This window comes from Herpetosiphon llansteffanensis, from assembly GCF_003205875.1.
GTDB lineage: Bacteria > Chloroflexota > Chloroflexia > Chloroflexales > Herpetosiphonaceae > Herpetosiphon > Herpetosiphon llansteffanensis.
In genome coordinates, this window is sequence record NZ_PUBZ01000158.1 from 1 (window position 1) to 57,671 (window position 57,671).

Genomic DNA, 57,671 nt, shown 5'->3' on the forward strand with positions numbered 1-57,671 from the left:
GTGGTCGGTGGTGTGCTAGGATGGGTCATGTGATCCTCCCCAAGGGTCATAGACAAATCAATGCGGCAATGGGGTCAAGCAAATCCATTGTCGCATCCATGATTGCATGATTTGTTTATACCAGGGGATTAAAACATAGAATGTGATTCTTCTTGCGCCAATACGATCAGTTTATTCGAATAACCCAAATCCTCGTGAGGGGATTAAAACTTGCCTGAAAGCCCCGATCGGAGCAATGCGACAACAATGGCCATAGTATTCGAATAACCCAAATCCTCGTGAGGGGATTAAAACCGTTATACGTTGGCACGCCACTAACTTTTGCTTCAGTCCATTCGAATAACCCAAATCCTCGTGAGGGGATTAAAACTCACCGAGACCGTCAGCACAATGCTGGCGGTTTTGCTTTGTATTCGAATAACCCAAATCCTCGTGAGGGGATTAAAACCTACCATTACCTCTCTATCGTATCACCCCAACGGGTGATCTTTATTCGAATAACCCAAATCCTCGTGAGGGGATTAAAACATACACGCAATGATGGAACATGTGATCTTTACCACAGAATTCGAATAACCCAAATCCTCGTGAGGGGATTAAAACAGCTTTATAATGGTAATCGACTTGTAGAGCCATTTGTAGATTCGAATAACCCAAATCCTCGTGAGGGGATTAAAACTCGATTAATTGTGGAGCATTTGCCCCAAGGCTGGATTCGAATAACCCAAATCCTCGTGAGGGGATTAAAACCGACTTCGTGCTGTTCAAGCTGTACGGGAACGCGAGCATTCGAATAACCCAAATCCTCGTGAGGGGATTAAAACGCAACAAATACCCGCCCGTGCCGCCAGCGCCAACCAGAATTCGAATAACCCAAATCCTCGTGAGGGGATTAAAACCGAGCGCGGAGCAGCTGGCGATAGGGACTTGGCTGTGCATTCGAATAACCCAAATCCTCGTGAGGGGATTAAAACTAACCGAAGTTTGCTGTCCTCGGTCATCCCATAGATTCGAATAACCCAAATCCTCGTGAGGGGATTAAAACGTCAATTGCTCCGTGATCTCCTCAATCTTGGCTTCCAGCTTCATTCGAATAACCCAAATCCTCGTGAGGGGATTAAAACAAAATCGGCTTGGTTTGGCGCAGGGTTCGACACGGTAAATTCGAATAACCCAAATCCTCGTGAGGGGATTAAAACCGTTATACGTTGGCACGCCACTAACTTTTGCTTCAGTCCATTCGAATAACCCAAATCCTCGTGAGGGGATTAAAACTCACCGAGACCGTCAGCACAATGCTGGCGGTTTTGCTTTGTATTCGAATAACCCAAATCCTCGTGAGGGGATTAAAACCTACCATTACCTCTCTATCGTATCACCCCAACGGGTGATCTTTATTCGAATAACCCAAATCCTCGTGAGGGGATTAAAACATACACGCAATGATGGAACATGTGATCTTTACCACAGAATTCGAATAACCCAAATCCTCGTGAGGGGATTAAAACAGCTTTATAATGGTAATCGACTTGTAGAGCCATTTGTAGATTCGAATAACCCAAATCCTCGTGAGGGGATTAAAACTCGATTAATTGTGGAGCATTTGCCCCAAGGCTGGATTCGAATAACCCAAATCCTCGTGAGGGGATTAAAACCGACTTCGTGCTGTTCAAGCTGTACGGGAACGCGAGCATTCGAATAACCCAAATCCTCGTGAGGGGATTAAAACGCAACAAATACCCGCCCGTGCCGCCAGCGCCAACCAGAATTCGAATAACCCAAATCCTCGTGAGGGGATTAAAACCGAGCGCGGAGCAGCTGGCGATAGGGACTTGGCTGTGCATTCGAATAACCCAAATCCTCGTGAGGGGATTAAAACTAACCGAAGTTTGCTGTCCTCGGTCATCCCATAGATTCGAATAACCCAAATCCTCGTGAGGGGATTAAAACGTCAATTGCTCCGTGATCTCCTCAATCTTGGCTTCCAGCTTCATTCGAATAACCCAAATCCTCGTGAGGGGATTAAAACAAAATCGGCTTGGTTTGGCGCAGGGTTCGACACGGTAAATTCGAATAACCCAAATCCTCGTGAGGGATTAAAACATAGTCGCGGCCAGAAAATCGCGATGGCGTTGGTCTGAATTCGAATAACCTAAATCCTCGTGAGGGGATTATCAATAGCCAAAACGAAACCCGCTACCGACGAATCAATCGTCATGCAGCGGGTCGTATGCTAAACGTGGCCTAGGTCGGCATTGATCTGCCAGCTAGACCTAGGCCAATGAGCAGGATATGCTAATGAATTGTAGCACGAATGTTTGAATAGTGTCTAGTTATCTGCATGTAGCGTGTGCAGTCTTCGCTCGTGAGCAAGAGCAACCTTGGCGTGGTCGCTCACTCTTCGATCAGCTGTTTTAGGCGGCTGAGGCGTTCATCCCAGACGATGCTCAACGTCGCGACCCATTGTTCAATCGAGCCAAATGCCTGTGGCACAAGCTGATAGCGTTTTTCTTTGCCAACCTGTTGCACCACCACAAGCCCAGCATTATTCAAAATAATTAGGTGTTTGAGCACACCTTGGCGGCTAATTGGAAACTGGGTTGCCAGTTGGGTTGCGGTTTGTGGCCCATGAGCCGCAATATATTCAATTACCATGCGTCGAATCGGATCGCCCAATGCAGCAAAAATGGCATGGATTTCACTGGTTGTTGAATTGCTGAGCATGCCGCTATTCCCCGCTGTTTTGAGCTGCCGATCAGATTATTGACGCTGGTTTAGAAGCCCCATGGATAGGGCAATGGTCGATGTTCAAGATAGGCTTGGATGTTTTCAAGCATCATTCCAAAACCAACCGAGTTTTGTTCCATACTTGTATCACGTTGGCTGGGATCAAGCAAGCTGTAGCCTGTGTTGATAATCGTTAGGCGCGTGCCGTTTGCCTCTGCGTTTAGGCGATAATCGGTACGTTCTGCTGCCCCAAGCGTGTTTGCATCGGTGCGCAACACGAAGCGCTGAATCGGATCAATCAGCTCGATAATTTGGGTATAGAGTTCGCCGCCCGTTTCAGGATCGCGCACAAAGAATTTTCCGCCTGCTTCGAGGCTGCTTAACTCCCAGGCTGAATTCGGCGAAAACCAAATTGAGTAGGCTTGGGTGTCGGTAATTGCCTGCCACACTTTGGCTTGCGTGGCGGCAATCCAAATGCTGCGTTCAAGGCTAAATTGGACTGCTTCATGGCGATAGCCCAATAATTTGGCGATAAAGCCATCAGGAAATGGTAAGGCCTCGCCTGCCAGCGCTGCTTGTAAGTTGCGCAATCCATGCTCCCAAGCATCAGCATGGGGATGGTTTAATTGGCTCGTTGCTGCCTGCATGCTAACTTCAAGCTGGGTTCCATTGGCCTGATCGTGCAAGGAAAAGCTGATTGGGTACAACCGATCAGGCAAACCCATCCATGTCAGTTGCTGCGCATGCTCAATTACTTCAAACTCAAGCAAGGGAATGGTCATGCCACCCAATGCACTGCCAATGCGTTGCTCATCAAGCTTTACAAGCTTTGCACCGAGCGCTGGCGGCAAGAGCCATGTGCTGATGCTGGCTGGCTCGGTGAGCGCTTTCCAAACAACATCGCGGGGAGCATCAATCCAGAGGCTGCGGCTATTGGTTGGGTTATTCATGCAATTCTCCTATTTATATGCAACCATTTAGTTGCACATGATAGCAACTCAATGTTGGATGTCAAGCTATGCTTGCAGGCCAGCAAACGCAATGCTTTGAATTTGGGGCTTTTGCAGATGGTTTGGGCTAGCTCCAAGACATTAATCAAGATCTCATTCTTATTTGCCCTATTTACTGGTATAGTTAAGTCAAACCTTCTCCTCTCTCTTCTCTCCCACAAGCGACCCCTAGCGGGTCGTTTGTGGTTTTAGCGCCAGCAAGATTGACAACATAGCTATGATGAGCGTTAATCTCGCTCATTATGCCGAATCGCAGAGCTGGTGATTGGAGCCAAGCATGGGCCGCAAAAATTACCTCATCGATGGTGTTTCCTGCGCTGGTAAAACGACGGTCTGCACCGAGTTACAACGCCGTGGCTACCATGCCATCCATGGCGATCGCGAGTTGGCCTATTCTGGCGATCTACAAACAGGCAAGCCAGTTGATGCAAGCAGCGCTGAGCCTGGCGCGTGGATCTGGGATGTTGCCAAGGTTCGCGCTTTGGTCGCCGATCACATGCATCAAATAAGCTTCTTTTGTGGTGGCTCACGCAACTCCGCCCGTTTTGTTGAGTTGTTCGATGCTGTGTTTGTGCTTGAGGTCGATTTGGCGACGCTCAATCAGCGGCTTGCTGCTCGACCTGCAGATGAATGGGGTGGCACAGCAGAAGCAGGCGCAGCTTTTGCCCGCTTCCAACATGCAACCAAGGATGGTTTTGCGCCGAATGCAATCCAGATTGATGCTACTGCCCCGCTTGCCAGCGTTGTCGATACCATTCTTGCCCAGATCAATCACGATTAATCAGGCTTGCTGCTGTAAAGGAAGGATTAACCATGGCGCTGCAACGGATGGACAATGTGCTGATCGTGGTCAACGATCTTGCTGCTGCAAAGGCGTTTTTTATTGCACTTGGCATGGAATTAGAGGGCGAGATGCCATTAGCTGGGCCATGGGTTGATCAGGTTGTTGGGCTTGAGCATGTGGAATGTGAGATTGCCATGTTGCGCACTCCCGATGGCCATAGCCGCGTGGAATTGTCGCAATTTCATAACCCAGCGGCGGTGAATGTTACCCCAGCCAATGCTCCTTCGAATGCGCTTGGGATTCGGCGAATTATGTTTGCGGTTGATGATCTTGATGCAGTTCTGGCGCGCTTGCGTCCGCATGGTGCTGAAATTGTCGGTGAAATTGCTCAATATGAGGATTTTTATCGGCTGTGTTTTATTCGCGGCCCCGAAGGCATTCTGCTGGGTCTTGCACAGCAGCTCAAGTAATGGCGTTTGTTCGTTGGGTGGAAATGAAGCTATGCTGCAATCAGCTGCGATGAAGAGCATTATTGAGCAACTATATCAATGTTTCAGTCGCTACACGATTCCTGTGCATCCGACTGGCTGCCCATGTTGTGTTTCTGATGTCGATTATCAGCGCCTCCGTGCGCAACCGATTCGCCAATTAAGCAGCAACGATCTTTGGCGTTATAGCCTTAAGGCGCTGAATACATGGGGCGATGCTGATCAATTTCGGGCGATCTTGCCGCGCTTTTTCGAGTTGTGCGCTGATCGATCAGCCTTCTTCGATTGCGATATGCTCTTTGGCAAACTGCGGCTCGCTGATTGGCAGACGTGGCCAGCAGCAGAACAACAGCTTATTCAGACCTATCTTTGGACGCTCTGGCAAGAAGCGCTGGCTGATCCAGATTCTTCAGTCGCTGAAATGCTGAGCGCAATTGCCCAAACGGGGCTTGATCTGCAACCATTGCTGCTGAGCTGGGATGCGCAATTGGAAACACTGACTGGATTACAGCACTATGCAGATTTTCTTGATCTGCATATGGCCCAGATTCTTAGCCAAAACCGCTTACATGGCCATGGCTGGGCCAATCGTGGCCAGGCAACAGCTTGGGTCATTGGCTGGGTGCTTGATCCGACGCGCCGTGAGCGAATGACGAATGCGTTTGTGAATAGCGATCATGATGCAGAAAGTCGTTTGCTTGCCCATATTCTGGAATGGTTTGATTTGGCTCCGTGATGCGAGCTTGGCTGTGCGCATTAAACATACAGGAAGGATCAATATGCTGTATAACGTTGGCTGGCGGACATTGGCGTATCACGATCAAACGCGCGTCGATTGGCGAATGGGTGGTGATCGTCCGTTGTTGACCCATATTTGGTATCCGTGTGATGCGCTTGCGCCGCGAATTTCCATGTTCATTGGCCCGCCCGATAACCCGCTGTTTAATGTTGGCGAAGCCGCACCTGATGCTGCGCTGACTGAAGGGCAGTTTCCACTTATTCTGATCTCGCATGGAACTGGTGGGATTGCTATGCAACTTGGTTGGCTGGCTAGGGCGTTGGCTGCGCAAGGCTATATCGTTGCTGGGGTTAATCATCATGGCAACACGGGCCTTGAACCCTATTTGGTCGAAGGCTTTACGCGGGTTTGGGAACGTCCACGGGATTTGAGTACAGTGCTTGATCGGTTGCTCGATGACCAGAACTTTGGGCCAGCGATCGATCAAACACGAATTGGGGCGGCGGGATTTTCGCTTGGTGGCTATAGCGTATTGGCGCTTGCTGGTGCTCGGCTCGATTTGGGCACGCTCTTGGCGGCCTATACCGATTCTGGGCGGCCACTCCACTTGCTTGCGCCACCTGAGTTCCCGAATCCAGATGAGTTGATTCGGCAGCTTGAAGCTGCTGCCGCAGCCAGCGAGCACCGCCAATCCTATCGTGATGAGCGGGTGCATGCTGTTTTTGCCTTGGCTCCAGCGCTTGGTGAGGGATTTAGCGCCGCTGGCTTGGCAGAAGTCGCTATTCCGGTGCTGATCATGGCTGGCGCAGCCGATACCAACACTCCGCCTGCGGCGAATGCTCAACACTATGCTACGCTGATCAACGATGCAGGATTAATTGTTTTTGAGGGAGCTGTGGGCCACTATGTTTTTTTGGCTGAATGCACCGAAGCAGGCTGCCAGCTGATTCCTGAGCTATGTATTGATCCTGCCGGAGTTGATCGCAAAGCGATTCAGCAACAAGCAAGTGACGCAGCAGTGCAATTTTTTGCGCGCCAGCTGGCGGTAAATTAGGTCAGCAGCAAGCACGTTGTGCTGAACTATTAAACATCAAGTGATTAATTGTTCATCGGGATGGCTATGTTCCGGTTGTGACGGTGCGGTGCTGGCTGGCTCAAGCATAATAATCCAACTGGTGATCAAGATGCAGGCTGCGCCGCCAACGATGAACCATGCAGCCTGTTGCTGCATCACAAGGGTGATTTTTGCCCGCTGGTGTGATCGGCTGGATTCAGTGTTTCGAAGTGAGGATCTTGTTCCACTCCATGATAAAACCCCACACAACATCAGCAGCGCTGCACACATCCAAACCAGATCCCATGCAAAGCGCATGCGTTTGATAAGTAGGGTGATGCCACTCACGATGATAAGCACGATCAAGATGCCAATGCCTAGCCAGGCTAGATAGGGTTGTGATTCAGAACTATACGATGAAGTCGATTGCTGCAAGGGCTGGCGTAAAGTATTCAGCCCTGCTGCGATCAATCCAACCCCTCCAAACCATGGAATCCATGCCCAGCGTTGATAGCCATTAATAAACTTTGTCAGCATAATCTGCTCCTGCCTAATGAGCTGTTGAAGGCTGCTGATTGGGCTTCAGTGGGCGGGTTGGCCAGCGATATTTGAGATAACAACAGCCGAGTATACATAACGATCCGATGCTAACAAGCATTGCCCAACCAAGATGGGTAAATACGAAGCGTGGCTCGACTACTCCACGCCAAGTTGCTGCCGAGCCAAATGGAAGCGGATTGCCGCGCTGATCAACACTGCTGATCAAAATTGCAAGTTGCGCCACCATCATTGTCCCAAAGATAAAGCTGCATGATGCGAGGAACCCTATGCCAATCAATACTGGTCTCAGAAATTCACTATTGGCAGCCAAACGCCAACCAAGCAGCGCAAAAACGCTAAGCGGTGGGATAAAGCAGAAATACATACCAGCAGATGTACCGAACACGCGATCGAGAAACGCCTCCTCAGCACTACTCTGATAGCCTTTAATCAGCTGATGGAGTGCAATGAACATGAGAATAATGCTCGTTGCATACATTACGCTAATCCATGAACGAAGCCAGCGAAATATGGAGATCATGGTGAATACCTCCGTGGTTGCAGCTAGTGTAAGCAGAATTAGGAGTGAAACAAATGATAGGAAGCTGATGTAGCAGTGGCTTGCAGCAGCAACCTTGGCTTTTGGGTTCGCGTATTGCTGGTGGTGTTGCTTGCAGAATGAGAGAATTTCTATGTCCGCTGGCCGATTTATTTATCAGTTCAGGGTTCCCGAATATTGGCGACGCTTGGTTGCTGTTATTGCTGCAACGATTTATGCTTTCAGATTATTGCTGGGTCTTGATGCTGAGCCTGATCCTATGCTGCGCTGGGGATTAGCCATCATGCTCCTAACCTTTGCAAGTCGGATGGCGATTGATATGCTTTCGTATCTTGATATTAGCCATCAAGGCTTGATTATGCGTCGAGGTTGGCAATATTTTAGTATTCGCTGGGAGCAGATTGAATCGGTTGGCATGGCCCTCTATACTCGGCGCGATCTGCCATATATTGTGTTGCGTGAGCCGATTCGTGGCTTGCCACGCATAAAAATTCCCGACCTGACTATTGAACAACAACAGCGCACACTGACCTTGGAAGGCTGGGCTGAATCCGAAATCATTGCAAAAGCACTGCATGCAGGTCTGAACACAGCTGGCCAACCTTGGCATGTGATTCCTAATTTTGCCTTGAGTCATCGCTATTTTATCTATTACCAGCGCCTCTACCTTTGGATCTTGGCTGGCGAGGTTGGCGTATTTGCCTATTTTGTGCTGGGTTAATTCAGATTTTACTGCTACCCCAAACTAAACGTGAGGCTGTGTAATTAAAAAGGAGCCAATGCTGCCATTAATTCTTACCTCAAAAGTCACGTTTGCTTGTGGCCTGTGTGAATTCATCCAACAATGACCTTTTGGTGAGTGACGAACCACTGTTCTACTTCTAGAATAGTGGTTCTTGTTTTAATGAGGAGCCACGATGACTCGTGTATTACATCGCCGCAAACTTCGTGCCCAGATTACGCGCCTGAAGGCCCACATCCGCCGTGACGAGCTTGCCATTGCTCAAATCGAACGCCATGCTCCCGACAATCCGCTGTTTCAACATACCAGCCGCGCTGCATTGATCGCCGTGATCGATGCGCGGCAACAACGGCAGCAAGAACGCCTGCTGCTGCTCGAAGCCCAACTCATCGCCTTCGATGCTGCGCACGAATCTGAAACCAACTAACGATAGAATGTTCTTTGGCGCGTGACTTGCATAGAGGCTCGATATTGCTCTTTTTGGAGGTTGTATGAAACGCGTGCACTATCGCCAGCTTCGATCGCAAATCACGAGTTTGAAGGAACGTCATCGTCGAACCGAACAGACGATTATGCGGGTGCAGCGCACTGCTGCCGACAATTCCTTGTTCGAGCACACCAGCCGCGAGGAATTGCTGGCATCGATGTATTCCAGTCAACGCCGCGATCAAGAACACATTTTAATTCTTGAAGCCGAGATTGAATCCTTGGATTCCCTCGTCGTTCGCGAGGCTGGCTAGCCACGCTTGGCCGATACCACGTTTTAACTGGCAGGTGATCCCTGCCTTTTTTTATGCAGCATTGCAGCCATAGTAGAAGGTTAGCCATTCGCCTGTACCTTTGGATCTTGGCGGTGGAAGTTAGCGTGGTTGCCTATTTCGTGTGGGCTAATTTAGACTCCATCGATAGCTGTTTCAGTATCAATTTGTTGTAGCGCTTGTTCAATGATGGTATGGATGTGGTTGATTGCTGCGTGCTGCTCGGCCCAAACATCACTTGCAACGACCCGATCTTTAGCGGCTCCCAGCGAGATGCCATGAACAGTCCGCATGAAAATCAACGCATTGATCATCAATAACCCTTGTGAGCGTGCCTAGGCGAGCAAGACCCGATCATCAGCAGCGAAGCCTGCGGGAATACAGGTTGCAAGGTGTTCTCTTAAATATTTACGATACGCATCATCGGTATTAATCATTGCTCGGGCCTCGTGTGCTTGCCCCAAATGGGTTAATTAAGCTTGCGCTAGCATAGTATCACTGATCTTTCTGCTTTGACACTCGTATAACCGCCGCGCTTAAATTGAAAACACCGCCATTGCTGACGATGTTTTCAATCACTTATTCTGTTTCAACCAGAATGTGTACATGGAGCGGGAGACGAGACTCGAACTCGCAACCATCTGCTTGGAAGGCAGATGCGCTACCATTGCGCTACTCCCGCATTTATTTTGCTAGCGCCAATAATGCCCGAAGATGGCGAATTTGTCAAGTCGGAGTAACCCTAAATTGTGATTGGAGTAGCCCTTCAGGTTTGATGAAGGGCTACTTCCTTGGGTTTATTCTGGCACGTTAACATCAAACGTGGCTTGGTATTCTTTGCCAGCAAATTCGGCGAACACACTGACTGACCACGCTCCGCCCATGGTGTAAATGCCTTGGGCGCGATAATTGCCGTTGCCTTCGCCTTTGGCCAAGGGTTTGTTCTGGCCCATCGGCATCGACGGCATATCAATATCCAAATAGACATCGGCATTATCAACTGGCTGGCCATTTTGGCTTACATTAATCACCCAAGTTTGGTCGGTATTTTGGCTCAGCGGGCTTTCAGCGGTGAGCTTGAGTGTCACGCCATCAACGGTTTTTTCGACAGGAGCCGGTACTTGCGCCCCATCATTGCCGCCACAGGCAACCAAACTCGTCAATAGTAATAGGCAGATCAAAAGTCGTTTTAACACAAGATACTCCTCAAAAATAGCATTATTCAGCAGCAATTTTATTGATATGCGCTCATTTTGGTGGCGGCGCGAGCGGTGGCTGTGAGGCTTGGCTTTGCCAGATGAGCGGGGCAGGCGAATATTTGCGCCAACGCCAGCTTAACATCATAATCAAGCCAGTATGACCAAGTAGCTTAAATAGCCCTTGGTTGGCGGGGTTGGGGTTTGAACTGGGAGCATGGGTGTGCAATTCACTAGCTGGTGGCTGCGATTCGGCGATCAAACAGATAAATATTCCCGAATCGAGCGCTTGATTTGCAGCGCTCAACTGGTTTGAGCGATCGCAATGCCACAAGCAACTTAGCGGGTTGAGCCAGCCAAGCATGAGGATGCAGAGTAACCCCAGCCAACGCTGCTGGCTGCTTGAAACGCTTGGGTGCTCGATTAAACGTAACGTCGCCGTTTGCATGCCAATCCATGAATTCGATAATTACTCAGGTTATCGTATCACAGATTTTGGGCTGTTAACCGCAGCCTGACCCATAGTTAACCAATGGGTCAGGCTGGAGTGCTGGGAATTAGCCGCGTGGCTCAACGCCATCGGCCAAGCGCAAGCCAAGCTCGCGCAATTGCTTGCTATCGACCGATGATGGTGCGTTCATCATCAGGTCTTCGGCGCGTTGGGTTTTGGGGAAGGCAATCACGTCGCGAATGTTGTCGGTATCAGCCAGCAACATCACTAAGCGATCGATGCCTGGAGCCATGCCGCCGTGCGGTGGCGCACCATATTCGAAGGCTTCCAACATATGCCCGAAGCGTTTTTGAATTTCTTCTGGGCTGTAGGGCAAGCGATCGAAAATGTATTGTTGAATGCTGCGATCGTGAATCCGAATTGAGCCTGATGCCAACTCGTAGCCATTGCAGACCAAATCGTAGGAAGCAGCCCGTACTCCTTCGAACTCGCCGCGCTGCATTTTCTCCACATCGGCAGGGTTGACCATACAGAATGGATGGTGGGCAGCATCCCATTCGCCGCTCTCGGCATTGTATTCAAACATTGGGAAGTCGATCACCCAGGCAAAATGCATCAGATCTTTGTCGGCGAGATCAAGCCGTTTGGCCATTTCGCGCCGCACTTTATCCAACGAGGCGGCCACAACTGCTGGTTTATCGGCAACATAGACGATTAAATCGCCTGCTTCTGCAGCAGTCGCAGCTTTCAATTGCTCAAGTTGGGCTTGTTCGAAGAATTTGGCGATTGGTGAGCGCACGCTGCCATCAGCTTCGATTGCCATCCAGGCCATGCCTTTGGCTCCGCCGATTTTGGCAACTTCTTGCAGATCGTCGATTTGCTTGCGCGAATAGCTGCCACAGCCAGGCAAACGAATTGCTTGCACCTTGCCGCCGCTGCTGAGTGCGCCAGTAAACACGCCAAATTGGCTGTCTTTGACGATTTCTCCAACGTTGACAAACTTCAAATCGTAGCGCAAATCGGGCTTATCCGAGCCATAATATTCAATCGCATCGGCGTAGGTCAAGCGTGGGAAGGGCGAAACTAAGCGTTTGTGCGGCGTAACATTGGCAACCAATTCGGTCATCAAGCGCTCAACTACATCGAGCACATCATCTTGCTCGACAAAGCTCATTTCAATGTCGAGTTGGGTGAATTCTGGCTGGCGGTCGGCGCGCAAATCTTCATCACGCATACAGCGCGCAATTTGGAAATACTTGTCGATGCCCGAAACCATCAACAATTGTTTGAGTTGCTGTGGCGATTGGGGCAAGGCGTAAAATTCGCCTGGGTGCAAGCGGCTTGGCACGAGGTAGTCGCGTGCGCCTTCAGGGGTGCTTTTCATCAAAATTGGGGTTTCAATTTCCCAAAAACCCTCAGCATCCATCCAATTGCGCATAAATTTGATGGTGCGATGGCGCAACCCAAGGATATGCTGCTGGCGTTCGCGGCGCAATTCGATATAACGATATTTGAGCCGCAGCGCTTCATCTTCGCCACCATCACGATTGACCAAGATCGGCGGAGTTTTGGCAGTGTTGAGGATTTTGGCGCTCTGAACTTCGATTTCAATTGCGCCAGTATCCAAATTGCTATTCTCAGCGCCAGCAACCCGTGAGCGCACGCGGCCTGTTACTTGAATCACATACTCATTTTTGATGCTATCAAGCAGAGCGCGGGCTTCAGGATTCGATGACGGGTCGACAATCACTTGAGTCAAGCCATAGCGATCGCGCAAATCGATAAACAGCACAGTGCCATGGTCACGGCGGCGATGAACCCAACCAGCTAACGTCACGGTTTGGTCGATGTGGTCGCGGCGCAACTCGCCGCAAGTGTGAGTTCGGAGCATACGACTGCTCTCCTCGCGTTTGGATAATAACAAAGCCAAAGCCACGCCAAGAAGCGGCACGTCGGTGTGCAACCAGCGTTGAGATCGCGGCTAGAGCCGTTGGGCGACAACACAATGTTGCGTATTTTAACACAAGGATGTGCTTGTGTCGCATCTGGCTTTTATGCTATGCTTCAGCAACCATCGATCGCGGTTCTTCAGCTGCAACATTTTAATAATTACCACGTACAGAAGCTACACTCGGATGTGGAGAAAACGCCCATGAAGGTATGGACAACGTGGTACAACCTACCGTTTTTGATTAGTCTTGGCCTTGGTTTGGTTTTTGCGGTTTTGCAAATCGTTGGTGGCTTCGGCGATCACGATAGCGATGCCGATATTGATAGTGATGGCCACGATTTGTTTGATGCCGCCCTCGATACGCTCGGGGTTGGCAAAGTGCCCCTCATGTTTATCCTCGTCAGTTTCTTATCGCTGTTTGGCTTAATTGGGTTGCTGCTGAATGCCATTGTGGTGCAAGTTGGCAGCGGCTACCAGAGCTGGTTTTTTGGCGTGATTTTGGTGCTGAGCTTGCCGCTGGCCTTTTTTGGTACTAGCCGCACCAGCAGAATCTTCGCAAAATTAGCTCCCGAAAGCACCAATGCAATTGGTTTTGAACAATTGGTTGGTCGGGTTGGCCGCGTTAGTAGCCCAACCATTAGTATGACGTATGGTCGGGTTGAGGTGCGCGATCCCCATGGCTTATTGCACACGGTGTTTGCCCAATTAGCCACCGGCGAGCCATTACCAACCAATACCGAGGTAGCGTTGGTTGAATACGATAGTACGAAACGCTGTTTTATTGCCAAACAATTTCGTCATTCGTGAGTGTTTGTGAAATGTAAGGAATTGTGCAATGTGATCTATGGTTGAAAAAGAAGGCTTAGTTTACGAGGGAACGTCTCTAGGGTGGCTCTTTTTGCAGTATATAGGCAGCATCCTAGGTTATAAAGGAGTTATCGATAATGGAACAAATTGCAATCTTGGTTGGGGTGGCCATTCTCGTTATCATTCTGTTGCTGGTCGTGTTTTTTGCCTTGGTCAATCACTTTTATGTGAAAGCACCAGCCGACCGGACGTATGTGCGCACTGGCGGCAGCAAACCAAAAGTCGTTTTCAACGGCGGTAGCTGGGTGATTCCTGCTTTCCACGAAATTACGTGGGTTGATTTGCGCACGATGGATATTGATGTTGAGCGTACCGAGGCCAACGCCTTGCTCACCATCGACCCACAATATGCCGATATTCGGGCGATTTTCTTTATCAAAGTTAATCCAATCGCTGAAGATATTGAGCGTGCTGCACGTACCATCGGTGGCAAAGAAGTTAATACCGATAGCGTTAAACGCTTGGTCGAAAGTAAATTGGAAGGTGCGTTGCGTGACGTAGCCGCAACCTTCACCTTGATGTCGTTGCACCAAGAACGCGAAAAATTTGTTGAACGAGTGCAAAATTTGGTTCGCAGTGATTTAGCTGAAAATGGTTTGGTGCTGGAAGCAGTTTCAATTACTGCATTAAAGAGTGCTCGCCAAGGTAGTTTTGGCACCGATGATGTGTTCGGGGCACAAGTGGCCCGCGCCAATGCAGAAGTTATTCAGCAAGCGCTGAAACAACGCAACGAAATTGATCAAATGACCCAAACTGAAATTGCCAAGCGCAATGCAACTGCCGAACAAGAGCGCAACACGATTGAGCGCCAAAAGCAGTTGGAAATTGCCCGGCGCAATGCCAGCACTTCGCAGGAGCAAAATGATATTGAGCGCTCAAGCGAATTGGAAATTACGCGCCGCAACGCTGATGTTGACCAAGAAAAATTGAATTTGGAGCGAAATCTCTCGCAAGCTCGCGCAACCCAACAACGCGAAATTTTGATTCGCGAATCAGAAGAACGTACTGCTGCCGAGCGCGTTGCTTACGAACAACAACAATCTGCTGAATTAAGTCGGGTTGAAAAAGAACGTACCATCGCCGAAGCTGAAAAACTCAAAGAACAAGCGGTGATGTTGGCCGAACAACGCAAGCAACAAGCGATTCAGTTGGCCGAACAAGAACGCCAGCGCGAAGTGCAGCGCAGCCAAGTTTTGCGTGAGCAAGCGATTCAAGTGGCCGACCGCGAACGCCAAGTGGCCTTGGCCCAAGAGCAAGCCAAGCTTGAACAAGCAGAAAAAGATCGTCTGGAAATTGCTGCCGAACGTGAAGTTGCCGAGCAAGGCGTGGTTACGGTGCAAGAACGGGCCGCTGCTGAACGTGAAGCGCAAATTCAAATTATCAATGCTGAACGTGATGCCAAGCGCGAAATTATCAATCGCAAAAACGAAGTCGAGCTAGAAACCTTCCGCCAAATTAAGCAGGCCGAAGCCGATGCTGAAGCCTTGAACAAGAAAGCAACCGCCGAAGCAAGCGCCGCAATCAAGATGGCCGAAGCACGCCGCACCGAAGCCCAAGCCATGTCTGATGCGGAAATCTTGCGCGCCGAAGCCAGCAAAGCCACGGTTGCCTCGCAAGGTTTGGCCGAAGCAGAAGTTATCAAGGCCAAAGCTGAAGCTTCACGGCTCGAAGCTGATGCGATTCGCGAACGTGGTTTGGCTGAAGCTGAAGCTGCTCGGGCCAAAGCACTGGCCGAAGCAGAAGGCCAGAAAGCCTTGGCCGAAGCCTTGGCCGCCCACGCTGGGGTGGCGCAAGAGCTAGAACTTGAACGGATTCGGATGCACGCCCAAGTTGAAATTGGTGTGGCGCAAGCCAAAGCCATGGGCGAAGCAATGGCCGCGATGGATTTCAAGCTTTATGGTACGCCAGAAACGGCCCAACAAATCCTGCGCATGATCGGTTTGGCCGACGGCGTTGGCAGCTTGATCAACACCGCGCCAGCCCCATTGAAGGAGCTTGGCAATCGCTTGATCAGCCGCGTGTTGCCAGCCAACGGCAATGGCGCTACTGAAAAAACGGCTAGCAACGATAATGGCATGAATCTGACTTCTGCTCAGCCAGTATTGCGCGAAGCAGCCTTGATTGCCAGCCAATACTTGAGCGCTGAAGAACTGCAAAGCCTAAACGTTGGGGCAGCTCTTGAGCAAGTCTTGAGTGTCGCCAGTACAGAGCAACAGCCAGTTTTGCACAAAGTGCAGGGAATGCTGCAATTGATGCCACAATTGGCCGAACAACCACTGAACAGCGTGCTTATGTTGGTCCAAAATAGCTAAACTAGTGCTTGATGGCTGCTCGTACTTAACCAGTGCGAGCAGCCATTGCTGTTTAACAATTGAGTTTCGCAAGCCAAGCTGCTAGAATCGTGATAATTGGTGGTACGAAAATCGCAGTAGTCGCTGTAGGATTATGTGCTTTGCACCAAAAGGAGTTGTTGTATGTCGAAGGCATTGACCGACCTGTTTGCCGAAATAACCAACAATCTAGCCGATGAACGCGATTCATTGAATGCACTTGATGGGGTTGGCGATGGCGATGCTGGCGATAATATGGTCAGCAATTTTGAAACAATTACCAATACGCTCCGCCAAAATGAAGGCCAAGGCTCGGTTGATAACGCGTTACGCGCTGCTAGCCATGCCTTGCGCACCTCGGGCAAAGGCCCAACCGCGCCAATGTATGCCAACGGTTTGGATCAAGCTGCCAACGATCTTGCAGGCAAGACCTCGTTTGGGGTCAACGATATTATGAAATTGCTGGGCGGTTTGCTGGGCGGGGTGCAAAATACGCCTGGGGTTAAGCAACAAGGCGAGGGCGGGATTCTCGATGGACTCGTGCCTGGTGTAACCACCTTTATGCAATCGCGCAATAATGGCAAATCGACGCTCGAAGCGCTGATGGATGGCTACAAAGCTTCGCAACGCGGCGCATATGGCACCAGTCAACAAGGCTCAGGCTTTGGCCAATTTGGCAATAACGATACGTCTGGCAAAGTCGATCCCGGGGCTGCTGGCGCTAGCTCATTGCTTGGTAGTTTGCTGCAAACCTTGCTTGCCAATGGTCTTAGCGCAGGCCGCGGCGAGCCATCGAAAACCAGTGGCTTTGAGGAATTGTTTGGTGGTGGCCGACAACAGCAGCAACCACCGCAACAACAACAGCCTCAAGGCGGCTATGGCGATGCCCTTGGTGGCTTAGGCGATTTGTTTGGTCAATTGTTTGGCGGTGGTGGCGGCATGTTTGGTGGCCAGCCCCAACAGCAACAACGCCCAAGCAGCGGTGGCGACGATCCCAAGCCACGCTTGCGCGACCAAGAAGTGATTTAAGCTCAGTGCGGCGCATGAATTTGGTTTCATGCGCCGCAGCTTTTTAGGCTGCCGAATGGCCTAATTCGCTGTGCTCGCCATGTTCGGCCATGGTTGCCGCAGCATCGCGGTCGCGGATGAAGAGCGCCACACATGCCGAAATTAATGCTAAAACTGCGGCTGCCATGAAAGCATATTGGTAGCTTTGAGCATTTTGATTTATGCCCGTGCCGCTATGATTGAGCGCCAAAACGCTGCCCAAAATTGCCACGCCCAAGGCTGAGCCAAGTTGTTGTTGCATGTTGAAAATTGCCGATGCCTGACCAGTCGAAGCATGGGGGATTTGGGCAAAAACTGCTGCTTCAATTGGCAAAAACAGGTAGGCCATTCCCACGCCAGTGCCAAACATCAAGGCCCGCACCAACCACAAATTGGTTTCTGCATCAATCGTGCTCATCAGGCCGATCATGACGGCAACTCCGAGCACGCCGCCAAAGGTCAAGCGACGTGGGCCAACTTTGGGGTAGAGCCGAGCCACAAGTTGGCTCGATAGTACGACCCCAATCGCTTCGGGCGAGGTGGTCAAGCCCGATTCGAGTGCGCTGGCACCAGCGACGTTTTGCAGAAATTGCGGCATCAAAAAGAGAATCCCCGTGAAGGCCGCCGAGCCGAAAATTGCCACTAAATTGCTCACCCGAAACAGCGGAATCGAAAACAGCCGCAGATCAAGCATTGGCTTGGCTTTGGCCAACTCGACAAAGACGAGCGCTGCAAGGCTTAAAATCCCGATCGCTGCGCTGCTCAGAATCAATGGCGAACCCCAACCTTTGCTTGCGCCTTCGGTCAAGGTATAGAGCAAGGCCGCAAAGCCAGTGCCTGCCAAAATAAACCCTAGCCAATCGAAGGCCCCAACCTGTTCGCGCTGCGGGGTTTGCAGCCAAAGCGCGCCAAAGATCAAGGCGGCCAAGCCAATCGGGCCGTTGACAAAAAAGACCCAATGCCACGACAGCCGATCGACTAAATAGCCGCCCAACACTGGCCCAACTGCTGGAGCAATGACGGTTGGAATAATCAAAATCCGCGAAACTTGAATCCGTTGGTGTGGTGGGAAGGTGCGAAAGAGCATCGTCGTGCCAACAGGCATCAGTGCGCCAGCGGCAATGCCTTGGGCGGCACGAGTTAGCATCAATTGCTCAATATTTTGGGCCAAACCACATGCCATCGAAGCCAAGGTAAACAAGCCAAGCGAAGTTAAAAAGACCCTTTTGGTGTCCCAGCGGTCGCTCAGCCAGCCTGAAGCGGGAATGACGACTGCAATACAAATTAAGTAAATTACAACGATCGCATTGATCGCGCTGCTGCTAGCCCCAAAATCTTGCTGGATGGTGGCAAGGGCTACGTTGATAATCGTGCCATCCATAATGCTCATAAACAATGCCGCCACAAAGACGACACAAACTGCAATTTTTTGATCGATGACGATCCGTTTCATGAAGACCTCGTATTTGCGTGCTAACAGATTGCTGGCTAGTAGCTGCTGAAAACTAGCCATCGCTCTATTGTACTCATTGATTGCGCTGGAAAAAATGGAAAAATTTTGGCGCTAACATATCATTTTTTTGTGGTTTGTTCGCGATAGCGGCGCGGTGAAATGCCAAGCTCTTGCTTGAAAAACTTGCTGAAATGGAATGGATCATGAAAGCCGAGGTTGTGGGCAAGCTGCTGAATTGGCAAGCTGGTAAATTGCAGATAGCGCTGAGCTTCGAGCAAAACGCGCTTGAGAATCAGGCGTTTGGGCGGCTGACCACTGTGTTGGCTACTAATTTGGGCCAATTGAGTTTTGCTCAGCTGAAGCTGTTCTGCATAATAGTGAATGTCGTGGTGCTGCTGAAATGCCTGTTCAAGCAAGCCCAAAAATTGGCGATAGATGGCATAATTTGGCTGTTGCGGCTGATCATGGGCTGCTTGATTGAGGCGCTGGCTTTGCCAAAGCAAGGTCAATAATAAATGGCGCAGGCTGTGATATTTGGCTAAACAATCTTCGCGTTGATATTCTTGGGCCAATAAATCAAATAAACTATCGATTATGTGGCTATCGGAAGCGCCGAGTTGCAGACCGCCACTGGCGCTAAATTGCGGTTGTTGCTCATGGGCTTGGGGTTGCAGAAACGCTTGATCATAGCGCACATAATAGCCATTCAGTTGCTCTGCTTGCTCGAACACATGCACCTGACCTTGGGCAACCAAGGCTAAAGTGTGAGTTTGCAATGGGTACGATTGTTGGTCAACTTGATGGCGACCAGTGCCAGCCTTGATCCAAAGCAGCTCGTGAAAACTATGTCGATGCGGTAAATTAATCATATTTGGCAGTTGCTGTGGCTCAAGTTTGGCGATGAAAATCGGTGCCCAAGCGCTATGTTCAAGTTGAATATGCTCAATCTGATATTTATTTGACATAATTATTGAACAGCTACCACGACTAAAGTGATGTCGTCGTGAGGTTGAATGTTGTGGCTGTAGCTGTGAATTGCCGCCAGAATTGCTTGCACCATCTCCTGCGGATGGTTGCTGGGCATGGTTTTGACCAGCTGCAGCAGATTTTCAAAGCCCCACATTTCGCCTTTGGCATTTTGGGCTTCGACCACGCCATCGGTGTAGAACACCAACAAATCACCGCTTTGCAGGCTGATGCTTTCTTGTACATGTGGCATTTGCGGCCCCATGCCAAGCGGCAAGCTGCCCTGAATTTCCAAGAACTCGACCGTTTGCTGGCGACGACGCAAAGGCGCTAATTGGCCTGCATTGGCTAAAAGCATGCTGCTATTTTGTGGGTTGAACAAGGCTACTTGCAAGGCCACAAAATTATTGGTTTGGCGCTTGGTGCGCAACCAACGATCAAGCTCGCTGAGCACGGCGGCTGGCTCAGCGTGATCATAAATCTCCGATTGCAACACGCCAAGCGTAATTCCCATCAGCATCGCAGCACTGACGCTTTTGCCCGTCACATCACCAACACTAATGCACAAACGCCCATCGGCGGTTAAATCGTAACTTAACAAATCGCCGCCAACTTCGTGCGCAGGAAAACAACCGCCAGCAATTGCTAAACCATTGATTTCCGGCGCGTGATCAGGCAATAATCCTTCTTGGATCATGCGGGCAAGGCGCAATTCTTCGGAGAGGGCAGCATTTTTGCGCAGCGCTTGGCGACCTTTTTCTAAATCGTTCAAGATGCGTTCGGCGGTATAAAACAGGGCGGTGGTACTGGCAGAGAGCAACGAACCCAAAATAATCCAAAAAATGATGAAGTTGAGCCGTTCGGGCGCTGGAATGAAAAACAGGCCAAAAATCAGCGCATAGATGATGGTCGCAATCAGCCCGCCAATAAAAACGGCCAGCGACCAAGCCCGAATCGGCGACCAGTTGCGGCGTTGGGCAATTGGCATTGTCCAGCGCAAGAGGAAAAAGACCAGCGACGGCGCGGCGATGCCAATCGAATAGCTTGAACCAAAGGTTAACAGCACATTTTCGAGCTTTACTCCAGAGGTTGCAACGGGAATTAAAATAATAAAGCCCAACACGGTTGAGAGCAGCATCGACCAGCGCAGCAGGCGGCGAAATGGCATTGGAGTGTAAGTATAGCTGGTTCTGGCGGATTGCATGAGTTCCTCTGGCCAATGAAGCTTCAATGTGGCAAAATTGTTGGTTGCATTATACGGCACAATCCTATGCTATTATAGGCTATCTAGCTATGAGATCGTTCTCAATTACCGACTAGAGCAGCCACCAGCATCCTGCACCGTAGCAGCAGCTTTAGTCTGAACAATTTACTTTCCTTTACGCCTGTCTATTGAGACCGATTCCAATGAAGTGAATCATGGAGGCAGCAATGAGCGCTGACCACAGCCGTACCGTGATTGGTATCCGTTCGACGAAGAGCTTTTGGGCGCGAGGATTGTTCGTGCTTTGGCTGATTATTGCTTTAGGATGCCAACAAGCAATCGTGCCTGCGACCTCACAAATCCATGCCCAACCCCCACAAACTGTTGGTAATTTGCTGCAAAATGGTGATTTTAGCGCTGGTTTTGCGCCGTGGTGGGCCACCAATTCGGTTACTGCTGATGCTGCAAGTGGCTCGTTGGTTGCCACAATCACCAACGCTGGTAGCAATCCATGGGATGCGATTGTTGGCCAGAATGGGCTTAATCTGCAAGCTGGCCAAACCTACACCGTCACCTTTCGCATTCGAGCCTCAAGCACAGGCACAGCGGTGCTTAAACTGCAAAAAGAAGCTTCCCCATACACCAATTATTTCAGCCAAGATATTGCCCTGACGACCAGCGATCAAACCCATCAATTTGTTTTTACCTCGGCGTTTGATGATGCTGGGGCGGCTTTTCAATTTCAGATGGGCGGCCAAGGCAATAATGTGCTGACGATTGACGATGTGCAGGTGCTTGGCGAAACTGGGCCAGCAGAGCCATCGAGTAATTTGGTGCAAAATGGCAATTTTGTTGGGGGGATTGATCCATGGTGGACAGCTGGCGATCTCAGCATTGACACCGCTGATGGTGCGTGTTTGACGATTAATGCTGCTGGCACCAATCCTTGGGATGTGCAGCTTGGTCAACATAATATTACGTTGCAAGCTGGCGCAAGTTATCAACTCAAATTCGCTGCTAAATCGACAACCCCAATAACCTTGCCAGTACGTTTGCAACAAAACGGCGAGCCATATACTGGCTATTTTGCTGCTGATCCTGGCCTCAATGCAGCTTGGACAGAATTTGTCTTTCATTTTACATCGGCTTATAGCGATGCAGCCTCGTTGTCGTTCCAAATGGGTGGCTTAGGCACGCCGACGATCTGCATCAATCATGTGAGTTTAGAAATGTTAGAAACCGGAATTCGGGTTAATCAAGCGAGCTATTTGCCCACCATGAGCAAAGTGGCCAGTTTGGTGAACCCTGCAAACGAGCCATTGCCTTGGCAATTGCACAATGCCGCTGATACAGTGGTTTTGAGCGGCCAAACCACGGTCTATGGCGAAGAAGCAGCTTCTGCTGAACATCTGCATTTGATCGATTTTTCGGGCTATCAAACGGTTGGCGAAGGCTATTATTTGCAGGTTGGTAGCGAACAGAGCTATCCTTTTGCAATTGAAGCTGGCTTGTACTCGCGGCTGAAATACGATGCTTTGGCCTATTTCTACCATAACCGCAGCGGTATTGCGATTACCATGCCCTATGCTGGCGACGAACAATGGACGCGGCCTGCTGGACATATTGGAGTTGCGCCAAATCAAGGTGATATTGCGGTGACATGTTTTGCTGGCACCGACAATCAAGGCCAAACATGGCCCGGCTGCGATTATGAACTTGATGTTTCCAAAGGTTGGTACGATGCTGGCGACCATGGCAAATATGTGGTTAACAGTGGCATTTCGGTCTGGACGTTGCTGAATCAATATGAACGTGCACAGCAACGTGGCGCTGAAAGCCTTGCCCAATTTGCCGATGGCAGCATGAATATTCCCGAAAATAATAATGGCGTGCCCGATTTGTTGGATGAAGTACGCTGGAATATGGAATTTATGCTGGGAATGCAAATTCCTACAACTGCGCCAGTTTCCAAAACTGGGATGGTGCATCACAAAGTCCACGATGCCCAATGGACGGGCTTGCCAATGGCTCCGCATGACGATCCGCAAATGCGCTATTTGTATCCACCAAGTACCGCTGCAACCTTGAATTTGGCCGCGACGGCAGCTCAATGTTCGCGGATTTGGCGCGGGATTGATGAGGCATTTGCTGACCGTTGTTTGGTTGCTGCCGAACGAGCTTGGCAAGCAGCGGTGGGCTATCCCAACGAATTTGCCAGCGATCACTTCGCTGGCGGTGGTGGCTATGGCGATCGAACGTTGAACGATGAATGGTATTGGGCCGCCGCCGAATTGTATGTAACAACTGGCTCGGCAACCTATCGCGAAGCGATTGAAGAATCTTCATATTACTTGCAGCTCGATATTGGTGGCGGCAGCGCCATGAACTGGGGCAGCGTTGCTAGCCTTGGCACCTTGTCGTTAGCCTTGGTTCCTAGCGATTTGAGTAGTGCTGATCGCCAAACAGCGCGGGCGGCAGTGATTGCGGCAGCTGATCAATTTGTGGCAGCGCAACAAGCAAGCGGCTATGGCATTCCCTACAATCCGGGCAGCCAATATCCTTGGGGTTCCAACTCATCGATTTTGAACAATATGATTGTGATTGGTTTGGCTGGTGATTTTACTGGCGAAACCAGCTATGCTGATGCGATTAGCCAAGGCATGGACTATTTGCTGGGCCGCAACCCGCTCAACCGCTCGTATATTTCGGGCTATGGTTCAGTTTCCTTGACCAACCCGCATCATCGTTTCTGGGCCAAGCAAATCAACCCAGACTATCCTGGTACGCCGCCAGGTGTGGTCGCTGGTGGCCCAAATTCAGGTATTGAAGACCCGTATGCTCAAGCAGAATTAACTGGTTGTGCGGCCCTGAAATGCTATGTTGACCATATTGATTCGTGGTCGACCAACGAAGTAACGATTAACTGGAACTCGCCGCTGGCGTGGGTTGCGGCCTATCTTGATGATTATGCAAGTGGCTCGGTGCAATATTTGCCCTTGATCACGAAATAAGAGTCAAGCTTCCCTCACCCCAACCCCTCTCCCGATAGACGGGAGAGGGGCTTTAATTTCATGGTTCTTGCTCAATTCTTGGTAAACAAGGGTCGGCTCCCCCTCGCCCGCGTCCAGTAGGAGCGGGGGCTGGGGGTGAGAGAACAGTTAATCGCGCTGGGCAACGATGAAGATTTGGGTTTCGGGGGTCGCGCCGTGATGCGGTACATAGTGTTGCAGGCGGGTTTCTAAAATTTGAAAGCCAGCTTTGGTGATAGCTGCTTCGAGTTGGGCTTGGGGATAGGCCGTGACAAAGACTGGCTGATCGCCAATCACGATTTGAATATAATCGAAATCGCCCTCGACCATTGAGAGCACCAGCAAACCAGCGGGCTTGAGCCAGTGGTGAAATTGCTGCAAGGCGTGTTCAATATCGTGGCGGCGCAACATCAGCAGGGCAAAAAACGAGACCACCGCATCAAATGAATTCGGATCAAAATTAACCTGATTTACGCTATCGAGCACATACTGGCCATTGGGCACATTTTGGCGCGCCAAATTGAGCATGGCGGCGGAAATTTCGAGGCAGGTTACTTCATGGCCTGCTTTGGCCAAGGTTTGGGCGGTAGGAATGCCCGTGCCGCAGCCAGCATCAAGCACCTTTGAGTTTGGCTCCAACAAATCGGCCAGCCATTGGCTCAGATCTTGTTGATCTTGATTATTGCCAAACATCAGCTCATAATCGGCCCCAATGGCGTTAAACACGGCGGCTTGTTGTTGAATATCATCAGACCATGGTTGCATAATTCTCTCCTTAAACCAAGCCGGTTGGCGGCGTGTTATCCTCGTGAGGCTTTGGTTGTTGTTGTGAACGCTTCAAAGGCCGCGCAAAAAATCGGTTTAAGAGCGGCGAGCCAAAATTACCAACTCGCACCACCCATGAGCTTTGAGCATCGGCTGTGATGATAAAACGGCGTTTGAGAATCCCACGGACAATCGCTTGGGCAAGCCGATCAGGATTGAGTTGCTGCTGATTGTTGCCACTTTGATCGCCATTGTTACTCTGCGTAACCGGCATTGGGACATCGCTTGGATAAACCACGCTGCTGGTGATGTTGTAGGCTTTGAGTTCTTGGCGCAACACTTCCATCAGCCCGCGGACAGCAAATTTGCTTGGTGTGTAGGCACTATAGCCAAGCGACCCAACAAAGCCCGCGACCGATGAGACGGCGACGAGCGCTCCAACGCGGCGGCTTTGCATATGTGGCACGACGGCGCGAATCGCATTCAAAGTGCCAAAATAATTCAGCTCCATTAAATCGTGAAAAATCTGCTCATCAAGTTGCTGAAAAGCTCCCGCTTGGATACTGCCAGCGGCGGCGATAAGCACATCGCAAGGCCCAGCGCGCTGAATCAGATCGGCGATGGCTTGACTGACATCATTGCGCACTCGCACATCGGCGGTGGCAATTTCGATGCGCTGCCCAGCCCGATTGACTAAAGGCTGGAGGCGTTCGGCGGCCTCGACCAAGCGAATGCGATTGCGCGCGATCAACGAAACCGACGCTCCGCGAGCCAACATTCGTTGGGCGGTGGCAAAGCCAAGGCCGCTGGAGCCACCAGTGATGATCACATGTTTATTTAGGAGACGCACGATCAAATTCCTCAAACAGGTTGATTGGCACTTGCAAGCCGTTTGATCACCACTAAGGTGAGGTCATCGAAGGCTGGTAAATCGCCAGTATGAGCCGCGAGTCGACTGCTGATGGTGTTTAACATCGTCGCCGCATCGCAATGGGCGGTCTGATGAATCGTCTCCATCAGCCGTGGCACGCCCCACTCATCCATTGTACTATCAACTGCCTCGGTTACGCCATCGGTATAACAGACTAAAACATCGCCTAATTCAATAGTTGTTTCAGCTTCGCCCAACACTGCATCATCAATCACACCCAAGGCAATGCCTGGCGTGCGCAATTGCTCAATCTCGCCAGTTGCAGCGCGATAAAGCAGGGGCGGGTTGTGGCCAGCACATGTATAGCGCAAACGCCCAGTTACCGGATTAATGATGCCATAAAAGAGAGTCACAAACATATACGACTGGCTATCGCGCATAATCCAGCGGTTGGCCCGTTCAATTGCTTGCGATGGCGGCGAGCCATCAAGCGCCGCGCCACGCACCAGCGAGCGCGAAAGCGCCATAAACAAAGCAGCAGGCACGCCTTTATCCGAAACATCGGCAATCACAAAGCCCATTTCGCCAGCAGACGGCCCGCTACGAAACTGCCAAAAATCGTAGAAATCGCCGCCAACTTGGCGCGCCAAATTCCAATGTGCGCCACTATCCCAGCCTTCTAGTTGCGGCAAGCGGGCAGGCAACAAGCTAATCTGAATTTCGCGAGCAACGCTAATTTCCTGTTCGATGTGTTGGCGAGCGGCTTCAATTTGCGCAAACAACGCGCTTTCGATTGCGGCAGCTGCTTGGCCTGCAATGCCTGCGGCAATTGTCACTTGGCGCGGCAACCAGGTTTCGTCGGTGCCACATTGCTCAAGCAGGAGCACGCCAAGGGTTGCGCCGCGCGAGTTGAGCGGTTGGGCCAGCACTGCGCCATAGCTGGTGTAAGGCACTAAGCCTGCGCTCGAAAGTTGCTCAAGGTCGACCAACTCGGCAGCAAACGACTCGCCTTCGGAGCGCATGCGCACCAGCCATGGCACTTGTTCATCGGTGGCGCTGGCTCCAATCGATTGGCGTTGTTCGTTGGTCAAGCCCCAGCCTTCGGCCAAAATCCAGCGATTGCTTTCGCGCTGCCAAAGCAGACATAATGCTCGTTCGCAGCCAACCAATAAGGCTGGCAGGCGCACGCTTAGATACAGCATTTCGCTAATATCGCTGACCCAAGCAAAATTTTCTGCCGATTGCAACAGCGCATTCAGCACCCAAGCCTCTTCTTGTTGCGATTGAAAGACCGAGGCGCTATCGATGGCGATGGCAATTTGATCGGCGAGAGTTTGCACGACGAAGAAATCATTTTCATCAAAAGCCCCGTAGCGTTCGCTTTGCACATCCAAAACGCCAAGCAATTGCTGACCAACCCGCATCGGTACTGCCAATTCTGAGGCAATTCCTGGCTGATCGGGCAAAAAGCGTGGTTCTTCGCGCACATCATTGACCAGCATTGGCTCGCCACTGACTGCAACATGGCCAACGATCCCCAAGCCAAGCGGCAAGCGTTTGCCTTGGCGTTGCCAAAATGGGCTATCGCTGGCGGTGCTGGCGCGGAAAAAAAGCTGTTGATGTAGTTGATCGAAAGTAAATAAATGCACTTGCGAATAGCCGAAGCTTACCCGAATGCGATGCACAACCGAGGGCAGCAAGCGATCCAAATCGAGAATCGCAGTTACTTGGCGGCTGACTTCGCCAATTGTGGCAAGTTGGGCGGCGCGGCGGCGCGCTGCCGAATAGGCGCGGGCTTTATCAATCGCCACTGCTGCTTGGTCGGCAATCAGCGAGAGCAAGCGCAAATCGTCGGTATCAAAAGCGCGTGGCTCGCTGCTTTGAATCGAGATCGTGCCTAAAACCTCATCACCAGTCATCAACGGAATATAAATCCCTGAGCGTGGCGGAAATTCTGCTTGATAGGTTGGCTGAGCAGGCAGGCGATCCATCTCGGTCTCAAAATCTTCGACCAACAACGAACGACCTGTGCGCCGAATCCAACTGACGATCCCGCGATCGTTGGGGATTTCGACGCGCAACGGTGGCTCGTGATGGCCATCTTGCACCCGCACTTTAAGCTCAAAGAAGCGACCTTCAAACAAGCCCAAACGGAAATTGCTGGTATCGACAACCTTGCTGGCCTCGCCAAACACCAGTTGACAGAGCGAATCAACATCGAGTTCGGCGCGAATGATGGCGCGGCTGATTGCATTAATTTGGCCAAGTTCGGCGACCGTGCGGCGTTGCAAGCCTAATGATCGGCTGGCGCGTTGCACCATCCAAGCGCTGCCAACCAAGCCTGCTGCTGAGATTGCCACCAAATTAAAGGGAAACGATTGTGCCATTTGAGCGCCGATGGCAGCCAACGGCAAGGGCAGCATTTCAATTGAAAAAATATTGGGCGCGCTGACTTGCCAGGTGCCAAGCGTGATTTGCTTGCCATCCCAGAGCAAGGCAAAGATCAAGCGTGCGCCTTGAACAACCACAATATAGCTCAAGATGAGCAAGCTGAGCCTTGACCATAAACCGAGATCATTGATAAATGGGAGGGCTATAGCGATACCCACACTGCGCGCGCCACTTTCGAGTGCTCGGCGGGCCCAATCTTCATAGCGGGAACGGGCCAAACGCCCAAGCCGAATACATAAGCCAGAGGCGGCGGCTAAAACCAAGGTGGTGCTGGGGGTGCTAATCAATGCAACCGCCAACAACACAACCCCAGAGAGGCTAAGCGGCTGGTTGGAGCGATCGCGGACGGCTAAGCCATCGAGCAAGAGCAATAATGCGCCAGCAACTGGCAAGGTCGCCGAATTAAAGGTGGGCAACCCATACCAAACAATATTGGCGCAGCCCAACAAAAAGAGCATGGCAGCCCAACCAAGGGCCACCATGCGTGGTTTCGAAATGCGGATTCCACGATCAAAACTGGGTAACATGCACCTTACTCAACCTGGGCTAACGCTGCAAGTGCTTCATCACGAGTGCGGTGAATGGTAAAAATTTGAGTGAATCCTGTCAGTGCAAAGACTTCCGCCACCGCTGGTTGCAATGAGCATAAGCGCAGTTCGCCATTGGAGCCTTTAAGCTCGCGAGCCAACAACAGCAAAATGCGTAGGCCGCTGCTGCTCAAAAAGGTCACGCCCGTCAGATCAAGTAAGATGCGTCGTCCGCCAGTTTCGGCGGCTTCATGGACAATCGTGGCTAAGGCAGGTGCTGCCGTGGCATCAATCCGGCCTTGAACTGGCACAACCCGTACATCGTCGGGCAGGCGTGTTCCAACGATTTTACTCATGTGTAACTCATTTTCACCAGTTTCAGGATTGTAGTTGAATTGCACATCATCCATCATTCTGCCCATCAAATACATGCCAAGGCCACCAGCCTCGCGCGTATCGATTGATGAAGTCAGATCAGGAGGAGGAACAGTTTCCGGATCAAAAGGAACCCCGCGATCGAACAACCGTACAACAAAACGGCTGCCATCGCGTCCGCAGACCAAGCGAACATCACCAGGATGTTCAGCAGTGTAGGCGTGTTGGATAATATTGGTGGCTGCTTCATCAACAGCCAATTCAATTTCCCACGCCGTATGTTCGTTAAGCCCAGCTTCGAGTGCTGCCTGATAGGCAAACTTACACAGGGCACTGAGCGAATCGAGTACCCCTGGCAGTTTAAGTTCAGCGGTTTGCGCCATATCGTCTCACCGAAATTCGTCTAGAAGCTGCCAACAGCTTCCACCAAGTCGTCGTAAATTTGGAACAATGGCGTGAAGCCAGTTAAGTCGAATACTTCGCGAATCCGTTGGGGCAGATTGGCGATCCGCACATCACCACGTTCAAGCTCGCTAAATTTCCATTCGCGGGCTTTTTTACGTGCTTCAATCAAGACCCGTAAGCCTGGGCTACTGATATACTCTAAGTTTTCGAGATCGAGGACAATCCGATGGCGGTTTTCCTCATAAATTTGGTTAATCTTATCGTTCAGCGCATCTTTGGTTTCTGCGGCCAACCGTCCAGAAACGGTGATAACATCAACACGATTATAGGTTTTATGGCTAATATCCATGCATTCCTCCTGCCACCATTGTAAGCGGGTTACATTTTGGCGAATCTGCGGCATATTATAGCACAGCGATATTAATTTTCTCAGGGAACTTTTGGCCGAGTTTTAACGTTTTGGCTAGGTAACATATAACTTTTTGGAGGATTCTATGCGCCGCACATTAACGATATTTGCTCTCTTTGCCGCTTTGGCTGGCTGTGGGAGTGCGACCACGCCAACCGCAATGCCAACCAACGTGCCCACGGTTGATGTTTCGCAACCAGGTGCTGGCTTGGCTGGCTCAAAATGGAATGTCTTGCAGATCAATGGCCAAGCGCTGAAAGGTCAGCAAGCGTTACCACTTAGATTTGAAATGGATGGCCGCGCTTCAGGCCATAGCGGGTGTAATGGCTACGGTGGCGATGCCAAAATTAATGGCGAGCAATTAACGCTTGGCCCAGTGATGTCGACCAAGATGGCTTGTGCCGACCCTGAGTTGCAACAACAAGAAACCACCCTCTTCCAAGCACTCGAAAAAGTAACCAGTTATAAGATGGCTGGCGATAAATTGAGCTTGCTCGATGATAGTGGCACGGTTGTGGTCGAATTGGTGAAGCAAGCCTAAATCAGCCTTAGAGAGAAGGGATGAGGGATGAAGGCAAAAGTCAAAATAGAACATAGAGCATAGAACAGAGGCAGAAGGCAGAACGTTTTAACGCAGAGGCGCAGAGAGAAAAGGATGAAGTATGAGGGATGAGGGATGAAGGGCAATGCGTTAAACATTGAGCTTGACGTTCTTCGTGCAATTCGTGGCTAAAAAAACACCCTTCGTGCTCTTCGTGTCCTTCGTGGATTAAAAACTTAACCTTCGCGCTCTTCACGGTTTCTGCCCCCTTGACAAACCTGTTTTGAACAAGTATATTTTTATCGAACATTGTTCGAAAAACGATTATAGCTGAAATGGATGCAACGATGGGCAGTAAAGAACGGCGCGAACGGATCAAACAAGCGACCCGCGAGGGGATTTTGAGTGGTGCGCGTCAAATTGCCCAAGCTGAGGGTTGGTCGGGCCTGACCATCCGCAAAGTTGCTGAGTTGATCGAATATAGCCCATCGATGGTCTATGAATATTTCGCCAGCAAGGAAGCTATTTTGGAAGCCTTGTTGGAAATTGGCTTTCAACAATTAACCAATGTCATGCAACAAGCGAGCGCCGTTTACGTCGATCCCTATCAGCGTTTGCAGGCCTTGGCCTTGGCATATTGGCACTTTGCCCAAGCCAATCCCGACCTTTACCAAGTGATGCATGGCATGGATGGCGTGACGGTTAACCCTGATTTGCGCAACCAAGCAGCGTGGCCAACATGTTTGCTGGTTGAGCAAGATTTACAAGCATTATTGATCGACGAACAGGTTACCAGCCCAAATTTACGCGAAGATAGCGAAATTCTCTGGGCAACCTTGCATGGCATCGTCAGCCTCGCGCTGAGCCAACGCCTCAGCCAAGTAGCACAGATCGAAGCGCGCATCCAACGTACCACCCAAGCTTTGCTACAGGGCTTATTAATGACCACCACATAAATTTTTTTATTCGATATCGAACATTGTTCGATTATTGATTATTGTACAAGGAGTATTAAAATGAGTTCATTGCATGTGATTTTTGGCACTGGCCCAGCTGGTAGTAGCCTCGCCGAGGAACTGTTGCGCCAAGGCCAGCAAGTGCGCTGTGTGAATCGTAGTGGCAAGGCCGATCTGCCCGCAACAGTTGAAGTTGTGGCTGGCGATTTATTAAATCAAGCCCAAATTAATGAATTGTGCCAAGGAGCGAAGGTCGTTTACCACTGCGCTAACGTTCATTATGCTGAACAGACCAAGATTATGCCGCAATTTCAGCAAACAATTATGCAGGCAACTGCGGCAGAGGGCGCGCGCTTGGTGGTGCTCGACACGCTCTATGTCTATGGTTCGAGCCAAGGCCGCCCGTTGACTGAAGCCACGCCGTTTGCGCCACATACGCGTAAAGGCCGCATGCGTGCGGAGTTGGTCGAAACCTATTTGGCCGCGCATCGGGCTGGCACGCTGGAAGTGGCGATTGGGCACGCCGCCGATTTCTTCGGCCCACGCGTCTTAAATTCAACCTTGGGCGATCGGGTTTTTCCCATGTTGTTGCAACATAAACCAGCTCAATTGTTGGGCAACATCGATTTGCCGCATAGTTTTAGCTATATCGGTGATGTCGCTCGTGGCTTGGCCTTGTTGGGCCAGCATCCCGCCGCTGTTGGCCAAGCATGGCATTTGCCAGTCGCGCCGCCATTGACTCAACGTGCTATGTTGCAAACGATCGGCCAATTGCTGGGCTATCCCGTGCGCAGCATTGCCCTGCCCAAAATGGCGATTCGTGCGTTTGGGCTGATGGATTCATTTATGCGCGAGTTTGTTGAGATGTTTTATCAATATACTGAGCCGCAAATTGTCGATGCCCAAGCGATTGAGCGCGAGCTTGGCTTAGCCGCTACGCCCTTGGAGCAGGCGTTGCAAGCAACGATCGCTTGGTATCGCGGCCAACAAACCAAACAAAAAGCCGCTGCCTAAAACTGGCAACGGCTGTGGATTAAATTATTTGGGCTGCGCTAATCTGAATCGATCAGCGCAGCTTTTGATCTTTTTGATCTATTGATTGCTTTTCCATTCGCCAGCAACACTGCGCCGAAACTGATCGGCGGGCGTGAGGTTGTGGCCTTGCAAATAGTGGCCGAACCAATCGAGAATATATTCGATCCGCGCGATACGATGCAATGGCTCGCCGCTGCGCGAAAGTTCGTGGCCTTCGCGTGGGAAGCGCACAAAGCGCACTGGTTTGTCGAGCACTTTAAGCGCGGTATACAGTTGCTCTGCTTGCTCGACTGGGCAGCGATGGTCTTCATCAGAATGCAAAATCAACAATGGTGTGTTAATTGAATTGACATAACGAATTGGTGAGCGTTCCATGAATTTATCAATATCGGCCCATGGCTTGCCACCAAATTCATCTTCAGCGAAGTATGGCCCAATATCCGATGTGCCGAAGAAACTCATCAAATTGGAGATACAGCGCTGGGTGTTGGCGGCGGCAAAACGGTCGGTATGGCTGATGATCCAGTTAGTCATGTAGCCGCCATACGAGCCACCGAGCACACCCATGTGCTTGCTGTCGATCCAATCCCAGCTTTCAGCCAAATCGGCGGCGGCCATGAGATCGCGATAATCGTCGCCACCAAAATCTTGGCGCACCAATGAGCGAAAGCGTTGGCCATAGCCCGTGCCACCGCGTGGGTTGGTGTAAATTACGCCATAGCCAGCCGCCGCCAGCACTTGAAATTCGTGCATAAAATTGTGGCCGTAGGCGCTGTGCGGGCCACCATGAATGTAGAGCAACGATGGATATTGCTGGCCTTCAGTAAAGCCAACTGGCTTAATCGCCCAACCTTCGATCTCCAAGCCATCGAAACTGTTGTAGGTAAAGCGTTCTGGCTCGATCGTTTGGATGTTGGCAAGCAAACTGGCGTTGGGGTCGTAGAGCACATTAATGCTGCCATCTGCATCACCCATATACAGGCATTCGAGTTGGGTGGCAGTGCCTGCGGTGAAGGCGGTGCGTTTGTTTAATGATTGGCTGTAGCCCGAAATGCTGGGATTATCTTCAGGCGTGAGTTCATGCATGCTACCGTCGCTGTAGCGATAGGCGCGGGTGCGGGCGGCGCGAGTTGCCAAACAGTAGATGCCGTTATCTCGCCAATATGGCCGATAAGGAAAGCGCCCAATCCGTGAATCGCTGATAATGCTATTTTCTAGGCCATGTTCAAAGCCAACGCTGAGCAAGCGCGCATCGCCACCAGCGCGACTAACACACCACAACGCCTCGTTTGAAGCATTGCCAAGCTGTTGATCGTGGCCGATATAGGCGATTTGCGAGCCATCAGGCGACCAAGTTGGGTGGTAAACCGGCCCAAGCGCGTTGGTCAAGCAGCGTGATGTGCCACTATCAACATTTAAAAGATACATATCTGCTTGGCGGGTATGCTCTAATTCTGCCCGCGAAACCGTAATAAACGCCAATTCGCTGCCATCGGGCGACCACGCTGGATCAGCGTGATCAAACGCTTGGTCGGTGATTTGGCGCGGTGCTTGGCCAAGCTCAACCAGCCAAATTTGGGCATATTCTGGCTGCAAATAGCCTACGCCATCAAATTTAAACGGCAAGCGCTCGATAATTTTTTCGTCGCGCAAGCTCTCGACATGGGCTTGATCTTTGGCTTTGGCTCCGCGTGAGATAAAAGTTAAGGCTTGACTATCGGGCCGCCAATTGATTTCGGCCACACCATACCCAAGGCTGGTAAGTTGCTGGGCCTCGCCACCACGGCTCAAATCGAGCACAAATAATTGGGCTACGCCTGCATCGCGGGTTGAAATAAAGGCCAATTTGCTGCCATCGGGCGACCAGCGCGGCGAGCTATCGCGGCCTGAAACGCTGAATGTCATGCGTTGCGGCGTGCCACCATCGGCCTGAATTAGCATAATCGCCGAGCGATAATCGGGCTTGCGCGGGCCATTTTTCCCCACTGTTTCCTCGATCCAGGTTTCGACAAATGCGATGTGCTCGCCATTGGGCGCAATTTGGGCATCGGAGATAAAACGTAGCTCCAACAGACTGGTGGCCTGCCAGGTTTGCAACTCTGCCATGCGTGGTTCCTATTCTCTATATGCAATTCTGCGCATAGTAGCATAGAACGATTAACTATTTAACGAGACTTCGGAAGCATTCAGCATGCGAAATGACTTATTTTAGTCATTGAATAATAGTTAGGAAAAAATTAAAATGGCAGTATATGGATTCTTTGATCGAAGGAGGTTGCTTGATTCATGCGACGAGAAGTTCATAACATTTCGGCTATCGACGTTGATTAGTACACGAGGATGTGCATGAATACACAACATTTACCTAATCGCTCAAAACGATTACCATGGCTGGCAGGAACTCTGCTTACATTTTTAACCACAAGTTTGTTCTTTTCTCCCACGCAACCTGTTGCCAACGCTGATCAAGCTGGGCTTGGCAGCTACACCACCAACTTGCCAGCAGGTGCGAAAGTTCCCGATGATTTTAATGGCAATCCTGTTTCTCCCAAACGCACTGCCAATGTCACTGGCGCAATGCCCACCAACGATTGGTGGAGTTCGCTCGGCTGGCAGCGTTTCCCTGGTAATCCCTATTCGGAAAATATGACGGCCTTGCCGTTGATTGTCAAAGCCAAATCAGCTGGCTTAGGCGTAACCTTCCCCACGATTCCCGCAATTTCAACTGGCTCGCCCAACTACATTGGCGAATTCCACTATAACGCTTCCGAAGACCTGAACCTTGGTTTGGTGGGCTTGAACTCGCCTGATGCCAAAGTTGATGGTTACTCGGATTGGACGGTCACAGCCTATTGGAATGGTGGCGGTACACTGCGCGCAACCTTCGGCCATGGTATGCCATTCGTATACCTGACCAAGAGCGGCGGCGATGCCTTGATTGGAGCTGCTGCTCCGCCAAGCGTCTGGACTGGCGCTGGCACCAATGCGCTTGGCATCACGGTCAACGGCCATCACTATGGTATTTTTGCCCCAACTGGCGCTACGTGGAGCCAATCGGGGAATAATTTCCAATCGAATTTGGCGGGCAAGGATTATTATTCGGTGGCGCTGCTGCCTGATAATAGCGTGGCAACCTTTAATTTCTTCAAGTCACGCGCCTATGCTTTTGTGACCAACACCACTGCCAGCTGGAGCTACGACCAAGCGACGGCTAGCTTGAACACGACCTTCAGCGCAACCACGGTTGCCAAAGAAGGCAGCAATACCAACACCGTGCTGGGCTTGTATCGCCACCACGCGATCAACTCATCGACGGCGTTGACCAACTACAGCTATACCACTGCTCGCGGCCAAATTCGTTTGCGCGATGGTAACTCGTTTACCACCTCGATGCGCTTCAACGGCGTGCTGCCAGCCTTGCCAGATGCAGGCGATTACAACCGCACCACGCTCAACAATCATTTGAACGATGTTGCTAACGAAGCCAGCCACTTTGCTGGCGGCGATACCTATTACACTGGTAAGGCATTGCTGCGGTTGGCAAACTTGATTCCGATTGCTGAACAATTGGGTAATACCAACGCCCGCAACTCGTTGATTACCGCCGTGCGCAACCGTTTGCAAGAATGGTTCACCGCCAGCGCCAACGACACCAACGGCCAGTTCTACTACAACAGCAATTGGGGCACGGTCATCGGCTATCCAGCCTCATTCGGCTCGGATACCGAATTGAACGACCACCACTTCCACTATGGCTACTACATCTACGCTGCGGCAATCTTGGCCCAATACGATCCAAATTGGGCGCTTGATAGCAACTGGGGTTCGATGGTCAAACTGTTGATCAACGACGCTGCTAACATTAGTACCGCCAGCGATCCACGCTTCCCCCGCTTGCGCACTTTCGACATCTACGAAGGCCACTCATGGGCTTCGGGCCACGCTGGCTTCGGCGCAGGCAACAACCATGAATCATCATCAGAAGCAATGATGTTCAACAGCGCTGTGCTGTTGTGGGGTGCAAACACTGGCAACGCCCAATTGCGCGACCTTGGGATCTTCATGTATACCCATGAAACCCACGCTATCGAGCAATATTGGTTCAATGTTGATAACGCTGTGTTCCCTGCTGGCTTCACCGCCAACAACAATCACCCAGCAGTCGGCATGGTTTGGGGCGATGGTGGCAGCTATGCAACCTGGTTCAGCGCCAACCCAGAAATGATCCACGGCATCAACTTCTTGCCATTCCACGGTGGTTCGTTGTACTTAGGCCGCAATCCAGCCTACGTCAACAAAAACTACAGCCAAATGCGCAACAACATCGGTGGCGCAGAACGTTATTGGCTCGATATTATTTGGCAATTCCAAGCTTTTGGTGATGCTGCAACTGCTGCAACTAAGTTCGATACCGTCCCCTTCACGCCAGAAGAAGGCGAAACCAAAGCCCACACCTACCACTGGATTCGCAACTTGAAGCAGTTGGGTTCGATCGATACCTCGATCACCGCCAACACGCCAACCTATGCGGTATTCAACAAAAATGGTGTCCGCACCTACATTGCCTGGAACCCAACTGGTAGCCCATTGAGCGTTACCTTCTCGAATGGTGTGGTCTTGAATAGCATTCCTGCGCGCAGCATGGCTAGTAGCACGGGCACAACGCCACCACCAACCGCCACGCCAGTCAACCCGACCGCCACGCCAGTCAATCCAACGGCGACTCCGGTCAATCCAACCGCAACGCCAGTGCAACCAACCGCCACGCCAGTTGCTGGTTGTTCAACAGTCAGCTTGGATGCCAATGCCTACTATCGCGTAACTGCTCGCCACAGTGGCAAAGCCTTGGATGTCGATGCAGTTTCGACCGCTGATGGTGCGAACGTGCATCAATGGGGCTATGTCGGTGGAGCCAACCAACAATGGCGCTTCGAAGGCGTTGGCAGCAACTACTTCAAAGTAACCGCTCGCCACAGTGGCAAAGCGCTTGATGTTGCTGGCGGTGTGACCGCAACTGGCAACGGGGTCAACATCCATCAATGGCCATATGGCAACACCACCAACCAACAATGGTGTTTGCGCGATGTTGGCAGCGGCTACTATGCGATTATTGCCCGCCACAGTGGCAAGGCGCTTGATGTTGCTGATGCCTCAACCGCCGATGGTGGCAACGTCCATCAATGGGAATATGTCGGCGCGACCAACCAACAATGGCAACTGACCAAGATCGATGCTGGTGGTAGTGGCAACACCCTGCACGTGATCGATGGCGCTGCCCAAAATGTGGCTGGTACCTTGAGCTTGAGCGCAGGCGCTGGAGCCAACAGCGACAGCATTCCATCAGCTGGCGGAGCCAACTACGATGGTACGCCAACCAATGCGCTGGTCTACACCATCTCAGGCTTGACCCGCAGCTACAACAGCCAAGCCACCCAATTCAAGTTGTTCGTCGATTCCAATACCGCCGTGGGTAACGGGGTTCAAGCCCGCATCTCCTACGACTGGACTGGCGACGGCAGCTATGATCGCACCGAAACCTACAACTACTTCCCAACCGATCCGGTTGCTGGTTTCGAGCAATATAGCCAAAGCTCAGGTTTGAAGAGCAGCAGCGGAGCTTGGGCCAACTTGAGCAATGGTCGGGTACGGATTGAAATTTGGAACGCGATTGGCAATGGTTCGGCGAGCGTTCGCACCAGCGCCACCAGCGCCCAAGGCCAACAATCCACCATCACCTTGCCATTCAACTAAAACCTGCTCCACCGAATTTCCAACCCCGTCACTTGTTGATACGAGTGACGGGTTTTCGTCACTATTCACATACATTTCTAGTAAACATTTGTTTCAAAAATAGTTAAATTAACGCTATAATGGTGCAATATTTTTGCGCCGAGTACACCGCCTATGCAATGTACAGAATGTCTCAACCTCAACCCTGCCAGCGCACGTTTTTGCTCACAATGTGGCCGCATGTTGGCCGATACGCCGTTGCCCCGTAGCGAACGGCGGCGGGTTACGGTGATGTTCGCCGATTTGGTGGGCTTTACCTCAATTGCTGAACAGCTCGATGCTGAGGCTGTACATCGCTTAATTAATACCTGTTTTGACCGTTTGGTGCCGATTATCGAGCACTACGGCGGGGTCGTCGATAAATTTATTGGCGATGCAATTATGGCGATTTTTGGCGCACCCCTCGCCCACGAAGATGATCCGATTCGCGCCGTCCACGCCGCCAGCGCCATGCTCGCTGCAATTGCTGAACTCAGCCAACAAGAAGGGCTTGAACTTGGCTTGCATATCGGTATCAATACTGGCGTGGTGATTGCTGGTGGCATCGGCTCGCTTGGTCGGCAGCAATATTCGGTCATTGGCGATGCAGTTAATTTGGCTGCACGCTTGCAAGATTTGGCGAGCAACGCCGAGATTTTGGTTGGCCCTGAAACCCAACGCATGACCGCCCACGTTTTTGATTATGCAGCCCTTGGCGAAAAAGCGATTAAAGGGCGCTCTGAGCATGTGGCGGTCTTCCAGTTGCGCGGCATCAATCCGCGACCCTCATCTGGCCGAGGCATCAAAGGCCTGCAAAGCCCCATGGTTGGCCGCAATGGCGAACTCGATAGTTTGTTGGCAGTTACCGCTGATCTCAGCAAACAGCGCGGGCGGGTGGTGATGGCGGTCGGCGAAGCGGGCATTGGCAAAAGTCGGCTGTTGACCGAATGGCGCAATCAAAGTTTTGAGCAATTGCCCCAGGTTGTTTGGTACGAGGCCCGTTGTCTCTCCTACACCCAAGAAAGTGCTTACGCCTTGCTGCGCGATTTGGTGCGCTCGCTGATTGGCGTTTCAATTACCGATAGCGAAGATGATATGGCAGCGGCCTTGCATCAAATCGCCACAGCATTATTGTTAGATCAAGCTGATCAGGTGATTCCAGCGCTGAGCCATTTGTTGTTGCTGCCAGCCTCGCGCCGCTTCGATGAACTCAGTCCGCAAGCGTTGCAAGCCTTATATATCACCGCCGTGCGCCGTTTAGTGCTGGCCCAAGGCCAACATACGCCCGTCATTTGGTCGATTGAGGATATTCACTGGGCCGACGAGGCTTCGGTCGATGTGCTGCAAAATCTCTTGCAATTGCACAACGACATTCCGCTGGTGATTTTGGCCACCTCGCGGCCTGATCGTGAAGTAGTGGGTTGGCGCTTAGTCGAATCTGCTCGTGATTTAAGTGGCCTCGAATTGAATTTAGCGCCCTTATCGTTGGCCAATGGCCGTGAATTAATCGCCAATTTGCTGCATTTCGATGGCTTGCCCGAGCATTTGCGCACCGCGATTCTCAATAAAGCAGATGGCAATCCCTTCTTTGTCGAAGAAGTGATTCGCACGCTGATTGATCGCGAAGCGATTATGCACGATGGCAATAGTTGGGTGGCGCTCGAAGCAATTAATCAAATCGAATTGCCCGATAGCGTGCATGGCTTGTTGGCAGCGCGGATCGACCGCTTGCCCAGCGAGTTACGCCAATTGTTGCACATTGCAGCGGTGATTGGCCGTCGCTTTGCAATTCGCGTGGTGGCCGAAGTGCTTGGCTCAACCGCCGAAAAAATGACTAATTCAATCGATTTGTTGGTTGATCGCGAGTTGTTACGCCGCGATCGCACGAATCCCAACGGTTATTTGCGTTTTCGCCATGCCTTGGTGCACGAAGTGGTGTATAGCACGACCTTGCAAACCGAGCGTCGCCGTTTGCATGGCGTGGTTGGCGAAACCTTGGAAGCGTTGTATCCCTCGCGGCGCGAAGAATTGGCAGCGGCCTTGGCCAACCACTTTATGCATGCCGAGCATCCCAAGGCCTTTGAATATGCCTTGCTTGCTGGCGATGTGGCCTATCGCCAATATGCCTTGCGCGAGGCAATTCGCCATTACGAACGCGCCCACGATTTGAGCCATCATTACGATTTGCCCTTGAGCGTCGTGCGGGGCTTGTATTTGAATTATGCGCGTGCTACCGAGTTGATTGGCGAAACCAAGCAGGCGCTCGATTTATACCACCACGTGCTTGAGCGCTGCGACAGCGAAAACGACACCGAATCGTTGATTATTGTGTTGATTGAGCATGCGCGCTTGTTGATGCTGCCGAGCCACCATCGCGACCTTGATCGCAGCCGTAGCGAGACCATGCGCGCCTTAGAACTGGCGACCCAACAAGGCGACCGCCAATCAGAGGCTCGTTGTTACTGGCTCTTGGCCTTGATTGAAGGCCATCTTAGCCGCTTTACCGCTGCTGAGCCGTGGGGCGAAAAAGCGCTTGGCCTTGCCCGCGAGTTGGGCATGCGCGAGCTACAAGCCTATTGTCTCAACGATTTTCACCGCGTTGCAATTAACAATGGTCAGCCAGAATTGGCCGAACGTATGTTGCGCGAGGCGATTGAACTTTGGCGCTCATTGAATAACTTGCCGATGTTGGCTGATAGCCTTTCGGGTATGGCCGATTTCTACTATTCGCGGCGCGATTTGGAGCAAGCTGTGCGCTATGCTCGCGAGGCTGAGCGTTTGGCCTTAATGATTGGCAACGCCTGGAATTTGGGCTTTTCGCGCTCGGTGCTTGGTGGCATTGCGGTGGAAACTGGCGATATTCAACAAGCGCTACATATGTTCCAATCATCAATCGAGCAATCAAGCATTTCAGGGCCAATTATGCTGAATATGTATGGGCGCACTGAGCTGATTCGGCTCTATCGTATGCTTGGCGATTATCAAGCGGCGCTCGATGTGCTGGAAACTGCCGAGACCTACATTGAACAGCTTAAGGACGAAGCCTTAGTTGCCTTGCGCCAATTATTCATTGCCCTGCGCTTGCTCATCACGCTCGAGCAAACTAACCAAGATCCAGCTGAGCTAAGCGAAACGATTCGTCATATTTTGAGCTTTGAACTTGGCGAGCAACAGGTGGTTGCTGGGGTGATGTTGCGGGTTATCCATATTGAATTGTGCCTCAAACTTGGCGAATATACCCATGCCGAGCGCTTGCTGAACGAAATTGTCGAGCAACTTTCAACGTTATGGTTTGGTGGCTCGCTCATTTCCAACTATCGGTCGCGTTTGGCTGCGGCGCAAGGCCAATTGACCGAAGCTATCAAATTCAGCGACGTATTAATCAACGAAAAGCCCGCTGGCGATATTCATGATTTGTGGCGTTTTCGGGCGTGGCGCGCCGAATGGCTCGAAGCCCAGGGCAAATTGACGCTTGCAGTAAGCGAGCGCCAACACGCGCAACGCTTGATTCAACATATTTCGGGCAATATTCTGCGCGATGAATTGCGCGAATGCTTTTTGGGGCTGCCTTTGGTTCAAGCAACGCTGCAAGAACCAAGCTCAACGTTCATTATTTAGTAAATACTGGCTTAAGATAGATATTGAGAACAGGTGTGATAGCCTTTCTGATCAAGTGAATTAGGAATGCGACGCAACGGGGCGTTGGCTCATGGGCTGGAATGCTATGACCGTCCATGCTGCGCTGTTGCACTGGTTCTCGTAGATGCTGCATTTTGTGGCAAGGAAAGGTCGGATTCATGACCGCGAGCGATCAACAAATCAACGACTTGTTGACTCAAATGACGTTGGAAGAAAAAATTTCGCTGACGATCGGCCAAGATATGTGGAGCACCCACCCCGTCGAGCGCTTGGGGCTTGGCTCGATTAACATGAACGACGGCCCGCATGGCTTGCGTAAACCCCCAGAAAATTCCTCAATTGGCATTATCGATGCGCTTCCTGCTACCTGTTTCCCCACTGCTGCCGCCGTAGCCTCAACTTGGGATGTTGAGCTGGCGCGCGCGATCGGCGCAGCGATTGCCCAAGAATGTTTGGCCAACAACGTGCAAATTGTGCTTGGCCCTGGCATCAACCTCAAACGCACGCCACTTGGTGGCCGCAACTTCGAATATTATTCCGAAGATCCGGTCTTGGCTGGCGAGTTGGGCGTGGCGTTTGTGCAAGCTGTGCAGGAACATGGCATTGGCACATCGCTCAAACACTTTGCCTGCAACAACCAAGAATTCGAGCGCATGACGATTAGCGCCGAGGTTGATCAACGTACGTTGCGTGAGTTGTATTTGCTGGCCTTCGAGCAAGTCGTCAAGCGTGCCCAGCCGTGGACGATTATGGCTGCCTACAACAAAATCAATGGCATCTATGCAACTGAACACAAACAATTGCTTAGCGAGATTTTGCGCGATGAATGGGGCTTTGAAGGGATTGTGGTTTCCGATTGGGGCGCGGTTAACGATAAAGCTGCCGCATTAAGTGCTGGCCTCGATTTGGAAATGCCCGGCCCTGCATTGAATCATGTTGAATTATTGGCCGATTTGGTGCGCAAGGAAACGCTTCCAGAAGCAGTGATTGATGCTGCTGCCCGTCGAATGCTCACAATTATTTTGCGTGGGCTAGCGCAACGCCAACCGGAAGCAAGCTACGATCGGGCGGCGCATCATGCTTTGGCGCGCCGAGCTGCCAGCGAATCGATGGTGTTGCTCAAAAACGATGGGATTTTGCCGTTGCAGCCAGTTGCTGGCAGCCGTGTGGCGATAATTGGCAATTTCGCCCAAAAACCACGCTATCAAGGCGCTGGTAGCTCGGAAATTAATGCAACTCAGGTTGATACGCCACTCGAAGCCTTGCAAGCGTGGCTATCTGAACACACGGTTGAAGTGACCTTCGCCGCTGGCTACGATCACGATGGCAATACCAACGAAGCATTGTTGAATGAAGCCTTGGCTGCTGCCAAAGATGCAAGTTTGAGCTTGGTTTTGCTGGGCTTGCCCGATGCCTACGAAACTGAAGGCGCTGATCGCACTCATATCAACATGCCAGCTGGACATAATCAAGTGCTCGAAGCAGTAGCTGCGGTACAGCCACATACGGTGGCGATTTTGATCAACGGCTCGGCGGTCAGCATTCCATGGCTTGGTCAAGTGCGCGCAGTGCTTGAAGCAGGTTTGGCGGGTCAGGCTGTGGGCAGTGCGTTGGTCGATGTGCTGTCTGGCGCGGTCAATCCAAGTGGCAAATTGGCCGAAACCTTCCCCTACGATCTGGTTGATACGCCAGCCTACCTGAATTACCCAGGCGAAGCTGGGGTTGTGCGCTATGGCGAAGGCCTGTTTATTGGCTATCGCTATTACGATGTGCGCAAAGTCAAGCCGCTGTTTCCCTTTGGCTATGGCTTATCCTACACCACTTTTCGCTACGATAAGATTGCGCTAAGTTCCAGCAACATCGACGACGCTACGCCATTGACGGTGAGCGTAACCCTCACCAACACCGGCGATCGCGCGGGCAAAGAAGTTGTGCAGGTCTACGTCAAGCCAAACAAATCGACCTATTTGCGGCCAGTTAAAGAATTGCGGGCTTTTGCCAAAATTGAGCTAGCTGCTGGCGAAACCAAGACCGTCGAATTAAGCCTTGCTGCACGCGATTTCAGCGTCTACGACCAGCAACGGGCGGCTTGGCGCATGGAAGGCGGCGAGTACACGATTTTGGCTGGTGGCTGTAGCGACGATCTGCCGTTGGTCGCCGATCTGACGGTTAATGAAGATCCACGTTCGGCGCGTAAAGTGCTGACGCGCATGAGTTCAATCAAGGAATTCTTGGATGATCCGATTGGGGCTGAGCTTTTGCAAGCAAGCGCTGGAGCCTTTATCGACGGCCAAAGCGCCAGCACCCGCGCTATCTTCGAGCCAATTCCGTTGGCCAAGTTCGTTAATTTTGGCTTTTTCGAGGCCAGCCAAGTTGATGAAATTGTTGCCAAGGTCAATCAGGGCTAGTTAATCGTAGGGGATCAGTGCATACCACTGATCCCCTGTTTGATCCACGAAGGACACGAAGCGCACGAAGGTTAAGTTTTTTGCCACGAATTCCACGAAGGGGAATAGGCTACAGGCTATAACCGCATCCCTTTTTGATTTTTGACTTCTGCCTTTTGATTTTCCTTCATCCCTCATCCTTCATCCTTCGGTCGCTTTGCGCCGCTGCGTTAACGAATTGATCCACGAAGGACACGAAGCGCACGAAGGTTAAGTTTTTTGCCACGAATTCCACGAAGGGGAATAGGCTACAGGCTATAACCGCATCCCTTTTTGATTTTTGACTTCTGCCTTTTGATTTTCCTTCATCCCTCATCCTTCATCCTTCGGTCGCTCTGCGCCTCTGCGTTAAAAAATTGATCCACGAAGCTTTTTTTAGCCAAAGATTCCACAGATTTGCTTGATTAGGTTCTCGCCAGCCCAAAGCCCATAGCCCCCATCCCTCTCTTGCTCTCATTACTTCACCACATAGGCTATGAATACGGTATAGGTCTGACTAGGAATTGTTGTTGGTACTGCCGTGCTGGTTGGAATATTGGTTGGTGTATTGGTTGGCACGGCGGTATTTGTCGCGGTATTGGTTGCTGTGTTACTTGGCACGGCGGTATTAGTTGCTGTGCTGGTATTCGTTGGTGTAGCCGTGTTGGTTGGTGTATCGGTTGGCACGGCAGTATTGGTTGCTGTGCTGGTATTCGTAGGCGTAGCCATATTGCTTGGTGTAGCTGTATTGGTTGGCGTATTGCTTGGGGTTACAGTGTTGCTTGGTGGTTGATATTCTAGCTGCAAATGGGCGACACCCAATGATGGAATTGAGCCAGCGTGGGTAAAATTGCCTGCCAAATACAGATCGCTGCTGGTGACTGCCATTTGCTCAACCGTGCCATTGACTGGTGTGGCTAAACCTTGCCAGACCATGCCATCCCAGCGGGCAACCGAGCCAGTGGTTTGTTGATTAACCGCGTTGAACTTACCACCAACATACAGATAATCATCACCAACGGTTGCCAAACATTTGACTAAATTATTAAACTGGGCAATCTGCTGAATCATGCCATCATCATTCAATTGATATAGGGCAGACTGACCACTGATGTATAAGCGATCGCGCCAGACCACAAAATGCACATCAGTATCATTGCCAACTTGAATGCCATCAAGTTCTTGCCAGCGATTATTGCGCCAAACATCAACCAGAATGATCGTCGAATAGGGTTCGGAAAGAAGTTTGACTGCATAATACTGATTATTGACAAAGTATATTTTAACTTCATTGTCATAATGTCGAACATTGAATTGTTGCCATAAATGATCGTTGTTGATCTGGACGGTTGTGCTATAGGCTTGACCGTTGATGGTGCCGGAGCTGCCATTCGCTAGCAAACTTGTATTAGAGCGTGCCCAATTAATGCCAGTCCCTGTAATTGCAACTGGATTGGTGAGCGCACCGGTTGAATTGAACTCCCAAAGCGCACTTGGAGCGCTATTGTTGACACTAAATTGATTGCTACTAATAAGGTGAGTCCGTTGGGTATCGATGGTAATCATTTTGCTACCTTGGCTCATGCTATAGAGCTGCTGCCATGAACTGCCATTCCATTGTTGCAGGTTGGTATTACCGCTCCGATTAACCACCAGCTTACCGTTGACCCCGCCAACATCGTTGATTACTGGAGGCAAGCTGGTGGTTGCAAGGCTGGTTACGCTTGTGCCATCCCAGCTTATCAACTGGCTTGGTTGGTTGTTGACCATGAACGTGCCAGCAAGATATAACTGATCGCTATTGCCAGCAACTGCGGTGATGCTGGTAATGCTGGCAGGAATCGTAACTTGTTGCCATTGATTGTTGACCAGTTTCCACACAGTCGTCGCGTTATAGGCATACAAACCATTGGCATCGATTAGCCCGCTAATCTCGCTTGGCAGATCAAGCGTATTGCCAATTTGTGTCCATTGGTTATTGTTATACCGATGGATACTGTGCTGTTGATGATTTGATGTGTTGTAGCCCCATGCATAGATGCTATCGTCAATGTTGGCAATATTATCAATCCAGATTGCAACATTTGCAGGCATTGGCATTGAAGACCATTGGCCGTTCGCAAATCGGGCAAAAATAGGAATTTCAACATTATTGATATACTGAAATGCACCGCCGACGAACAATTGCTGGCCAGTTGACGCGGCGACAAGGGCTTTGTTGTCGAAACTACCAAGTGCGCCAATTCCAGTTGGCTTCCAATAGGCTACCGAACTTGCCGCAATATTGTTAAATTGCGAAAAATTGCCAGCGATGTAGAGCGTATCGCTGATAACCGCAAAATCGTTGACTTGCGATGGTGTATTGCCCCAATAATCATTGGAGCCTTGCGTACCACCACCAAAGCCTTGGAACTGTGTGCCATCCCAACGACCTAAACCATTAATCCCTCTGCCTGCGAGGTTTTGGAAGCTTCCGCCAATGAGCAGTTGGTTTTGGTAGGTTTCAAAGGTTTTGATGCTATTAATATCATTGGCTTGGAGTCCATGGCTGTGCCAATTTGTGCCATCCCACGATACTAACCCATTGCCCAATTCGTTGTTGAGGTAGGCAAAATTACCAGCAACATATAAGCGCTGATCGGGGCCGATGTAGAGTTTATTGATGCTGCCTGGGGTTTGTAGGCTATTGCCAATGGTGCTATCCCAAACCCCATTAATTGGTGTGTTAGCTGGTTGTTGGGCGCGGGTAATCGCCAGGCTCGAGAGCACCGCTATGATCGTCAGGACTGCCGCGAGATAGCGGTGGGTTGGCCAAAATTTGGGCATACATACTCCTCAATTTCTGGTGGGGCGATAGCGCCATAGTAGCATTGAATAACGGTTAATGCACTCATTAATTAGGGGGAATGTTCGATCCACGAAGATCGCGAGGCTTTTTTAGCCACGAATTGCACGAATGACACGAAGGATGAAATTTTTTTGCCACAGATTGCCCAAATTTGCTTGATTATGTTCCCACTAGCCTATAGCCCATAGCCATGGTTCCTCTGCGCCTCTGCGTTAAAAAATTGATCCACGAAGCTTTTTTTAGCCACAGATTCCACAGATTTGCTTGATTAGGTTCTCGCCAGCCCAAAGCCCATAGCCCCCAATCCCGACCCCTGAACCCTAGTCCCTTCATCCTTCATCCCTCATACTTCATCCTTCGGTCGCTCTGCGCCTCTGTGTTAAACAAGTGATCTACCAAACACCTGCACCCGCGAATGAGTATTTTTTTAGCCACGTATTGCACAAAGGTTACGTTTTTTAGCCACAGATTCGCACAGATTTGCTCAGATTGATTATTCCTATAGCCCATAGCCCAACACCATATGTTCTCTGCTCTATGCTCTTTGTTCTTATTTTTGCTTTCTGTCTTTTGCCTTTTGGTTTGATTCTCATTCCTGCTTCAAGACCATGCGCTGGCAAACCATCACATCCCAAAAACCATGGGTATTTGGGTTGTTATAGGGAGCAGGCAACTCATAGGTTTGTCTGCCTTCGGGCGTAACCACCAGGGCTTGTTCTTGAATCGCGAGCAAAGCAGGGTCGGCTAAACCAATCAGATTTGCCGCATAAAGTGGTTCGATTAATGTATGGATGGCTTGGTAATCGCCAGAGTGTTCGTCAAATGGTGCTGGTTTGTCGGCAAGTTGGGCCTGTAATTCGGGATAATAGCCCCATGGCGCTTTACTTGTCATAATAAATTGTAGTACACTGTAACTCGAAATACAATCGGCGCGCCCACCAGGCCCAAACTCGATGCGCACAAAGCGCCCATCCTGTTGATTGCTCATATCGCATTCCAAGCCATGAAAAAAATAGCGCCATGCAGTTCCAGCAATCATGCCCGATTGGGTACGCTGTGAGCGCCAGTTATAGTAGACATCATTTGGCTGCATATTCCATGAAGCCGCTAATAGACTGATTAACTCGACTTGGCGCTGAACTGATTCACGGCAGGCCGCCAAAAGCTGATGATTGATTGAATCCATTGCAGTTTCTCCCAATTTGATCCACGAAGAGCACGCAGGGCCACGAAGCACAGAAATCGCGAATGAGTATTTTTTTAGCCACGAATTGCACGAATTGCACGAATGAGCATTTTTTTAGCCACAGATTCCACAGATGTTTAGGATTATGTTCCCAGATTTTGACTTCTGATTTCTGACTTTTGATTTCTGACTTTTGACCTCATCCTTTGGCCTAGGCCGAAATAGGAGTGATGGTTGTTTAGCTCGTTAGGTTGGTCGTAAGCTTCGAGCCTGATACTACGATCAAATTCTTCCTCCTCTACACTCTTCTCTCCTGCAAGCGGCCCGACTGGGCCGTTTGTGGTTTTAGCGAGTTTCTGTATGTTGCCGCCAAGCTGGCGTATAATAGCCTGCGACATGGTGTTTTGGAGGAATCAATGAACCTCATGCAAATTCATGGCCAATTTGCGGCCTTGCAGGCCAATCGTGGCCGCATCGCTGCCAGCCGCGCAGCTGAGCGCCTTGGCTATTTACAGCAATTTAAACGGGCAATCGAACAAGCCCGCCCCGATATTTATGCCGCCTTGCAGGCTGATTTTGCGAAACCTGTGGCCGAAATTGAAGCCACCGAAATTCAACAGGTGATCGAGCAAATTAATTTTGCAATCAAACAGCTTGAACGTTGGATGCAGCCCAAACGAGTCAAAACGCCAACCATGCTTGCTGGCAGCAAAAGCTGGATTCAATACGAGCCGCGCGGCGTGGTGCTGATTTTGGCTCCTTGGAATTATCCGCTTTCGCTGGCCTTGGCTCCCTTGGTTGGGGCGGTGGCCGCTGGCAATTGTGCGATTGTGCGACCATCGGAGCGCACGCCACATACCGCTCAAGTGATTGCCAAGATTATCGCCGCCGCCTTCAAGCCTGAGCATGTAACCACAGTTGTGGGCGATATTGATACAGCCGAAGCCTTGCTCGACCTGCCGTTTGAGCATATTTTCTTTACTGGTAGCCCACGGATTGGCCAATATGTGATGCAACGCGCTGCTGAACATTTTAGCTCGGTTACCTTGGAGCTCGGCGGCAAATCGCCAGCAATTATTGATCGTTCAGCAGATTTGAAGCGCGCCGCTCAATTGATTGTTTGGGGCAAGTTTGTCAATGCAGGCCAAACCTGTGTTGCGCCTGATCATGTGTGGGTGCAGCGCGAGCAAGCCCAAGCCCTGAGCCAATTAATTATCAAACAAATTGAGCGTAATTATGGCAAAGGCGATTATACCCGTTTGCAATCGCCTGATTTGGCTAATGTGATCGATGCTAATGCCACAGCTCGCTTGCGTGGCTTGCTCAATAGTTCGGTTGCGCAAGGGGCATTGGTCGCCTTAGGTGGTCAATCAACTGACCATCCAGCGCGCTTTGCGCCAACCGTTTTGACCAATGTTAAGCCTGGCATGGCGATTATGCAAGAAGAGATTTTTGGCCCAATTTTGCCAATTTTGGTCTACGACCAGATTGATGAAGTGATTATGGCCACTCGTGCCAGTGGCAAGCCGCTAACAATGGCTATTTTCAGCGAAAATCAAGCAATTACTAATTGGCTATTGCGCGAAATTCCTGCTGGCAGCAGCGTGATTAATGGCGTTCTGCTCAATTTGGCCAATCCACATTTGCCCTTTGGTGGCGTTGGCCAAAGTGGCTTGGGCAACTATTATGGCTTTTATAGCTTTAAAACCTTTTCGCATGAACGAGCTGTCTTTCAACAAGGCGGCCTGAATCTGGTTAATCTGTTTCAACCGCCATATCGTGGGGCTGCCAAGCGCTTGGTGGCCTGGTCGCGGCGCATGCTCAACAAACGCTAAACGATATTCGCCGCTATCCATAGGGGGGGATAGCGGCGAATGAGGATTTTTGAATCGTTCTGCGATGTGTGACCCCATCACAGGAGGGGTTTTGTCGGTCGATGGTTGAAGGTGATGAAGTTATCTCCTTCCAAGGTCTCGGCATCGTCACGATTGTTGATGCAGTTTCCTTGTACCGAGCGTGGTTTCCGAGAATGATAGTATGCTACTTGGATGAGTAGCAGATGAGTTAAGGGTAAAGAACCGTTAAAAAATTTCAGCCGCCTTGGCTAGACGATTTGGGCCAAGGTATAGCCTAAATCTTCATAGGTATGCGGCTTCAAAATCAACGAATGAATCCCCAAGGCTTGGACACGTTCATAATCTTCTGGGCGCACATAGCCCGAGGTCAAAATAATTGGCAAATTGGGCTTAATTATGTGCAATTGTTTGGCCAGATCAAAGCCCGACATATGCGGCATCGAGACATCGCTAATCACAATATCGGTGGCATTGGGGTCGTTCTGCACATACTCCAGGGCGTGTTGGGGGTTGGTAAACCCTTGCACCGTGTAGCCCAAGGTGGTAAGCATCTTAATTGCCAAGCTCACCAAGGCTTGATCATCATCAATATAGACAATCTGGGCCGAGCCACTTTCGCTGATCAGGTGACGTTTTGGTGGTTCAGGCGTTGGTAGTTCGTTGGTGGTCGGAAAATAGAGCCGAAAGGTTGAGCCTTTATTAATTTGGCTATAGACGGTAATTGCGCCATCGTGGTTCTTCATAATTCCATCAACGACCGATAACCCCAGCCCAGTGCCCTCGCCAAGCGGCTTGGTTGTAAAGAAGGGATCAAAAATTCGTTTGATTGTTTCTTGTTCCATGCCGCAACCATTATCGCTGACCGAGAGCCGCACATAATGGCCTTGTTGCAAATTGGGCACTGCGCGCAATAATTCAGCAGTCAGATGGACTAAATCAAGCCGAATTTCAATCAAGCCGCGATTATTGCCAATCGCATGCGCCGCATTGGTCGCCAAATTCATAATAATCTGGAAAATTTGGGTTGGATCAGCAGCAGTCGCCGGAATTTGGCCCACAACCTTGACCTGAATTTCAATCAGTGCTGGTAAGGTTGCGCGCAATAATTTAACCGCTTGATCAATAATCGTTGGCAGTAAAACGACTTCACGTTTAACTTCTTGTTGGCGACTGAAGGTTAAAATTTGACGAACTAAATCAGTTGCACGCTCGCCTGCTTGTTCAATTTCACGAAGGTTATTGTGCACAGGATGCTGTGGATCGAGATCTAACATTGCTAATTGGGTATTCCCAGTAATTGCCAACAAAATATTATTGAAATCATGGGCAATTCCGCCAGCTAATGTGCCTAAGGCCTCCATTTTTTGGCTGCGTAATTGAGCATCCTCTGCTCGTTTACGATCGTCAATATCGTTGCTTGCACCAAACCACTTAATAATTTCACCTTGTTGGTTAAAAAAAGGCACAGCTTGGGTATCAAACCAACGATAGGTATTGTCATGTCGCCGAATTCGATACTCGCTATGAAACTTTTGGCGATTATTAAGCGCATGACTCCATTCGTTTAGAATCTTCGCTTGATCATCAGGATGAATTTGTTTGATCCAAGCTAAACCTAATTGTTCTGCTTCGGAAATGCCGGTATATTGAACCCATTGTTGGCTTAAATAATCGCATGCTCCAGCAATGGTACACGTCCAAATTAATTGTGGTAATGATTCGGTTAGCGTTCGAAAGCGCTGCTCACTTTCTTGGAGAGCTTGAGTTGCTTGTTTATAGGCAGTAATATCACGATTAATCCCAACAGTTCCTTGAATTTGGCCTTGGATATTTTTGATCAGCGAAACACTACTGAGCATGTGTAATTTTTGGCCATTGCGAGTATATTGGTAGACTTCGCCTTGCCAAAATGATTGTTCGATTAAGCGGGCACTTGCTTGATCACGAGTATCGTTATAAATGTATTCAGTTGGTACCAAATGGCTAAATCGCTGACCAATTGCTTCTTGAGCAGGCCAACCATAAAGTTCCTCAGCAGCTCGGTTCCAGCTTTTAATCATATAATTGCTATCGGTTGAAATAATTGCATCGGAAACATGGGCTAAAAGATTAGCTTGATATTGCAGTTTTTGCTCAACTTGTTTGCGTTTAGTAATATCAGTAATTGTTAAGAACGCAACCGTATGCCCAGCTGAATCGATAACGGTTGCGCCACCATAGCAAAAAATTCGCTCCCAAACAACTGACGTATTAATGCGGCGAATTTTTAATTCAATTAATTCTAGAGTTTCGCCCCGAATTAACCGCGACATTGGCCATTGATCAAGAGTTAATACTTGATCATCAAGTGTGCTAATTTCATAAAAATCTTTAAAATCAGGCAAGCGTTCGCGGCATTCTTGCATACTTGCAAAGCCATGCATCGCTAAAGCTGTGCGATTCCAATGAAAAAGATTTCCATCAACATCCGATAATACAATTCCTTCGTTGAGATTTTCAATCACGATTTTTAAACGTTCTTCGCTTTCTTGAAGTTTGCGCTCAAAAATTTTGCGATTATTGATATTATGAATAACGGTGAAGCTGCATAAACGATTATCTAAAACAAGCAACGTCATTGAGCAAATAACAAAAATTGTTTGATTATCTTTGGTTCGAATTTCTAATTCATAATCGCTAACATAGCTTTGCTTTTTTAATATTCGAACCATAGCGGTTCGATCATCAAGATTAACAAAAATATTGAGTTCTTGAATGGGTTGGTTGATTAATTGATCATATTGATAACCAAGCAGGCGAATAAAGCTTTCGTTTAAATCTAAAATAAGCCCATCTTGCAAACGTGTAATAATCATTGGGCTTGTGCTGGTCTGAAAGAGTGCATTAAACCGCTGTTGCGATTCTTGAACGGCAACCGCTAATTTTTTATTGCTGCTCAAATCGTTAATAAAACTGAAAAATCCTTGAACTTCGCCGGCAGCATTCAAATCTGGCTGATATTCAATCGCGACGCTGCGAATCTGATCATGAGCCAGTTCAATCACTGTCTCAAAGGTTACAGCTTGGCCAAGCAGGGCTTGATGGATGTGATCATAAAATTGTTGGTAGGCAGCCTCACCCCAGACCTCGCTGAGCGTCGAGCCAGTAATTTGGTTCAGTGGCCGTTGAAACCATTGCTGATAGGCCTGATTGTTGAAACGATAATAGCCCTGGCGATCAACATAGCCGATCAGCGCGCTCAGGCGCTCGTGCTCAGGCTGAAGCTGCATGCTTGGCTGCAAGCTCGGCGTGGATTGTTCGATTAAATTCAAAAATGAAGCTGGTGTTGCTTGCGTAAATAGATGTTTCTGGGTGCTGTTGCTATTGGTAACGCTATTCAGCACGCCCACAATTGTGCTGTGTTCTGCATAAATTGGGCTAAAAGCCAGATCAACGCTTAATGATTGATGGAGTGCAAAGGCTTTGAGGTTGATGCTTTGGCCTGAGCTGGCCTGCTGGATGGCTTGTTGCAGCAGTGGATGGCTCAAGAAGTCGGTCTCAACATTGGTTTTGATGAGGACTTGTTGATTATCCAAACCAAGCAATTCAAGATACCGATCGTTATAAAAAATTGTCTGCGTTGCCGACCAAATTAATGCCATGGGGATTGCTGCTGATAACACCATGCTTAGCGCGGTTTGTAAGGCACTTGGCCAGTGCTCCATTGGTCCAAGCGCATGCCTATTCCAAGCGATCTGTTGTAAGCTTGCTCCAGCGATCCCGCCATTGCGCATCCATGCAGGAAGATTGGTTTGCAGTGATGAATCTTCAATATCAGGCATTGCGCCATCCTCATCAGGCTTTGCACAATTGATTGCAGCATTTGGCTGTTGTTGCGCTATGGAGTCTGCGATATATTCTAGTTAGAGGACACTCTCGCAGTATAACAGCCGCGTGTGGCTCATGCAATAAACAATTTCCACGTTTTCACCATCGAACAATCTTTAATTAAGCAAATGCCGTTGGAGCAATTTCCAACGGCATTTTTACAGCTATTTGATTAATTGATGCCTGATTTAGCCAAAAACATCGGCAACATAGCGGCCTGCTTGTTCCATTTCGCTAACCCAGTCCATGCCTGCTGCTTGCTCGCTAGCAGTGGCTTCAGCATAGATTTTGGCAAGAGTTTCGCGTACTGCTGGAGCCATATAACGGCCATCGCCACAGACGGCAATCACCGCGCCTTGGTCGATTAAGCTCCACACTCGTTGGCGTTCTTGCCAGAGCCGATGTTGCACAAAACTGACCTCGCCGATTGGCTGACGATAAAAAGCTGGATAAAATTCCAAAACTCCTGCTTGCTGCCAAGCAGCAATTTGCTCGTGATACAACAGATCAACCTCAGGATGATCGCAGCCAAAAAACAGGGCAGTTGGGCCAAGCGGCTCGCCTTGGGCTTGGCGGGCCACCCGTTCTTGGATAAAGCCACGAAATGGGGCTAAACCTGTGCCTGCACAAATCATCAGCAACGGCTTGTTGTTATCAGCTGGCGGCTGAAATGGAATATGCGGCTGGCGCAACGTCACGGCAACCTGATCGCCAACCTGCAAGCGGGCCAGATAGCTCGAACATGTGCCATAAAATTGGCCCTTGCCCGACCATGCAGGCGCGTCGACGACCGCCACGGTTAAGCTTGTTTGCTGCGGATTGAGCAATGGAGACGAGGAAATAGAGTATTGGCGCACGCGCATTGCTGGCAAAAGCGCCAAAAATTCGCCAAAATTCAGCACCGATGATGGATATTGTTCAAGCAAATCGAGCAGGCTGACCCGTTTTTGCAAAATTTCCGTGCTGTAACGCTCGTGATCGTTGGCCAAAGCTGCCAAATGGATTTGATGCGGTGGACAAACATTTGTTTGTGCCAACATTGCTAAATCGCGCTGAGTGGCTGGCGTTGCCAATTCAACCTGGCTTTTGAGCAATTCGCCAAGGCTGATTGGCTGCTCAAGCGGCAAGTTGGCGGCGCGATTGGCGTGTAAAACCACGCTTTGTTCTGGTTTCAGGCCAAAATGTTTGCAGGCACGTTCGATGAGGCTGGGATGATTTTCGGGCAGAATTGCCAGATAATCGCCTGCTTGATAGTGAATTTCTGCTGGCAAGCTGAATTCGATATGGCGTTTTGAGCGGCCTAAGGGCGAACTTAAATCAACTAGTTCGCGATTTTCAAGCACGCTAGCAAAAACCAAGCCATTTTGTTGGGCGAGTTGGTTGCTGCTTGTTGGCAGTAGTTCGACCTCGTAGAGTGGTTTGGTATTGATTGCTGTGGTTTCGATTGCAAATGCTTGATTGTAGGTTTGCCAAAATGGCGCATACCAACGCTCAAAATCGCCAAAGAAATCACTGCGGGCATCAGCTGCGCCCCGTTCGAGCAAGCGTTCTGCTCCTGCTGCCTGCAATTGCTGATCGATTTGGCTTGGCACTGCTTGGTAGGTGCTTTGCCAATCGCGGTTGCCACAGCCAAACATGCTATAGCGCACGCCCTTGAGCGAATCTGGCGCAACATTGGCCAGCCATTGGCAAAAGGCTTGGGCATTATCGGCTGGCTGGCCATTGTACGAGGCGGCAACGATGCTCACCGCTCCGCTCGTTGGTAAATTATTGACATAATCATTGAGTGGCGCAACGCTTACTTGGTAGCCTTGAGCCTCGCCATCGCTGGCAATACGGCGGGCAAAAGCTTCCGACGAGCCAGAATTCGAGCCATACAATACCAACAATGGCGTGTTATGTTGGGCTTGGTTAGTGGCAGTTTTCGGCGTAATGGCTGGCTTAGTTGGCTGATTGACACGATTGATTGTTTTGCGCAGGCGAGCGCGAATGGTCAAGCCTTCTGGTTTGAGCGTCAAGGTTTCTTTGACATGCAGGTTGTAGGGCTGAGGCTGCGATAATTCAAAGCGTTGCAGCATCATTGCCAGCACCAACGTGGCCTCTTGCATGGCAAATGAACGTCCAATGCAGGCACGTTGGCCATTGCCAAACGGCTTCCAAGCATGCTCAGGGATGCGTTCGCGGCTTTCGGGCGCAAAACGATCGGGATCAAACGTTTCTGGATTAGCCCAAACTTTGGGGTCGCGATGCAAGGTTGGCAATAGCGCAAGGAATTTTTCGCCTTGCTTAACCGGAAAGCCAGCAATCGTCGTATCGTGCTTGGCATAGACTCCAAACACTGGCGCTGTTGGCCAAAGCCGTAAGGTTTCGCGCAAAATTTGGTCGAGATAGCTAAGTTTGGCTAAATCTTCGTAGCGCGGCAGGCGATCGCCCAACACCTCATCAACAATCGTTTGGGCGCGTTGCAAAATTTCTGGCTGTTGCAATAAGAAATAGGTGGCGAACGAGAGCAAGCCGCTGGTCGTTTCGTGGCCTGCAATCAAAAACGTCACCAGTTGATTGCGAATATTGGCATCATCTAAGCCTTCGCCTGTGATTGAATCTTTGGCGTTGAGCATTAATCCCAAGAGATCGTTGGGTACTTCGCTGCTTGGTAAGCTGCGACGTTTGGCAATCAATTCATCGGTAATGCCGTGCATGTATTGCATATCAGCTTCGTATTGGCGTTGGGTCGAACGCATCAGTTTGGTTTGGATCGACAAACGGCGAGCACGCGCCCCTGCTTCGGCCAAAGCCCGCACCATCGCCTCAACAAATGGGTGCATTTCGCGCTGATAAAATGAATTAAAGCGATAACCAAAGCCACACAAGGCGATCGTATCAAGCGTGAGGCGGGTCATATTATCGGCCACATCAAAATCGGTTTCCGGCCCTTGGCGCTCCCATTTGGTAAATAATTGGTCGGCAATATCGAGCATGTCGTCGAAATAATTGCGCATGCTGGCCGGCCCAAATGCTGGCATCAACAAGCGATGCGCCTTGCTCCAATTGGCTTCCTCGGTGTAGGCCGTAAACAAACCATCGCCAGCAAAATCGCGAATTTGAATCAACGGGCCATGCAATAATTTATCAAAGCGCTGTTGATCGCTAATTTCGGCCACTAGCGCTGCTGAAGAAACCACCAACACCGTGCGATTGGGGAAACTTACGCGAAAAATTGGCCCATAATGCTGCGCCAGTTTCATCAAATTTTGCACTGGCGTTTCCATGCCAATATCCGGCACATTGCCGACAATCGGACGGGTTGGTGGTTGGGGAATAAAGCGAATTGGGCTGGAAATACTCATACAACGAGCCTCACTTACTGCAATGCTGGCCTGTGCAGGTCGCCGCGAATCAGCAAAAAATAATGCTTGGTACTATTGAGTACCAACGCGATTTATGCTATCATCAGCTTATGGTACTGTCAAGTACCAAGAAATTAAGCTAGTATGAGTGAGGAATAGCTCAACGACGAGGGTGGTATGACCGAACAAGTGACAGAAACCGAATATCGTAGCCGCTTGATGGATGGCATGGCGGCGGCGGTGGCAGAAAAAGGCTATGCAGAAACGACAATTGCCGATATTGTACGCTTGGCGCGGGTTTCCAAGCGCACGTTTTACGAGCATTTTGCCAGTAAAGAAGATTGTTTATTAGCACTCTATACTGCTGCAACCGATCAACTGATCGAGGTTATTCGCCAAGCAATCGAGAGCGCTCACGATATCCATTCGCGGGTGCGCTGCGCCCATCGGGCCTATTTGCAGCGCATCAAAGAGCATCCATTGTTGATGCGCACCTTGTTTAT

The 57,671-nt window shown here is 50.3% G+C and carries 40 protein-coding genes, 1 tRNA gene and 1 CRISPR repeat array (1 of these 42 running past the window's edge); of the genes, 19 read left to right on the plus strand and 22 right to left on the minus strand.

Translation table 11 applies throughout. The annotated features are described in order from the left end of the window. The first annotated feature begins 173 nt into the window (after positions 1-173). A CRISPR array of direct repeats spans positions 174-2,178; the repeat unit is 37 nt; unit sequence ATTCGAATAACCCAAATCCTCGTGAGGGGATTAAAAC. A gap of 216 nt (positions 2,179-2,394) precedes the next feature. Then, a complete protein-coding gene (locus C5S61_RS24810) occupies positions 2,395-2,724 on the minus strand; it encodes an ArsR/SmtB family transcription factor (RefSeq protein ID WP_110519975.1) in 330 nt (109 codons plus the stop codon). Positions 2,725-2,774: 50 nt separating this feature from the next. After that, the gene (locus C5S61_RS24815) at positions 2,775-3,677 is read right to left on the minus strand and encodes an SRPBCC domain-containing protein (protein ID WP_110519977.1); all 903 of its coding nucleotides are present in this window, start codon (positions 3,675-3,677) and stop codon (positions 2,775-2,777) included. 337 nt (positions 3,678-4,014) lie between these two features. Between C5S61_RS24815 and C5S61_RS24820 the strand changes: the two genes are divergently transcribed. Genes C5S61_RS24820 through C5S61_RS24835 form a run of 4 tightly spaced genes read left to right on the plus strand, consistent with a single transcriptional unit; the run spans position 4,015 to position 6,802 of the window. After that, on the plus strand, positions 4,015-4,518 hold the full coding sequence (locus tag C5S61_RS24820; RefSeq protein ID WP_110519979.1) for an AAA family ATPase: 504 nt from the start codon (positions 4,015-4,017) through the stop codon (positions 4,516-4,518). 32 nt (positions 4,519-4,550) lie between these two features. Next, entirely contained in the window at positions 4,551-4,991 is a 441-nt protein-coding gene (locus tag C5S61_RS24825) for a VOC family protein (RefSeq protein ID WP_110519981.1), read from the plus strand. 31 nt (positions 4,992-5,022) lie between these two features. Continuing rightward, the gene (locus C5S61_RS24830; protein ID WP_110519982.1) at positions 5,023-5,745 is read left to right on the plus strand and encodes a hypothetical protein; all 723 of its coding nucleotides are present in this window, start codon (positions 5,023-5,025) and stop codon (positions 5,743-5,745) included. A 43-nt stretch (positions 5,746-5,788) separates the two neighbouring features. Beyond that, positions 5,789-6,802 (plus strand): alpha/beta hydrolase family protein, encoded by a 1,014-nt coding sequence (locus C5S61_RS24835; protein ID WP_164689772.1) that lies wholly within the window; start codon positions 5,789-5,791, stop codon positions 6,800-6,802. Between the two features lie 36 nt (positions 6,803-6,838). Here C5S61_RS24835 and C5S61_RS24840 read toward each other — a convergent pair whose 3' ends face one another. Together C5S61_RS24840 and C5S61_RS24845 are read right to left on the minus strand one after the other, a co-directional pair. After that, positions 6,839-7,339, minus strand: a complete 501-nt coding sequence (locus tag C5S61_RS24840; protein WP_110519986.1) for a hypothetical protein — start codon at positions 7,337-7,339, stop codon at positions 6,839-6,841. A gap of 13 nt (positions 7,340-7,352) precedes the next feature. Beyond that, positions 7,353-7,841: a hypothetical protein gene (locus C5S61_RS24845; RefSeq protein WP_110519988.1), complete on the minus strand. Its 489-nt coding sequence runs from the start codon at positions 7,839-7,841 to the stop codon at positions 7,353-7,355. Positions 7,842-8,034: 193 nt separating this feature from the next. On the opposite strand from C5S61_RS24845, the gene C5S61_RS24850 reads away from it, so the two are divergent. The 3 genes from C5S61_RS24850 to C5S61_RS24860 all read left to right on the plus strand — a co-directional run bounded on the left by C5S61_RS24850 (position 8,035) and on the right by C5S61_RS24860 (position 9,383). Further along, complete coding sequence (locus tag C5S61_RS24850; RefSeq protein WP_110519990.1) at positions 8,035-8,622, plus strand: hypothetical protein; 588 nt, start codon at positions 8,035-8,037, stop codon at positions 8,620-8,622. A 196-nt stretch (positions 8,623-8,818) separates the two neighbouring features. Beyond that, entirely contained in the window at positions 8,819-9,070 is a 252-nt protein-coding gene (locus tag C5S61_RS24855) for a hypothetical protein (RefSeq protein ID WP_110519992.1), read from the plus strand. Positions 9,071-9,134: 64 nt separating this feature from the next. After that, the gene (locus C5S61_RS24860; protein WP_110519994.1) at positions 9,135-9,383 is read left to right on the plus strand and encodes a hypothetical protein; all 249 of its coding nucleotides are present in this window, start codon (positions 9,135-9,137) and stop codon (positions 9,381-9,383) included. Positions 9,384-9,535: 152 nt separating this feature from the next. Here C5S61_RS24860 and C5S61_RS26980 read toward each other — a convergent pair whose 3' ends face one another. The 5 genes from C5S61_RS26980 to aspS all read right to left on the minus strand — a co-directional run bounded on the left by C5S61_RS26980 (position 9,536) and on the right by aspS (position 12,939). Continuing rightward, entirely contained in the window at positions 9,536-9,694 is a 159-nt protein-coding gene (locus C5S61_RS26980) for a hypothetical protein (RefSeq protein WP_164689773.1), read from the minus strand. 314 nt (positions 9,695-10,008) lie between these two features. Continuing rightward, positions 10,009-10,083: transfer RNA gene (locus tag C5S61_RS24870), tRNA-Gly, on the minus strand. Positions 10,084-10,198: 115 nt separating this feature from the next. Continuing rightward, positions 10,199-10,597 carry a FixH family protein gene (locus C5S61_RS24875; protein ID WP_164689774.1) on the minus strand — a complete coding sequence of 133 codons (399 nt, stop codon included), beginning with the start codon at positions 10,595-10,597 and terminating at the stop codon, positions 10,199-10,201. Positions 10,598-10,649: 52 nt separating this feature from the next. Further along, positions 10,650-11,045, minus strand: coding sequence for a hypothetical protein (locus tag C5S61_RS24880; RefSeq protein WP_110520000.1), 396 nt, complete (start codon positions 11,043-11,045; stop codon positions 10,650-10,652). A gap of 109 nt (positions 11,046-11,154) precedes the next feature. Next, a complete protein-coding gene (aspS, locus tag C5S61_RS24885) occupies positions 11,155-12,939 on the minus strand; it encodes an aspartate--tRNA ligase (RefSeq protein WP_110520002.1) in 1,785 nt (594 codons plus the stop codon). Positions 12,940-13,200: 261 nt separating this feature from the next. On the opposite strand from aspS, the gene C5S61_RS24890 reads away from it, so the two are divergent. The 3 genes from C5S61_RS24890 to C5S61_RS24900 all read left to right on the plus strand — a co-directional run bounded on the left by C5S61_RS24890 (position 13,201) and on the right by C5S61_RS24900 (position 17,225). Then, positions 13,201-13,806, plus strand: coding sequence for an OB-fold-containig protein (locus C5S61_RS24890; RefSeq protein ID WP_164689775.1), 606 nt, complete (start codon positions 13,201-13,203; stop codon positions 13,804-13,806). 137 nt (positions 13,807-13,943) lie between these two features. Then, a complete protein-coding gene (locus tag C5S61_RS24895; protein ID WP_110520005.1) occupies positions 13,944-16,178 on the plus strand; it encodes an SPFH domain-containing protein in 2,235 nt (744 codons plus the stop codon). Between the two features lie 162 nt (positions 16,179-16,340). Then, positions 16,341-17,225 (plus strand): DAK2 domain-containing protein, encoded by an 885-nt coding sequence (locus C5S61_RS24900; RefSeq protein WP_110520007.1) that lies wholly within the window; start codon positions 16,341-16,343, stop codon positions 17,223-17,225. Positions 17,226-17,268: 43 nt separating this feature from the next. Here the strand turns inward: C5S61_RS24900 and C5S61_RS24905 are convergent, their stop codons facing one another. The 3 genes from C5S61_RS24905 to C5S61_RS24915 form a co-directional block, all read right to left on the minus strand. After that, a complete protein-coding gene (locus C5S61_RS24905) occupies positions 17,269-18,696 on the minus strand; it encodes an MDR family MFS transporter (protein WP_110520200.1) in 1,428 nt (475 codons plus the stop codon). A 119-nt stretch (positions 18,697-18,815) separates the two neighbouring features. Beyond that, positions 18,816-19,661, minus strand: a complete 846-nt coding sequence (locus C5S61_RS24910; protein ID WP_110520009.1) for an AraC family transcriptional regulator — start codon at positions 19,659-19,661, stop codon at positions 18,816-18,818. A 2-nt stretch (positions 19,662-19,663) separates the two neighbouring features. Continuing rightward, a complete protein-coding gene (locus C5S61_RS24915) occupies positions 19,664-20,866 on the minus strand; it encodes a PP2C family protein-serine/threonine phosphatase (protein WP_124033506.1) in 1,203 nt (400 codons plus the stop codon). 227 nt (positions 20,867-21,093) lie between these two features. Between C5S61_RS24915 and C5S61_RS24920 the strand changes: the two genes are divergently transcribed. Continuing rightward, a complete protein-coding gene (locus tag C5S61_RS24920; protein ID WP_164689776.1) occupies positions 21,094-23,877 on the plus strand; it encodes a glycoside hydrolase family 9 protein in 2,784 nt (927 codons plus the stop codon). Positions 23,878-24,024: 147 nt separating this feature from the next. Here the strand turns inward: C5S61_RS24920 and C5S61_RS24925 are convergent, their stop codons facing one another. The 5 genes from C5S61_RS24925 to C5S61_RS24945 are packed head-to-tail and all read right to left on the minus strand — an operon-like array spanning position 24,025 to position 29,638. Beyond that, positions 24,025-24,660: a class I SAM-dependent methyltransferase gene (locus tag C5S61_RS24925; RefSeq protein WP_110520016.1), complete on the minus strand. Its 636-nt coding sequence runs from the start codon at positions 24,658-24,660 to the stop codon at positions 24,025-24,027. 10 nt (positions 24,661-24,670) lie between these two features. Continuing rightward, complete coding sequence (locus C5S61_RS24930; protein ID WP_164689777.1) at positions 24,671-25,510, minus strand: SDR family oxidoreductase; 840 nt, start codon at positions 25,508-25,510, stop codon at positions 24,671-24,673. An 11-nt stretch (positions 25,511-25,521) separates the two neighbouring features. Then, on the minus strand, positions 25,522-28,509 hold the full coding sequence (locus tag C5S61_RS24935; RefSeq protein WP_110520019.1) for a GAF domain-containing SpoIIE family protein phosphatase: 2,988 nt from the start codon (positions 28,507-28,509) through the stop codon (positions 25,522-25,524). A 5-nt stretch (positions 28,510-28,514) separates the two neighbouring features. Then, on the minus strand, positions 28,515-29,267 hold the full coding sequence (locus C5S61_RS24940; protein WP_054534400.1) for an anti-sigma factor antagonist: 753 nt from the start codon (positions 29,265-29,267) through the stop codon (positions 28,515-28,517). Between the two features lie 20 nt (positions 29,268-29,287). Then, the gene (locus tag C5S61_RS24945) at positions 29,288-29,638 is read right to left on the minus strand and encodes an STAS domain-containing protein (RefSeq protein ID WP_054534399.1); all 351 of its coding nucleotides are present in this window, start codon (positions 29,636-29,638) and stop codon (positions 29,288-29,290) included. Positions 29,639-29,783: 145 nt separating this feature from the next. On the opposite strand from C5S61_RS24945, the gene C5S61_RS24950 reads away from it, so the two are divergent. The 3 genes from C5S61_RS24950 to C5S61_RS24960 all read left to right on the plus strand — a co-directional run bounded on the left by C5S61_RS24950 (position 29,784) and on the right by C5S61_RS24960 (position 32,209). Further along, positions 29,784-30,239: an META domain-containing protein gene (locus C5S61_RS24950; RefSeq protein ID WP_110520021.1), complete on the plus strand. Its 456-nt coding sequence runs from the start codon at positions 29,784-29,786 to the stop codon at positions 30,237-30,239. 347 nt (positions 30,240-30,586) lie between these two features. Continuing rightward, the gene (locus C5S61_RS24955) at positions 30,587-31,195 is read left to right on the plus strand and encodes a TetR/AcrR family transcriptional regulator (RefSeq protein ID WP_164689778.1); all 609 of its coding nucleotides are present in this window, start codon (positions 30,587-30,589) and stop codon (positions 31,193-31,195) included. A gap of 60 nt (positions 31,196-31,255) precedes the next feature. Next, positions 31,256-32,209, plus strand: coding sequence for an NAD-dependent epimerase/dehydratase family protein (locus tag C5S61_RS24960; protein WP_110520025.1), 954 nt, complete (start codon positions 31,256-31,258; stop codon positions 32,207-32,209). Between the two features lie 78 nt (positions 32,210-32,287). On the opposite strand, the gene C5S61_RS24965 is transcribed toward C5S61_RS24960, so the two are convergent. Then, positions 32,288-34,336 (minus strand): S9 family peptidase, encoded by a 2,049-nt coding sequence (locus C5S61_RS24965; protein ID WP_110520027.1) that lies wholly within the window; start codon positions 34,334-34,336, stop codon positions 32,288-32,290. A gap of 240 nt (positions 34,337-34,576) precedes the next feature. On the opposite strand from C5S61_RS24965, the gene C5S61_RS24970 reads away from it, so the two are divergent. The 3 genes from C5S61_RS24970 (at position 34,577) to C5S61_RS24980 (ending at position 44,046) form a co-directional block, all read left to right on the plus strand. Next, entirely contained in the window at positions 34,577-37,981 is a 3,405-nt protein-coding gene (locus C5S61_RS24970) for a glycosyl hydrolase (RefSeq protein WP_164689779.1), read from the plus strand. 153 nt (positions 37,982-38,134) lie between these two features. Continuing rightward, the gene (locus C5S61_RS24975) at positions 38,135-41,617 is read left to right on the plus strand and encodes an ATP-binding protein (protein ID WP_110520031.1); all 3,483 of its coding nucleotides are present in this window, start codon (positions 38,135-38,137) and stop codon (positions 41,615-41,617) included. 179 nt (positions 41,618-41,796) lie between these two features. Then, complete coding sequence (locus C5S61_RS24980; protein WP_110520033.1) at positions 41,797-44,046, plus strand: glycoside hydrolase family 3 C-terminal domain-containing protein; 2,250 nt, start codon at positions 41,797-41,799, stop codon at positions 44,044-44,046. A gap of 495 nt (positions 44,047-44,541) precedes the next feature. Here C5S61_RS24980 and C5S61_RS27185 read toward each other — a convergent pair whose 3' ends face one another. Further along, positions 44,542-46,890: a hypothetical protein gene (locus C5S61_RS27185; RefSeq protein ID WP_205701482.1), complete on the minus strand. Its 2,349-nt coding sequence runs from the start codon at positions 46,888-46,890 to the stop codon at positions 44,542-44,544. A gap of 611 nt (positions 46,891-47,501) precedes the next feature. Continuing rightward, positions 47,502-48,098: a DUF6896 domain-containing protein gene (locus tag C5S61_RS24995; protein WP_110520037.1), complete on the minus strand. Its 597-nt coding sequence runs from the start codon at positions 48,096-48,098 to the stop codon at positions 47,502-47,504. 416 nt (positions 48,099-48,514) lie between these two features. Here C5S61_RS24995 and C5S61_RS25005 point away from each other — a divergent pair, with 416 nt between their 5' ends. After that, positions 48,515-49,933, plus strand: coding sequence for an aldehyde dehydrogenase family protein (locus C5S61_RS25005; RefSeq protein ID WP_110520041.1), 1,419 nt, complete (start codon positions 48,515-48,517; stop codon positions 49,931-49,933). Between the two features lie 269 nt (positions 49,934-50,202). On the opposite strand, the gene C5S61_RS25010 is transcribed toward C5S61_RS25005, so the two are convergent. Beyond that, positions 50,203-53,775 carry a PAS domain S-box protein gene (locus C5S61_RS25010; RefSeq protein WP_110520043.1) on the minus strand — a complete coding sequence of 1,191 codons (3,573 nt, stop codon included), beginning with the start codon at positions 53,773-53,775 and terminating at the stop codon, positions 50,203-50,205. A gap of 234 nt (positions 53,776-54,009) precedes the next feature. Continuing rightward, positions 54,010-57,168, minus strand: a complete 3,159-nt coding sequence (locus tag C5S61_RS25015) for a bifunctional cytochrome P450/NADPH--P450 reductase (protein WP_110520045.1) — start codon at positions 57,166-57,168, stop codon at positions 54,010-54,012. Positions 57,169-57,345: 177 nt separating this feature from the next. Between C5S61_RS25015 and C5S61_RS25020 the strand changes: the two genes are divergently transcribed. Then, positions 57,346-57,671, plus strand: the 5' portion of a protein-coding gene (locus tag C5S61_RS25020; RefSeq protein WP_110520047.1) for a TetR/AcrR family transcriptional regulator. 277 nt of this gene lie beyond the right edge of the window; the window shows 326 of its 603 coding nt (coding positions 1-326); it begins with the start codon at positions 57,346-57,348; the stop codon falls past the right edge of the window.

Bases quoted from the DNA above. Each gene is read 5' to 3' on its own strand.
- C5S61_RS24955 (WP_164689778.1), top strand. From the start codon at position 30,587: ATGGGCAGTAAAGAACGGCGCGAACGGATCAAACAAGCGACCCGCGAG.
- C5S61_RS24815 (WP_110519977.1), bottom strand. From the start codon at position 3,677: ATGAATAACCCAACCAATAGCCGCAGCCTCTGGATTGATGCTCCCCGC.
- C5S61_RS24890 (WP_164689775.1), top strand. From the start codon at position 13,201: ATGAAGGTATGGACAACGTGGTACAACCTACCGTTTTTGATTAGTCTT.
- C5S61_RS24965 (WP_110520027.1), bottom strand. From the start codon at position 34,336: ATGGCAGAGTTGCAAACCTGGCAGGCCACCAGTCTGTTGGAGCTACGT.
- C5S61_RS25010 (WP_110520043.1), bottom strand. From the start codon at position 53,775: ATGCCTGATATTGAAGATTCATCACTGCAAACCAATCTTCCTGCATGG.
- C5S61_RS24880 (WP_110520000.1), bottom strand. From the start codon at position 11,045: ATGCAAACGGCGACGTTACGTTTAATCGAGCACCCAAGCGTTTCAAGC.
- C5S61_RS24900 (WP_110520007.1), top strand. From the start codon at position 16,341: ATGTCGAAGGCATTGACCGACCTGTTTGCCGAAATAACCAACAATCTA.
- C5S61_RS24920 (WP_164689776.1), top strand. From the start codon at position 21,094: ATGAGCGCTGACCACAGCCGTACCGTGATTGGTATCCGTTCGACGAAG.
- C5S61_RS24970 (WP_164689779.1), top strand. From the start codon at position 34,577: ATGAATACACAACATTTACCTAATCGCTCAAAACGATTACCATGGCTG.
- C5S61_RS24915 (WP_124033506.1), bottom strand. From the start codon at position 20,866: ATGCAATCCGCCAGAACCAGCTATACTTACACTCCAATGCCATTTCGC.
- aspS (WP_110520002.1), bottom strand. From the start codon at position 12,939: ATGCTCCGAACTCACACTTGCGGCGAGTTGCGCCGCGACCACATCGAC.
- C5S61_RS24835 (WP_164689772.1), top strand. From the start codon at position 5,789: ATGCTGTATAACGTTGGCTGGCGGACATTGGCGTATCACGATCAAACG.
- C5S61_RS24825 (WP_110519981.1), top strand. From the start codon at position 4,551: ATGGCGCTGCAACGGATGGACAATGTGCTGATCGTGGTCAACGATCTT.
- C5S61_RS24910 (WP_110520009.1), bottom strand. From the start codon at position 19,661: ATGTCAAATAAATATCAGATTGAGCATATTCAACTTGAACATAGCGCT.
- C5S61_RS24850 (WP_110519990.1), top strand. From the start codon at position 8,035: ATGTCCGCTGGCCGATTTATTTATCAGTTCAGGGTTCCCGAATATTGG.
- C5S61_RS24925 (WP_110520016.1), bottom strand. From the start codon at position 24,660: ATGCAACCATGGTCTGATGATATTCAACAACAAGCCGCCGTGTTTAAC.
- C5S61_RS24830 (WP_110519982.1), top strand. From the start codon at position 5,023: ATGCTGCAATCAGCTGCGATGAAGAGCATTATTGAGCAACTATATCAA.
- C5S61_RS24855 (WP_110519992.1), top strand. From the start codon at position 8,819: ATGACTCGTGTATTACATCGCCGCAAACTTCGTGCCCAGATTACGCGC.
- C5S61_RS25015 (WP_110520045.1), bottom strand. From the start codon at position 57,168: ATGAGTATTTCCAGCCCAATTCGCTTTATTCCCCAACCACCAACCCGT.
- C5S61_RS24960 (WP_110520025.1), top strand. From the start codon at position 31,256: ATGAGTTCATTGCATGTGATTTTTGGCACTGGCCCAGCTGGTAGTAGC.
- C5S61_RS24950 (WP_110520021.1), top strand. From the start codon at position 29,784: ATGCGCCGCACATTAACGATATTTGCTCTCTTTGCCGCTTTGGCTGGC.
- C5S61_RS24935 (WP_110520019.1), bottom strand. From the start codon at position 28,509: ATGTTACCCAGTTTTGATCGTGGAATCCGCATTTCGAAACCACGCATG.
- C5S61_RS27185 (WP_205701482.1), bottom strand. From the start codon at position 46,890: ATGCCCAAATTTTGGCCAACCCACCGCTATCTCGCGGCAGTCCTGACG.
- C5S61_RS24895 (WP_110520005.1), top strand. From the start codon at position 13,944: ATGGAACAAATTGCAATCTTGGTTGGGGTGGCCATTCTCGTTATCATT.
- C5S61_RS24845 (WP_110519988.1), bottom strand. From the start codon at position 7,841: ATGTATGCAACGAGCATTATTCTCATGTTCATTGCACTCCATCAGCTG.
- C5S61_RS25005 (WP_110520041.1), top strand. From the start codon at position 48,515: ATGAACCTCATGCAAATTCATGGCCAATTTGCGGCCTTGCAGGCCAAT.
- C5S61_RS24995 (WP_110520037.1), bottom strand. From the start codon at position 48,098: ATGGATTCAATCAATCATCAGCTTTTGGCGGCCTGCCGTGAATCAGTT.
- C5S61_RS24860 (WP_110519994.1), top strand. From the start codon at position 9,135: ATGAAACGCGTGCACTATCGCCAGCTTCGATCGCAAATCACGAGTTTG.
- C5S61_RS24945 (WP_054534399.1), bottom strand. From the start codon at position 29,638: ATGGATATTAGCCATAAAACCTATAATCGTGTTGATGTTATCACCGTT.
- C5S61_RS24820 (WP_110519979.1), top strand. From the start codon at position 4,015: ATGGGCCGCAAAAATTACCTCATCGATGGTGTTTCCTGCGCTGGTAAA.
- C5S61_RS24940 (WP_054534400.1), bottom strand. From the start codon at position 29,267: ATGGCGCAAACCGCTGAACTTAAACTGCCAGGGGTACTCGATTCGCTC.
- C5S61_RS24975 (WP_110520031.1), top strand. From the start codon at position 38,135: ATGCAATGTACAGAATGTCTCAACCTCAACCCTGCCAGCGCACGTTTT.
- C5S61_RS24905 (WP_110520200.1), bottom strand. From the start codon at position 18,696: ATGAAACGGATCGTCATCGATCAAAAAATTGCAGTTTGTGTCGTCTTT.
- C5S61_RS26980 (WP_164689773.1), bottom strand. From the start codon at position 9,694: ATGCGGACTGTTCATGGCATCTCGCTGGGAGCCGCTAAAGATCGGGTC.
- C5S61_RS24810 (WP_110519975.1), bottom strand. From the start codon at position 2,724: ATGCTCAGCAATTCAACAACCAGTGAAATCCATGCCATTTTTGCTGCA.
- C5S61_RS24980 (WP_110520033.1), top strand. From the start codon at position 41,797: ATGACCGCGAGCGATCAACAAATCAACGACTTGTTGACTCAAATGACG.
- C5S61_RS24840 (WP_110519986.1), bottom strand. From the start codon at position 7,339: ATGCTGACAAAGTTTATTAATGGCTATCAACGCTGGGCATGGATTCCA.